Below are 55449 nucleotides of genomic sequence, written 5' to 3' on the forward strand. Positions count from 1 at the left end.
GTCGCGACGCAGGCCGCGTTCGCCGCCTCGTACACCACGAAGTCCCGGGTCTCCAAGGGAGTCCCGGTCATCACGGTCAAGCCGAACTCGGCCCCCGTCGAGCCGGCCGCTGCCGCCGGCGCCGTGGAGGCCCTGTCGGTGTCGTTCGGTGCGACCGCGACGGGCACGAAGGTCACCGCACGCACGCCGCGTGAGTCGACCGGGCGCCCCGAGCTGACCGAGGCCGCGATCGTCGTCTCCGGTGGCCGTGGCGTCAACGGTGCGGAGAACTTCCCCCTCATCGAGGCCCTCGCGGACAGTCTGGGTGCCGCGGTGGGTGCCTCGCGTGCGGCGGTCGACGCGGGCTGGTACCCGCACACCTCCCAGGTCGGCCAGACCGGCAAGTCCGTCTCCCCGCAGCTGTACATCGCCTCGGGTATCTCGGGTGCGATCCAGCACCGGGCCGGGATGCAGACCTCGAAGACGATCGTCGCGATCAACAAGGACGCCGAGGCCCCGATCTTCGACCTCGTCGACTACGGCGTCGTTGGCGACCTCTTCACCGTCGTCCCCCAGCTCACCGAAGAGATCAACACCCGCAAGGGCTGAACCCCCAGCAATACCCGTCCTGGGCCGCACGGTGCACCCCACCGCGCGGCCCAGCGCCGTTCCGGGCCACCATTGACGCAGGTCGAGCGGCCTTATAACTTCACTATACGGATTGTTGATTCCGGGAAGCGGAAACAGCGAGAGCGTGGAGGGTACGGTCATGGGTCAGCAGGAGAAGGTGGCAACGAGCCTCGCCGGCACGGTCAGCGAGGAGATCAGCGCCTCCCTCACGGCGGTCGACGCGGAACTCGCCCGCCGCTACCCGGGAGACCCCGGCACCCGCCAGCCCGTGCACACCGTCTACGTACCCGGCGATGTCTTCGAGCCCGGCACCCTCCGCTCCTGGGGCGACCAGGCGCTGGCCGCCCTCGACGAACACGCCCCCGACGCCGCGTCCTTCGCCGCCGTCCTCGGCATCCCCGAGGAGCTGGCCGGCCCCGTCCACGACCGCGTACGCGCGAAGCTGAGCCGCGAGCCAGTCGAGGACCTGCGCATCGACTTCGAGGACGGCTACGGCCCCCGCCCGGACGCCGAGGAGGACGAGGCCGCGGCCCGCGCCGCCCGGCTGGTCTCACAGGCGTACGCCAACGGCACCGCGGCCCCGTACATGGGCATCCGGATGAAGTGCATGGAGGCCGCCGTACGGGACCGGGGGATCCGCACCACCGACGTCTTCCTCACCGGCCTGATGGCGGCGGGCGGGCTCCCCGAGGGGCTCGTGCTGACCCTGCCGAAGGTGACGTACCCCGAGCAGGTCACCGCCTTCGTCCAGCTCCTGGAAGCCTTCGAGAAGGCGCACGGCCTCGACGCCGGGCGCATCGGCTTCGAGATCCAGATCGAGACCAGCCAGTCCATCCTCGCCGCCGACGGGACCGCCGCCGTCGCTCGCATGATCGACGCCGCGCAGGGCCGGGCGACCGGGCTGCACTACGGCACCTTCGACTACAGCGCCTGCGTCGGGGTCAGCGCCGCGTACCAGGCCAGCGACCACCCGGCCGCCGACCACGCCAAGGCCGTCATGCAGGTCGCCGCCGCGGGCACCGGCGTACGCGTCTCCGACGGCTCCACCAACGTCCTGCCCGTCGGCCCGACCGCTCAGGTCCACGAGGCCTGGCGGCTCCACTACGGCCTCACCCGCCGCGCTCTTGCCCGCGCGTACTACCAGGGCTGGGACATGCACCCCGGGCACCTGCCGACGCGTTACGCGGCCGTCTACACCTTCTACCGGGAGGGTCTGGAGCCCGCCGCCGCCCGGCTCGCCGCGTACGTCGCCAAGGCCGGCGGTGACGTCATGGACGAGCCCGCCACCGCCAAGGCCCTCAGCGGCTACCTGCTGCGCGGCATCGACTGCGGCGCGCTCGACACCGCCGAGGTCGCCCGGCTGACCGGCCTGACCCGCGCCGACCTGGACGCGTTCGCCTCGCCGCGCCGGGGCGACCTGACGGTCACCGCTCCGTAGGGGCCCCTCAGTGGTCGTCGCGCCCCGGCGGTACGGCCAGTCCGGCCGGGGTGTGCAGGCCCGCGACGGGCAGGGTGCGCTGGCCTCCGCGCATCGGCAGCTTCACCACCCGGTCGTTGTTGAAGTCCGCGATGTACAGCGTGCCTTCCGGGTCGAAGGCGAGACCGTACGGGGAGTTGAGGCCGGTCACCGGAGCGGTCCGCTGCGGTCCGCCGCCCGCCGGCAGCACCACCACGCGGTCGTTCCCGCTGTCGGAGACGTACAGATCCCCGCGCCGGTCGAAGGCGAGTCCGGTCGGCTGGGAGAGGCCGGTGGCGGGCACGGTCGTCTGCGGACCGCCGTCGGCGGGGATCCTCACCACGCGGTCGTTGACGAAGTCCGCGACGAAGAGGTTGCCCGCGCCGTCCAGCGCCAGACCGTTGGGGTGGAGCAGCCCGGTGGTGGGGACGGTGACCTGCCCGCTCCCGTCAGCGGGGACCTTCACCACGCGGTCGTTGAAGCTGTCGGCGATGTAGAGCGTCCCGGCCGCGTCCAGCGCGAGACCGATCGGTCGGGAGAGACCGGTGGTCGGGACGACGGTCTGCGGGCCGCCGTCCCCGGGCACCCGGACGACCCGGTTGTTGCCGGTGTCGGCGATGTACAGGTCTCCCGAGGCGTCGAGGACCATCCCGGTCGGACGGGTCAGGCCGTCGGCCGCGACCGTGGTCGGCTCGCCCCCGCCGGGCGGTACGCGCCGTACGTCGTTGTCGGCGTAGTCGGAGACGTACAGGGGTGCGGCGCCGTGCACCGGTGGGTGCCCCTCCGCCGCCCCGTCCGTCGCCGAGGCGAGCGGGGCCGTGCACAGCAGCATCAGCGCCGCCAGCCCCGCCGACCGCCACCGCAGACGCCTCCGGCCCGGCCCGCCGGGACCGCGGGGCCGGGTGATGGCTGTTGCCCCATGAATCATGGGTACGCACCTGTTCTGGATGCCCTGCCCGCTGCCGTACCGGCCCGGGGAGGGGAGAGGAACGGCGCATCCCGGTCCGCGCGGCACCGGGGGCGGGCGGAACGAGGGACGCCACGGAGGTGACGGCCCGTCGTCCGGACCGGCCGCCCGGCGAGCCGGAGCGTGCCGTACGGTCCCGGGGCCGTCAGCGGCCGACGTTAGGAACCGCCCCCGCCGATGCGGTGGCACCACGCCTCGAGGGACCCGGCGGCCACCCCAACGGCCCCGGGCGCGGATCGGAGGCCCCCGGGGCCTCAGCTGTCCCGGCGGGCGGCAGCGCCCGTACGGGCACGGTAGGCCCGCATCTTGTGCCGGGCGCCGCACACGTCCATGTCGCACCAGAGGCCGTTCGACGACGGGGCCCGGTCGTAGAAGACCCAACGGCACTCCGGCGCCGCGCAGGCCTTGAGCCGGGCGGCGTGACGCCCGGTCAGGCCGTCCCGCAGCAGCGCTTCGAGCACCGTTCGTACGATCTCCGCCACCGGCCCGTCGGCGGCCGGGCGGAGGGCGAAGGTGCCGTCCGGGCGCACCACCGGGGCGCCCGCCACGGAGTGGATCAGCCGGTTGAGGGCGTCGAGCGCCTCGGGCGAGGTCCGCTCGACGAGGAACGCCCGTACGGTCTCCCGGGCCTCCGTGAGCGCCGCCAGCTCGGCCGGGGCGACCGCTGCGGGAAAGCCGCGCGCACGCAGCCACCCGCTCGCCGTCTCCGGCCGGGCGAACTCGTCCTCGCCGTGGAGATGGGTCGCCGTGTTGCAGAACGCCTCGACCGGTTCGAGTTCTGCGGGTGCCGGGTTCCGTCGCATGATCCCCACTTTATCAACGTTACCGACAAGCAGCTTGCTCTGGTAACGTCGAAAGTCCGGCAGGTTCTGCACCCGACAACAGGAGGCGTGTCATGAACGGGATTTTGACCAGGACATTCGAGACCCCGGACGGGACGGTCCGCTGGGACGTGCTGGGGGAGGGCGACCCGGTCGTCCTGCTCCACGGCACCCCGTTCTCGTCACGCATCTGGCGCGAGATCGCACCCGCGCTCGCCCAGGACCACCAGGTCTACGTCTTCGACCTGCTCGGCTTCGGGCAGTCCGAGCAGCGCGAGGGGCAGGATCTCCGGCTGGCCGCGCACACACGGGTGTTCACCGGGCTCCTGGACCACTGGGGGCTGGAGAGCCCGAGGGTGATCGCCCACGACATCGGCGGGGCCGTGGCGCTGCGGGCGCTGCTGCTGGAGGGTGCGCGGTACGCCGACCTCACCCTGGTCGACGCGGTGGGCTGCGGTGACTGGGGAACCGGCCTGTTCCGGCTCGTACGGGAGAACGCGCACCTCTTCGAGCAGCTCCCCGTCTACGCGCACGAGGCGCTGGCCGAGAGTCACCTTCGCTTCGCGAGCCACTCCGGCTACCGGCCGGACGTCCTGGCCGCCCATCTCGACCCGTGGCGCGGCGAAGAGGGCAGGGCGGCGTACTACCGCCAGTACCGGCAGCTGGAGCAGGCCGCCACCGACGAGTTCCAGCACCTGCTGGGGTCAGTGCCGGTGCCGACCCGGATCATCTGGGGGCGCGAGGACGGATTCCTGCCCCCGCCCTTCGCCGAGCAGCTGCACGAGCTGATCCCGCACTCCGAGCTGCACTGGGTGGAGGGGGCGGGGCACGCGACCCCTGAGGACGCGCCCGCGCGGCTCCTGGCCCTGCTCACCCGGGAGTTCCGCGCGGGTGCCTGACAGCGGTCAGGCGGGCGGCAGTTCGCCCGAACCGCGCGGGATCAGCGTGGTCGGCAGCTCCACCCGGGCCGGGGCGTGGTCCGCGCCGTCGAGCCGGCGGAAGAGGTGCTCGGCGGCGGTCCTGCCGACGGCCGCCGCGTCCTGCGAGATGACGGTGATGCCGAGGAGATCGGCCAGCTCGATGTCGTCGAACCCGACCAGCGCCACGGGCCGGTCCTGCTCCGCGATCACCCGGACCGCCGTCACCGTCACCCGGTTGTTCCCCGCGAAGAGCGCGGTGACGGGCTCGGGCCCGCCGAGCATCGCCTCGGCGGCCGCCCGGACCCGGCCGGGCTCGGTGGAGCCGAGCGAGACCCAGGAGTCCTCGACGGTGATCCCCGCGTCCGTCATGGCCGCGTGGTAGCCGCGCAGGCGCTCGGTGGCGGTGTGGATACGGGGCTGGTCGCCGATGAACCCGATCCTGCGGTGGCCGTGGGCGATGAGGTGGGCCACGCCCTCCCGGGAGCCGCCGAAGCTGTCGGAGAGCACCATGTCCGCGTCGACCCGGCCCGCCGGGCGGTCCACGAAGACCGTGGCGATGCCCGCCTTGATCTCCGGCTCCAGATACCGGTGGTCGTCGCCCGCCGGGATCACGATCAGACCGTCCACGCGGCGGGCGCACAGGGCCAGCACGAGTTCCTGCTCACGCTCGGGGTCCTCGGCGCTGGAGCCGTTGATGAGCAGGGCCCCGTGCGCGCGGGCCACCTCCTCCACGGCGCGGCTCAGCGGGCCGTAGAAGGGGTCCGCCAGATCCTCCAGGACCAGGCCGATGGAGGCCGTACGCCCCTTGCGCAGCACGCGGGCGCTGTCGTTGCGGCGGAAGCCCAGCGCGTCGATCGCCTCCTGCACGCGGCGCTCGGTGTCGGGCGTGACGCCGGGCTCGCTGTTCACCACCCGGGAGACCGTCTTGAGGCCCACTCCGGCGCGGGCGGCCACGTCCTTCATGGTCGGCCGGTTGCCGTAACGGGTCTCGGAATGACGGGTGGTCCGGTCCACAGTGCGCTGTCCTGTCGTCGGATACGGGCGAGGGCGGGCGGGGTGACGGTAGGCGATTCGGGCGGTATTCGGGCGGCATACGGGCACCTCCGGACGGTCCGCGGAGCCTGCTGCGGAGGTGAACGGAGGCTGTGGCGTCGAGCATAGGCCCTGGACAACGTTGTCAACGCAATGGAGACTGTTGCAGACTATTGACTGAACCCGCAGGTCCCGCCCTTCACTCATCCGGAGAAGCCACACCGATGCATACCGACCTCGTCGCCGCGCTCGACATCGGCGGCACCAAGATCGCCGGCGCGCTGGTCGACGGCGGTGGAACCCTCCTCGTACGGGCGCAGCGGCCGACGCCCGCCCGGGAGGGTGCCGAGGCGGTCATGGGCGCCGTGGACGAGGTGCTCGGCGAGCTGACGGCCTCACCGCTGTGGGAGCGCGCGGGCTCCGCCGGGATCGGCAGCGCGGGCCCCGTCGACGCGGCCGCGGGCACGGTCAGCCCCGTCAACGTCCCCGGCTGGCGCGACTTCCCGCTGGTGGAGCGGGTGCAGAAGACGATCGGCGGGCTGCCCGTCGCCCTGGTCGGCGACGGGGTCGCGATGACGGCGGCCGAGCACTGGCTCGGGGCGGCGCGCGGCTACGACAACGCGCTCTGCCTCGTCGTGTCGACGGGCGTCGGCGGCGGCCTCGTCCTCGGCGGCACCCTGCACCCGGGCCCCTCCGGCAACGCCGGGCACATCGGCCACATCAGCGTCGACCTGGACGGCGACCTGTGCCCGTGCGGCGCGCGCGGCTGCGTCGAGCGCATCGCCAGCGGCCCGAACATCGCGCGCCGGGCCCTGGAGGGCGGCTGGCTCCCCGGCCAGGACGGCGACACCACGGCCGCCGCGGTGGCAGCCGCCGCGCGCGCCGGGGACCCGGTCGCCATCGCCTCGTACGAGCGGGCCGCCCAGGCGCTCGCGGCCGGGATCGCGGCCACCGCCACCCTGGTCGAGATCGACATCGCGGTGATCGGCGGGGGAGTGGCGGGCGCCGGAGACGTGCTCTTCGCGCCGCTGCGCCGCAGCCTGCGCGACTACGCCACGCTCTCGTTCGTCCGGGACCTCACGGTCGCGCCCGCCGTGATGGGCACGGACGCGGGGCTGGTCGGAGCTGCGGCCGCAGCGATCGCGCTGCGTTAGCGCGGGCCGTCGACTGCCCCCGGTGGGTGCCCCGTTCGTCAGGCGGGGCACCCACCGGAGGCAGTCCGACGCCCCGTTGGTCAGGCGAGCGCCCCCACAGGCAGTCGGACGACCGTCAGCGCCCGACGTCCGCCGGCTGCTGCGGTACGACCACCAGGAAGACGTCCTGGTCCAGATTCATCACGACCTCCGCCGCCAGGCCCTCGCCGCGGCGCGCGGCCGCGAACTCCTCGGCCGCCCGGCTGCCGCGGGGATCTCCTGCCGGGAACCGTTCGAGAATTGTCCGCCGCACGGCGCACCCCCAGTTGTCCTGTGCCGCCGGCCCATGCCGTAGGCCTGGCGATTACCTGCTCAACGAGCTTCGACCGTCATGGATACGGCTGCCCCCGAACCCGGCTTCGTACCGTCGGGCCCCCAAACCCGTCCGGCGGCAGTTCCGATATCGTCCGGTACAGAGCATTCAGTGATGGGCCCGTCTCGATAAGAGCCGGGCCCATCACCGTTCCGCTCTGTCTCTGCTCGCTGTCGGCACGGCCGACACCAGCGGCCCCGACCCACCCCAGGTCACAGCACTTTGCGCCCGCACCTCACCATGGCCTGGCGCTCGGCCAGGACCGAGGACGGCATGTTCTGTTCCGCCCATACCACCTTGCCGGTGACCGTGCGGGACGAACCCCAGCGGCGGCACAGCATGTTGATGAGCTGAAGCCCCCGCCCGCCCTCGTCGCTGAGGCCCGCGTGCTGGATCTGGGGCAGGTCGGGGCCGGTGTCCGACACCTCCACGACGAGGCGTTCCCCGCGCAGCAGCCGCAGCTCGCCGGGGCCGTTCCCGTAGCGCAGTGCGTTGCCGACCAGTTCGGAGACAACGAGCTCGGAGACGTCGGCGAGTTCCTCGAGGCCCCATGCGGCGAGCTGGCCGGTGACGAGACCACGGGCTGCCGAGGCGGCCCGGCCGTCCTGCGGCAGCTCCCACACCCGCAGGTCTCCAGCCGGAAGTGCGGCGCTCGTGGTGACGAGGAGCACCGCCTCGTCGAACCGGGCGGCGCCGGCCGGGGCGTGCTCCACCAGACCGCCCTGCTCCAGCGACCCCGGCGGCAGGCTCAGCGCCGCCGTACGCAGCTGGTCCAACTGGGCGTCCACGTCAGCGTCCCGGGACTTGATCAGGCCGTCCGTGTACATGACCAGGTGGGCGCCGTCCGGGACGCGCAGCCGCAGGGGGTCGTACGGGATGACGCCCGCCCCCAGCGGAGCGCCGGTCGGCACCGGGACGAGGTCGGCGGCGCCCTGCCCGTCGAGGAGCAGCGGCGGCAGGTGCCCGGCGCTCGCCAGCGTGTAGGAGGAGTCGGCGGGGTCGTAGACCGCGCACAGGCAGGTGGACACCTGCTCGTCCTCCAGGTCGCGGGTGGCCAGGTCGAGCCGCGCGAGGATCCGCTCGGGAGCCATGTCCAGGGTCATCAGCGTGCGGGCCACCGTCCGCAGACGCCCCATGGTGGCGGCGGCGGGCAGCCCGTGCCCCATCACATCGCCCACCATCAGGGCCGTCCTTCCGCCCGGCAGGGCCATCACGTCGTACCAGTCCCCGCCCACGCCGTGATGCGCCGCCGCGGGCGCGTACTCCGAGTGCACCAGTAGGCCCGGCGTCGCCGGGGTGACGCGCGGCAGCAAGGAGCGCTGCAACGAGACGACGTGCTCGCGCTCCCGCCCGTACAGACGCGCGTTGTCGATGAAGACCGCCGCCTTGGAAGCGAGCTGCTCCGCCAGCGCCAGGTCGGTGGTGGAGAACGGCGGGGCTCCGCGGCCGCGCACGAAGTCGACGCTGCCGAGCAGCAGCCCACGGGCGATCAAGGGCACGGCCAGGTAACTGTGCACACCGGCGGCACGCAACTGCGCGGCGGCGCTCGCGGTGGGCGCGACGCGGATGAAGTCGTCGTCGCGCACCCTGCTCAGCAGCACCGGCTTGCCTTGCTGGAGGACGTACCGGTGGAGCAGCGTCTCGTGCGGCTGCTTGGCGTGCACGAAGATCTCGCCCACCGGGGTCGGCTCCAGGTTGGAGAGCTCCTCGATGGCGCACAGCGCCGTGGCCCGCATCTGCGGCATGCCGCGTTCGGCCTTCCGGGAGCCCTCATCGCCCCGCAGGACGCTCTCGAGGATGTCCACGGCCGCCCCGTCGGCGAAACGTGGCACGGTGAACTCGGCGAGTTCTTGTGCAGTGCGCTCCAGGTCCAGGGTCGTGCCGATGCGGGAGCTGGCGGAATTCAGCCAGGCAAGACGGCTGCGGGTGGTGAACCGGTCCGGCGGCAGGACACCTCTGCTCCGGCGGAACCGCACGTTCGCGCCGGCCGAGCGTCGCCCGGCGGAGCCCCGGCCAGGCAGGCGCCGTCCACCACTGCCGGCGTTCACTCTTCCGCCTCCAAAGCAGGACTCGATGCCTCTTGGTGCCCAGTGTGCACCGGGAACAGCCGCGGCACCTCCGGGTACCCCTGATTGGATCACCTGTTCAGGCACTGTGCCCCGGCGCCCGTTCCTGGCTCTACTGGCCTGGCTCCTGGATTCGACTTCCACGACGAGGTGATGGGCGTTGGCGACCGACCGCTGCGGTCGCGACCTGTGCAACGGCTGTGATTGGGCGCGGCGGTGGCATTTCTGGTGACGGGTCTGGGCTCTCCTCCTATGCGGTCACCAGCCGGCATGAGCTGCCCGGTGTGGAGGGTACGTATAGCGAGGTGACGATCGCGATGGAGGAGCGGATCGTTGGGTATCTCCAGGAGGTGCGGGTGAAGGAAGTGGTGGGAGCCGGGCTGTGGACACCGCCTTTTCCCATCCGTCTCCCAGGCGATCCCGCGAAATCCACTCCGCCGCTGCCCAGCGGCCTTCCCACCCTGGAGTACCAGTGATTGTTCTATGGATCAACGGTGCGTTCGGCGCGGGCAAGACCAGCGTCGCGGGCGAACTGATCGATCTGATCCCGAACAGCACCTTGTACGACCCGGAACTCACCGGGGCGGGGCTGCGCGGTCTGCTGCCCCAGAAGAAGCTTGCCGAGGTGGGCGACTTCCAGGACCTGAAGATCTGGCGGCGGCTCGTGGTGGACACGGCGGCCGCGCTGCTCGCCGAGGTGCCCGGGGTGCTGGTGGTGCCGATGACCCTGCTGAGACAGGAGTACCGCGACGAGATATTCGGCGGGCTCGCCGCCCGGCGCATCCCGGTCCGGCATGTGCTGCTCTCACCTGATGAAACGATCCTGCGCAACCGCATAGCGGGCCGGACGGAACACCCCGGCGACCCGGAGCAGAGCGAGCGGGTCAACCGGTGGGCCTACGACCACATCGGCCCCTACCGGGACGCGCTCGGCTGGATCACCGAGGACGCCCATGTCGTCGACAACGGCACCCTCACCCCGCGCGAGACCGCCGAGCGGATCGCCGAGGCCGTCGCCACCGGCGCCGCGGGGGCCTGCGAGATCGTCCAGAGCCCCGAGCCGACCGCCGCGACCGTCGCGGCCGGCGTGCTGCTCTTCGACGAACAGGACCGGGTGCTCCTCGTCGACCCCACCTACAAGCCCGGCTGGGAGTTCCCCGGAGGGGTCGTGGAGGAGGGCGAGGCCCCGGCCCAGGCGGGGATACGGGAGGTGGCCGAGGAGATAGGACTCCGGCTCGACCGGGTCCCCACGCTGCTCCTCGTCGACTGGGAGTCGCCCTCCCCGCCCGGCTACGGCGGGCTCCGCTTCCTCTTCGACGGCGGGCTGCTGCCGTCCGGGGACGCCGCCCGGCTGCTCCTCCCGGGCTCCGAACTGCGCGGCTGGCGCTTCGTCACGGAGGAGGAGGCGGCAACCCTGCTGCCCCCCACCCGCTACGAGCGGCTGCGCTGGGCCCTGCGGGCGCGCGAACGGGCCACGGTGCTCAACCTGGAGGCGGGTGTCCCCGTGGGCTGAGGGACGGCCGCAGCGCGCCGCCCCTCACCCGCCGGCGGCCGCCACCCGCATGGCCTCCACCGCATCCTCGGTGAGCGGGTCGCCGTGCCCGAAGCAGACCGTACGGGCCTCCAGCGCGGCCAGCCGCCGGAACGTGTCCCGCGCCTGCGCCCGGTCCACGTTGAACACGCCGAGCATCACCTTCTCGACGGACGCCACGCAGTCCCCGGTGAACAGCACCCCGTGGCGCGGCAGATGGAGGGCGATGGAGCCCGGCGTGTGGCCCGGGGCGTGGACCACCCGGGCGCCGCCGCCGAACGGCAGCACCTCGCCGCCGGCCACCTCGCGGTCGACCCGGGTGGGCGGGGCCTCGGGGACCGTCAGCCCGTGCTCGTACAGCGGCCGTTCCCAGTCGAGCAGGTCCGGCTCCGGTACGGGGAGCTCGCCCCGGATCACCGGTGCGTCCAGCGGGTGGGCGAGGATCTCGGCGCCGTGGCGGTCCGCCAGCTCCTGAGCGGCGCCGTAGTGGTCGCGGTGGCCGTGGGTGAGGACGATGCGGCCGATCCGTGCGGGGTCGAGCCCCAGACCCCGTACGGCGTCCTCGATCGCGGCCGCCGCCCCGGTGTCCCCCGCGTCGATCAGGGTCAGGCCGGCCCCGTCGCGCCAGAGGTAGGCCTGGCCGATCCGGAAGCGGAACATGTGCAGGCGGCGGGGGAGTACCTCGATCAGATCCATGGGCCGAACGTACGCAGCCGACGGCGGCCCCCGGACGGAACTACGCTTCCGGCGACTTCGCCGAGGGCGTAGCGGATTGCGCGAAGCCCCCGCGGCGCCCTTCCGGGAGCGCGGCGGGGGCTTCGCGGACCCTCAGACCTTCTTGGACTCGGCGTAGTTGTGCAGGAACAGCGCCTCGGCGACCGACATCCGCTCCAGCTCCTCGGGCGACACGCTCTCGTTCACCGCGTGGATCTGCGCCTCGGGCTCGCTCAGACCGATCAGCAGGATCTCCGCCTGCGGGTAGAGCGACGCCAGGGTGTTGCAGAGCGGGATCGAGCCGCCCATGCCGGAGGACTGCATCTCCTGGCCCGGGTAGGCGTCGCGCATCGCACCCGCCATCGCCGTGTACGCCGGGCTGGAGGTGTCGGCGCGGAACGGCTGGCCCTGGCCCACCTGCTCCACCGAGACCCGCGCGCCCCACGGGGCGTGCGACTCCAGATGGGCGGTGAGCAGCTTCGTCGCCTCGGCGGCGTCGTGGCCGGGCGGCACCCGCAGGCTGACCTGGGCCCGCGCGCTCGCCTGCACGGACGGGGTCGCGCCGACGACCGGCGGGCAGTCGATGCCGACGACGGTGACGGCGGGGCGCGCCCAGATCCGGTCCGCGACCGTCCCCGTACCGATCAGCTCCACCCCGTCCAGCACCTTGGCGTCCTGCCGGAACTCCGCCTCCGGGTACTGCAGTCCGTCCCAGTCGGTGTCCCCGGTCAGACCGTCGACCGTCGTCGTCCCGTGCTCGTCGCGCAGCGAGGCCAGCAGCTGGATCATCGCGGCCAGCGCGTCGGGAGCGGCGCCGCCGAACTGCCCCGAGTGCAGGTTCCCTTCCAGGGTGTCCAGCTGCACCCGCAGCATCGTCATCCCGCGCAGCGTCGCGGTGACCGTCGGCAGCCCGGCCCGGAAGTTCCCGGCGTCGCCGATGACGATCGTGTCGGCCGCCAGCAGCTCCGGGTGCGCCTCGGCGTACCGCTCCAGGCCGCCGGTGCCCTGCTCCTCGGAGCCCTCGGCGATCACCTTCACCGAGACCGGGACGCCGCCGTTCGCCTTGAGGGCGCGCAGCGCGAGCAGGTGCATGATGAAGCCGCCCTTGCAGTCCGCCGCGCCCCGGCCGTACCAGCGCCCGTCGCGGTCGGTCAGCTCGAACGGCGGGGAGAGCCACGCCGACTCGTCCAGCGGCGGCTGCACGTCGTAGTGGGCGTAGAGCAGTACGGTCGGGGCACCGGCCGGGCCGGGCAGGAAACCGTAGACCGACTGCGTGCCGTCGGGGGTGTCGAGCAGGGCGACATCCGTGAAGTCCTCGGCGCGCAGGGCGTCCGCGACCCAGTTGGCCGCCGCCTCGCACTCACTCTTCGGGAACACCGCGGGGTCCGCGACCGACTGGAACGCGACCAGCTCGGCGAGCTCCGCCCGCGCACGGGGCATCAGCGAGGCGACGGTCTCGGAAATCGGGCGGGCGGTCATGGGCACGCTCCTCGTGGGTGCGACGTTATGGGTAGGGCACGGTGTGTACGTGCCCGTCCGCGACACCGTGGGTGCGGCGTCGCGTGCAGGACAAAATCATGGCCGATCCTCCCACAGGGGGGCTCGGCCGGGACGCGCCGTAGGATGCCGTGAGCAGCTTGGGGCCACTGGTCGGATCGGGAGCAGAAGCACATCGTGAGCAGCGAGAACGCAGACGCCGGGCGTGGATACGAAGAGTCGTCGGCGGTGTGGGACGTCGTCGTCGTCGGCGCTGGGCCGGCCGGCGCATCGGCGGCGTACGCGGCAGCCGTGGCGGGCCGACGGGTCCTGCTGCTGGAGAAGGCGGAACTGCCGCGCTACAAGACCTGCGGCGGCGGCATCATCGGGTTCTCCCGGGATTCCCTGCCGCCGGGGTTCGAACTGCCCCTGAAGGACCGTATCCACGCGGTCACCTTCTCCCTCGACGGGAAGTTCTCCCGTACGCGCCGGTCCCGGCGGATGCTCTTCGGGCTCATCAACCGCCCGGAGTTCGACGCCGGGCTGGTCGAGGAGGCGCAGAAGGCCGGGGCCGAACTGCGCACCGGGGTCTCAGTGGTGAGGGTGGAGCAGCACGGGCCCGCCGTCCCGGACCGGCGTACGGTCGCCGTGGTGCTGGCCGGCGGTGAGACGGTGCTGGCGCGGGCGGTCGTCGGGGCGGACGGCAGCGCGGGCCGCATAGGAGCACATGTCGGGGTGAAGCTCGACCAGGTCGACCTCGGCCTGGAGGCGGAGATCCCGGTTCCGGCGACGGTGGCGGAGGACTGGGCGGGCCGGGTCCTCATCGACTGGGGCCCCATGCCCGGGAGTTACGGCTGGGTCTTCCCCAAGGGCGACACGCTGACCGTCGGGGTGATCTCGGCACGCGGCGACGGCGCGGGCACCAAGCGGTATCTGGAGGACTTCATCGCCCGCCTCGGCCTCGCCGGGTTCGAGCCGTCCGTCTCCTCGGGTCACCTCACCCGCTGCCGCAGCGACGACTCGCCGCTCTCGCGCGGCCGGGTCGTGGTCTGCGGCGACGCGGCGGGCCTCCTTGAGCCGTGGACCCGGGAGGGCATCTCCTTCGCACTGCGCTCCGGCCGGCTCGCGGGCGAATGGGCCGTCAGGATCGCCGAGGCGCACGACGCCGTGGACGCCCGCCGCCAGGCCCTCAACTACGCCTTCGCCATCAAGGCCGGTCTCGGTGTCGAGATGGGCGTGGGCCGCCGCATGCTCAAGCTGTTCGAACGCCGCCCGGGAGTGCTGCACGCGGTGCTGACCGGCTTCCGCCCGGCGTGGAAGGCGTTCGCCGGGATCACCCGGGGCACGACATCCCTGGCCGAGCTGGTCCGCACGCACCCGCTGGCACAGCGGGCGCTGAGCGCGATGGACCGCTGAACGGCGGAGTGAGGGGCGTGGGCGGAGGCCCTGCGGCGGTGCTCGTCCACGGCCTCTACCACCGCCCCGAACACTTCGCCCCGGTCTCCGACGGCCTGCGGGCCGAGGGGGTCGAGGTGGTCGTCCCCGAGCTCCACCGGGGCTCCCTGGCCGCCGATACGGCAGCGGTGCAGGCCGCCGTCGACGCGTTGCAGGAGCCTCCGCTCCTGCTCGGCCACTCCTACGGCGGGTCGGTGATCACCGGGGTGCACGGCGCGTGCCACCTGGTCTATGTGGCGGCCTTCGTCCCGGACGTGGGCGAGAGCGCGGCCGCCCTCGGCGGGGCGTCCCCGCAGCTGCGCGCGGCGATCGAGCCGGCGGCCGACGGCCCCGAGGGTACGACGCTTCTGCACCCCGGCCGGGCGGCCGAGGTGCTCTACGGCGACTGCCCCGAACCTCTCGCGGCCCGGGCGGTCGGCCTGTTGCGGGCCCAGGCCCCGGGGTGCGGGCGGGGTGTCCCCGAGCACCACAGCTGGAAGCGGACCCCCTCGACCTATGTCGTCTGTGCCGGGGACCGGGCGATCGATCCCGCCCTGCAACGGACGATGGCCGCCCGCTGCACCGGCGTACGGGAGTGGCGCACCGGCCATTCCCCGTTCGTGTCCCGGCCCGTGCTCGTGGTGGAGCTGGTGAGGGAGCTGCTCGCCGGGGTCAGCCCTCGACCGTGATGCGGAAGACCGGGTGGTCCGGGCAGGCGGCCAGGAGTTCGGCGTCCGTGGACTTCGCGGTGACGCCCTGGAAGTACTGGTTGACCTCCCAGCCCCACCGCTCCAGATAGGCGCGCAGGATCCGCACCTTCTGTGCGTCGTCGGCGATCTCCACGGCGGTGAAGGCGCGGGTTCTGCGCCCCACCCGCAGCTCGCCGCCGCCCGCGACCCGCATGTTGCGCACCCACTGGGAGTGGCCCCGGGCCGAGACGAGGTACTGGGCGCCCTCGTACGTGTGCGGGTTGACGGGGATGCGCTGCATCCGGCCGCTCGTGCGCCCCCGTACCGACATCTCCGCGGAGCCGAGGAGGCTGACGCCGTGCCGGGCGAGCCGGCCGATGATCTTGTTGAGGCGGGTGGCGGTTGCGCCGGCCCGGAGGTAGTACGGCTGCTGCGACATGGTGGCCCCCAGGGGGTGTGGATGCTCCGGCAATTCATGAGGTGCATGAGGTGCATGAGGTGCATGAGGTGCATGAGGTGCATGAGGCGCATGAGGCGCATGAGGAGATCGGCGCTTCGAATAGAGAGCGGTGCTCTCGCTTGAGATCAGTGTGCACGGGAGCGGTGTCCAAAAGCAAGAGCACTGCTCTCGTTATTGTTCGGTGCTCTGTGTGTGTGGCAGGGTGATCACCATGAGCACCATCCGAGGGGCCAGGGAACGCGCCCGCATCGAAGTGACCGCCGCCATCAAGGACGAAGCCAGGAAGCAGCTGGCGGCGGAAGGTGCGGCCAGGCTCTCCCTGCGTGCCGTCGCCCGCGAGCTGGGCATGGTCTCCTCCGCGCTCTACCGCTACTTCCCGAGCCGCGACGACCTGCTCACCGCGCTGATCGTCGACGCTTACGACGCCGTCGGCGAGGTCGCCGAAGGCGCCCGCGCCACCGCCGAACAGGCCCGCCCGCACCCCGCCCCGCACGTCGAGCGCTGGGTTGCCGTGGCCGGTGCGGTACGGGGATGGGCCCTCGCCCACCCCCACGAGTACGCCCTGATCTACGGTTCGCCCGTCCCCGGTTACAGCGCCCCCATGGACACGGTGGGCCCCGCCTCCCGGGTCGGCCTGGTCTTCATCGACCTGGTCCGCGACGCGTTCCGGGCCGACGGTCTCGCCGTGCCGCGCCTCGCACCGGAGCTGCGCCCCGAGGCCGAGCGGATCACCGCCGACCTCGCCCCGGACCTCCCGCCCCCCGCCGTGCTGGCGCTCGTCGCCGCCTGGGCACAGCTCTTCGGGCTGATCTCGTTCGAGCTCTTCGGCCAGTTCAACCGGCTCGTCGAGGCCCGCGAACCGCTCTTCCGGCTGGCGGCGGGGGAGCTGGCCCGCTCCGTAGGGCTGCGGGGGACCCCGGCCGGCTGAGGCGGGGAGGGGCGGAGAGGGGAGCCGCCTGGTGAGTCTGTCCTATGTGTCCTCGGGGCCGGTGGAGCCGGAGCGGCCCGGCCTGCCCGGGACCGGAGCCGGGGCGGGCAGCCGGTGGCCCTCCCGCCGCGGAAAGCGCCACAGGACATGGACGACCCGCAGGACGAAGGCCAGTCCGGCGGCCGCGGTGGCGATGCCGATGACCACGTTGCGCGCTGTGCGGCCGGGATCGAACAGGAACAGGGCCGGCGCGGCGGCCCCCGCGAAGGTGAGGGCGGCCAGCACGGCGCCACTGACCAGGGCGTAGCCGATCTCGACCGTCATCGCGTCCCGCTGCGCCTGCGTCCGTCGCTCCACAGCCGCAGTGTCACCGCCGCGGCGCGCTCCGGGCAAGGGCGCCTGCCGCGCCCGGCCCGCGCCGTTCCCGGGCTCGCGGCCGCCCGTCCTCACCAGGTGACCGCGGAGTTGTCCGTCCAGAGCCGGGCCACCGAGCGGTCGCCGCGCAGGGTGACGGCGGCGAGCGGCAGGCGGTTCCAGAGCGTGAGGAAGAGACCCTCGGCCGTCCCACTCAGCTCGCAGTCCACCCGGTCCCCGCCGCCCTCCGTGCCGGGTCCGCCGTCGCCGCCGTCCGCGCCGCCCGGGACGGCCGCGCGTACGGTCTGCGGCGGTGCGTCGGAGATCCGTACGGTCCACACCGCGTCCGTGTCCACGGCCCGCACCCGCAGCGTGCGCGGGACGGAGGAGCGCACCCGGCTCTTGGGGCGGCCGTGGAAGCCGGTGAGGAGTTCGTCGATGCCGTCGGCCGCCCGGTCGGCGCCCACCGTCGTCAGAGGCCCGCCGAGCGCCGACTCCGCGTCCACCCGGTGCACGGTCGTCTCGTTCAGCTGGCGGCGGGACCAGAACGCCAGGGGTGAGGGGGCGGGCATGAAGGTCCAGCAGTCCAGGTCGGCGGGGGCGGCCTCCAGCGACCGGACCAGATGGCGGTGGCCGGTCCGGAACCAGTCGAGGAGTTCGTCGCCGTCGAGGTCCGGTTCACCGCCGTCGGGGTGGGGCGTGGTGTACCCCTCGGTGACGAACCCGGCCGCCCAGCGGTGCACCATGCCCGTGTGGCGCAGCAGGTGGCGTATCTGCCAGCCGGGGCAGGTCGGTACCGAGGCCCCGGGGCCCGCCTGTTCGGCGGCCGCCGCGAGGAGCCGCCCTTCCTCGGACAGGGACGCGATGTGCTCGGTGATCTCCATGGCGGGATTGTGCCAGGGGTGCGGCGGACTGCGGCGGTACGGACCGCCCGGGCCGGTCCGCCGGGCCGGGCCTGTCCATACGCGCCGGGCCTGTCCGGTACGCGCCGCCGGATCCGCCCGCTCAGGCGTGGGTCGCGTTGCGCGCCCCGTACCCCAGGACGGCAGCCGCGGCGGCCAGCAGGGCCACGGTCGTCAGCGCCACCGGCAGCGAGAACCAGTCGGCCAGGAAGCCGATCGCGGGCGGCCCCAGCAGCATCCCGCCGTAGCCGAGCGTCGAGGCGGCGGCCACCCCGCTCGGTCCGGCCAGTTCGCCGGCCCGGCCCACGGCGACGGGGAAGATGTTGGCCAGCCCCAGACCGGTGACCGCGAACCCGGCCAGCGCGAGCCAGACGGTCGGCGCCAGTGCGCCGAGCAGCATTCCGGCGGCGGCGACAGCGCCGCCGAGGACGAGGGTGCGGGTCTGCCCGAGCCGCTCCAGGAGCAGGGTCCCGGTGAGCCTGCCGATGGTCATCGTCAGGGCGAACAGCGCGTATCCGGCGGCGGCGAGGCAGGGATGGGCGTCCAGGTCCTGCTCCAGGTGGAGCGCGCCCCAGTCGGCGAGCGCGCCTTCCCCGTACGCCGTGCACAGGGCGATCACGCCGAAGAGCAGGACGATCCGGCGGGCCCGCGGGTCGAGCCGCTGCTTGGGCTCCCGCCGAGGTGCGTTCGGCCCGGGGGCCGTGGGGGCCTCGGCCGTTCGGGGCTGAACGGCCGGACGGTGGCGCAGCAGCGCGGGTCCCGCGAACGCGGTGACGAGCAGGCCGATCGCGGCCAGCAGGAACAGGTGCGTCGAGGCGGAGAGCCCGCCCGCGACCAGCCCGCCGAGTCCGGCACCGACCATGCCGCCGAGGCTGAACGCCGCGTGGAAGCTCGGCATCACGGGCCGGCGCAGCGCGGCGACCAGATCGACGGCCGCGCTGTTCATCGCCACGTTCATCCCGCCGTACGCCGCTCCGAAGACCAGCAGGACGAGGCCGAGCGAGAGCGCCGAATGGGTCTGCGCGGGCAGGGCGATGCTCAGCGGGAGCAGGACCCCGCAGACCACGGTCACGGCGTGGCTGCCGTAGCGGCGGCAGAGCCGGCCGGTGAGCATCATGGTGATCACCGCACCGGCGGAGACGCCGAGCAGGGCGAGGCCGAGGGTGGAGGCGGAGGCTCCGGTCTGCTGCTTGATGGCCGGGATACGGACCACCCAGCCGGCGAAGAGGAAGCCATCGAGGGCGAAGAAGACGGTCAGCGCGGTACGGAGGCGGGCCGACGAGGGTGGGGCGGTGTCTCCGCCAGGTCCCCCCGGTAGGGCCGTCCGCAGTTTGTTTAGTTGCGGCACAAACTCAGCATAGGGGCGGCCGGACGCTGGACGCAAGACGGCTGACGGAGGGGCACGTCACCCCTCCCGGCCGGTTCCCTCGGCGTCCGGGACACCTCCGGATCATGGGAGACTCGCCCTCATGAACGGCAAGGCGACCACCACCCGGACGAAGTTGGAGAGGGGCCGCAGCGCGCTCGGGCCCGCACTGGAGCTGGTCCACACCGGGCGCGCCCCCACGCGCGCCGTCCTCACCTCCGAGCTCGGTGTCACCCGGGCCACCGCCGGGGCGGTCGCCGCGGAGCTGGAGGCGCTCGGGCTGATCCGGGTCGACTCCAGCCCCGGTTCCGCGGCCGGTTCGCAGGGCCGCCCCTCGCACCGGCTCGCCGTCCTGGAGACCGGCCCCGTCGTCCTCGCCGCCCAGGTCCACGCCGACGGCTTCCGGGCCGCCCTCGTCGGGCTCGGCGGCCGGATCGTCGCCACGGCGCCGGGCTGCGTCGCGGTGATGGCCGACCCCGCGCAGGTCCTCGGCGAGGTCGTGGCTGCGGGGGCGGAGCTGCTCCGCGCGAGCGGGCTGCGCTGCGTCGGCGCCGGGCTCGCCGTCCCCTCGGCGGTCGCCGAACCCGAAGGCACCGCGCTCAACCCGCTGCACCTCGCCTGGCCCGCGGGCTCGCCCGTCCGGGACATCTTCGCCGCCTGTGTCCGCGACGCGGGCATCACGGGCCCCGCCTTCACCGGCAACGACGTCAACCTCACCGCACTGGCCGAGCACCGGCACGGCGCCGGACGCGGCGCCCAGCACCTCCTCTGCGTCGCCACCGGCCACCGGGGCGTCGGCGGGGCCCTGGTGCTCGACGGCCGCCTGCACAGCGGGAGTTCGGGGCTCGCGCTGGAGGTCGGACACCTCACCGTGAACCCCGAGGGCCGGCCCTGCCACTGCGGCGGCCGGGGCTGCCTCGACGTGGAGACGGACCCGCTCGCCTTCCTCACCACCGCGCGCCGCGACCCGGGCCCCGAGGAGTCGCTCCTCAAGCAGGCCGGTGACCTGCTGCGCACGGAGTACGAGGACGCGGACGTGCGCAACGCCGCCGAGGCGCTGATCGACCGCCTGGGCCTGGGGCTCGCCGGGCTCGTCAACATCCTCAACCCGGACCGGATCATCCTCGGCGGGCTCCACCGCGACCTGCTGGAGGCGGACCCGGAGCGGCTGCGGGCCGTCGTCGCCGACCGCAGCCTGTGGGGGCGCAGCGGCAGCGTGCCGATCCTGCCCTGCACCCTGTCCCACAACAGCCTCGTCGGCGCGGCCGAACTGGCCTGGCAGCCGGTCCTCGACGACCCGCTCGCGGTGCTCACCTGAACCGGAAGCCGGAAATCAGGCGCGGTGGTGCGGCATCAGGCTCGCCGCACCACCGCACCCGAAACTCTCAGCGGTCCCGTCAGCCGACCACGGCCGACCGGGCCGGGGCGGCCGCGACGGCCTCGGGGCTGATCGAGACGGACCCGAACGGCCCGTCGGTCGTCGACCCGTAGACCGCCAGCGGCGGCAGGGTCGACGTGTCGCAGACCGCCGGCAAGGTGAACCAGACGGCCTTTCCGGCCGCGCCGCTCGGCCGTACGCCCCAGCTCTCGCTGACCGCGGCGATCAGGGCCAGACCCCGGCCCGAGGTGGCGAAGGAATCCGCCTCGTTCACCGTGGGGACACGGGGGTCGTGGTCGTGGACGGAGACCGTCAACCGGTCGAGCAGCAGCTCGATGTCGACGGTGCATGACTTGTCCGGCTGTGCGTGCCGGTGGACGTTGGTCAGCAGTTCGGTGACGCCCAAGGCTGCCTGGTCGATCAGAGGATCGAGATGCCAGTAGCGCAGTTGCGCCGAGATGATTCTGCGGACCTGACCGATCCGCGACGGCAGGGCTTGGAGCTCCACCGTGCAGTGCCTGCTTGGCTCGCTGATCACGGCTGCGACTCCCCGAAATAGGTCCGGAAGAAGAAGACGGACGAACGGAGCCGGCGGGACGACTGACTGCCGAATCCGCTCTGCTCTTGTCGTGTCTCTCGTGTCGCACGATCCGGTTCCGCGGTGTCCCGCGGGAGCGAATCGCTCTGTCACCGATGGTGCACCTTCAGTGACGTGGCTCCAGCGTGGCCCAGCCCGAGCGGCTCCGCAACTCGCGGAGCCGCGTACGGCGCCCGAGGAGCCGGGCCCGGCGCTCAGCCCCGGCGGCCTCCCGCGCTGCGCAGCGCCTCCAGGAAGCGGCGCAGCGGAGCGGCCCCGTCGCGTCTGCGGTTCCGCTGCTCCATCGTCAACCGGTAGCGCACACCGTTCACCCGGGCGATGGCCGAATCCGCCGCGAAGAACCACCGCTTGCCCGCACTCACCGTGCCCACCGGGGCGCTGTCGATCTCCCGCCCGTTGCTCATCAGCAAGGACAGCCGGCCGTCCTTGACGACCACCTGACCGGCCCTGGTCAGGGACCGGGTGAACCGCTCGATCCTGACCCCCGACGCACTGAACTCGGCGTCCGCCATTGCGGCTTCGCCCCCCTTCGTCACCACTTCTCCTGTGCAGTGTGCCCGGCCGCGCCCCCGACCGCCAGAGGGCACGGGAGCCCGCCGCGCGCTGCTCGCCCCGCCCGCCCCAACTGCCCCCGGGGGCCTGCCCAAAGGGAGGGCTATGGACCATCAAAGTCAACGTTTGTGCAGGTGGGGGGAATATCGTGGAGGCAGGAGCACCGGGCGGACGAACAGGAGCACGGCGATGGACACCGATCGGCACGGACATGACCGCGGGGCGACGGGGACGATCATGGAGACGGTGGACGTCGACCGCAGCGACCCGGAGTACCGGGCCTGGCTGAAGGAGGCCGTACGCAAGGTCCAGGCCGACGCCAACCGGTCGGCCGACACCCACCTCCTGCGCTTCCCGCTGCCCGAGGAGTGGGGCATCGACCTCTACCTCAAGGACGAGTCGACGCACCCCACCGGCAGCCTCAAGCACCGGCTCGCCCGCTCGCTCTTCCTCTACGGGCTCTGCAACGGCTGGATCCGGCCGGGCAAGCCGGTCATCGAGGCGTCCAGCGGCTCGACCGCCGTCTCGGAGGCGTACTTCGCCAAGCTGATCGGGGTGCCGTTCATCGCCGTGATGCCGCGCACCACCAGCCCGGAGAAGTGCCGGCTCATCGAATTCCATGGCGGGCAGTGCCACTTCGTCGACGACTCCCGCAAGATGTACGAGGAGTCCGCGTCCCTCGCCGCCGGGACCGGCGGGCACTACATGGACCAGTTCACCTACGCGGAGCGCGCCACCGACTGGCGTGGCAACAACAACATCGCCGAGTCGATCTACCAGCAGCTCAAGCTGGAGCGCTACCCGGAACCCACCTGGATCGTCGCCACCGCCGGGACCGGCGGCACCTCGGCCACCATCGCCCGCTACGTCCACTACCTCCAGCACGACACCCGTGTCTGCGTGCCCGACCCGGAGAACTCCTGTTTCTTCGACGGCTGGACCCACAACGACCCCTACGCGAGCAGCGACTGCGGCTCCCGGATCGAGGGCATCGGCCGCCCCCGGATGGAGCCGAGCTTCGTGCCCGGGGCCATCGACCGGATGATGAAGGTGCCCGACGCGGCGAGCGTCGCCGCCGTTCGCGCCCTGGAGCAGGCCATCGGCCGCAAGGCGGGCGGCTCGACCGGCACCGGCCTGTGGAGCTGTTTCAAGCTCATCGCCGAGATGGTGGAGCAGGGGGAGAGGGGCAGCGTCGTCACGCTGCTCTGCGACCCGGGCGACCGCTACCTGGACAAGTACTACTCCGACTCCTGGCTGGAGGAGCAGGGCCTGGACATCGCCCCCTACAGCGCGGCGATCGGCCACTTCCTCGCCCACGGAACCCTGACCGGCTGAACCACGGCCTCCGGAGGAGCGCTCAGGACGCCGGCGCGGTCAGCCGCCCGTCGAGCCGGCGCACCGCGTCCCGGAAGGACCGGCCCATCCCGAGGCGGGCCAGCCCCAGCACCGAACGGAACGGTCCCGTGCCGTCGGCGGCGAAGGTCCACTGCACCCGGGTCCCGGCCCCGTCGGCGGTGAGCCGCCACTCCTCCACCAGGGCCCGCAGGCCGGGGGTGTTGGACTCGTCGACCCGGTAGGCGTACCGCTCGCCCGGCTCGGCGGCCACGATCGTCTCGCGGAAGCGGATGCCGCCGCGCAGCCGCACCTCCCGGCCCGCGCCCCCGTCGGTGGGCGTGGCCCGGGTGACGGCGGTGAACCAGGAGGGCCAGGAGGCGACATCCTCCGCGAGCGCCCGGTAGACCGCGTCCGGGGGCGCGGACACCTCGGCGGCGAACACCAGACGTATCGGAGCGGAGTCGGTGAACTCCAGTCCCACGGTACGGAGTCGGCGTGCCATCGTGTGCACCTCCCGGCGGTCTGCGCATATGGAGCAGGGCACACCATAGCGGCCGGGGCGTCAGTTGTCTGTACCACTGCCGGCCGCCGGCTCCCGGCCCTCCTGCCGAGCCCGGGCGGCGGTCCTGGCGGCCTCCGCGATGTTGCGGGCCATCCCGCCGAACACCACCGCGTGGAAGGGCGACACGCTCCACCAGTACGCATGGCCGAGCAGCCCCTGCGGGTGGTACAGGGCGCGCTGGCGGTAGAGCGTGCGCCCCTGGTCGTCGGTGCCGACCGACAGTTCCAGCCAGGCCGCGCCCGGCAGCCGCATCTCCGCCCGCAGCCGCAGCAGCTCGCCCGGCACGATCTCCTCCACCCGCCAGAAGTCCAGCGAGTCGCCCACCCGCAGCCGGTGGGCGTCCCGCCGGCCGCGCCGCAGCCCCACCCCGCCGACGATCCGGTCGATCCAGCCGCGCACCGCCCAGGCGAGCGGGAAGGAGTACCAGCCGTTCTCACCGCCGATGCCCTCGATCACCCGCCACAGGTCCGCCCGGTCCACCGGCACGGCCAGCTCCCGTTCGTCCCGGTAGAGGCTGCCGCCCGACCAGTCCGGGTCGGTGGGCAGCGGGTCGCTCGGCGCACCGGGCAGCGAGGCGGACGTCCAGCGGGTCACCACCTGCGCGTCCTTGATCCGCTGGAGGGCGAGGCTCAGGGCCTGGTCGAAGCCGATCGGCCCCTGCGGCGGATCGGGGACGTACCGGACGATGTCGTGCTCCCGGCAGACCACCTCGTGGCGCAGCGACTCCGCGAGCGGCCGGGCGATGGACCGGGGGACCGGGGTGACCAGCCCGATCCAGTGGCTGGAGAGCGTCGGGGTGAGCACCGGGACCGGCACGATCACCCGGCGCGGCAGCCCCGCCACCCGGGCGTAGCCCTGCATCATGTCCCGGTACGTCATGATGTCCGGGCCCCCGATGTCGAAGGTCCGGTTCACCTCGGACGGCAGGATCGCGCTCCCCACCAGATACCGGATCACATCCCGTACGGCGATGGGCTGGATCCGGGTGGAGACCCAGCTCGGGGTGACCATCACCGGCAGCCGCTCCGTCAGATAGCGCAGCATCTCGAACGAGGCGGACCCCGAACCGATCACGATCGCCGCCCGCAGCACCACCGTCGGCACCCCGGAATCCAGCAGGATCCGCCCCACCTCGGCGCGTGAACGCAGATGCGGCGACAGCTCCTTCTCCGCCACCCCGGCCGGGGTCAGCCCGCCCAGGTAGACGATCCGCCGCACCCCGGCCGCGCGCGCCTTCTCGCCGAAGTTCCGGGCGGCCCTGCGGTCGGTCTCCTCGAAGTCCGAGCCGGAGCCGAGCGCGTGGACCAGGTAGTACGCCACGTCGATGTCCCGCATCGCCTCCGTCAGGGAGTCGGCGTCGGTGACATCGCCGCGCACCACCTCGACCCGGTCCGCCCAGGGGTAGTCGCGCAGCTTCTGCGGCGTCCGGGCCAGCGCTCGGACCTGGTGACCGGCCTCCAGCAGGGCGGGCACCAGTCGGCCGCCGATGTAGCCGGTGGCACCGGTGACCAGGCAGCGCAGCTCCGCCTCGCCGGAAGAGCCATGGGAAGAGCCGTGGGAGGAGGAGTCGGAAGAGGCGTCGGAGGAGTCGCGTACGTCGGGTTCTTCAGGAAGATCCGTCACCTGTCCGAGTCTTGCACCCGATGGCGTACGGCGTCGGGTGCGAGGACTCCGTACGGCGGAGCGCGCGCTGCCTGCGGCTCAGCGCACCGCCGCCAGCGTCCCGCCCTCGCGCAGCCTGGCCGTCAGCTGTACGGAGGCGTCGCGCGGCGCCCGAACCGCGAGGGTCGGGCCGCCCGCCGCGCCCCGCACCTGCCCGGTGGCCTCGATCCGGTCGACGGCCCGGCTGCCCGCCGCCAGGACGTACCACCGGCCGGACGCGGACTTCCAGTGCGTGCCCGCCAGGATGTGCTGCCCGAACCGGCTGCACAGGGCGGTGTCGTTCCGGTCGGCGACCACGGCCGCCGGGGCGGTGGGGGAGTCGGCGGGCTGGAGGAACTGCACCAGCACCCGGCCGGGGCCGCGCCAGGTGTCGGCGCGGGTGCAGAGCCACTCGGCCGATGCCTCGCCCTCGGGGAGCCTCTGCTCGGCGAAGGCCCAGTTGTTCACCGCCCGCACCCCCGAGCCCGACAACGCCCGCAGCGAACACGCCGTACGCGCCCAGGCGAGCAGCGCCTCCGTGCCCGTCGCCTCGCGCGGCTGCCGGGCCGGTGCGCCACGGCCCGGCTTCGGGGTGTACGTCAGGTGCGCCGGGGCAAGGTCACCCAGGTCGGTCACCAGGAACGCGTGGTTCTCCACGATCCGCTCGGAGGAGCGCAGCTGGAGCACCGGCCAGGAATCGCAGGCGCCGCCCGCCGCCGGGCGCCCCACCGGGGCGGTGACCCCGTCCGGGCCCACCTCCAGCGGCCGGCCGGGTGTATTCGGCGCGAGCAGGTCGCGGGTGGTGGTCTCGGAGATCCAGGGGGCGAGCAGGAACCGAGCCTTCTCGCCCGTACGGCTCACCACCACGGCCGCCCCCGTCGTCACGTCCGCGTCGTCGGTCCGGGCGAAGTCCAGCGCCGCCCCGCCACCGCCCGACAGCGGCTCCGCGTACCGCACCACCCGGACCCCGCCGTCGTGGAACAGCACCACGGCCGCCCCGTCCACCTCGCCCGCGAACAGCAGTCGCGGCGGCTGCGCGGGCGGTACGTCGGCCGTGCCCGGGGTCGTCGACACCCGTACGCCCGCAGGCGGCCCGGACCAGGCCCGCAGCGCCCTCCCCAGCAGCTCGCCGTCGCCCCGCCGGTCACCGCGTACGGGCCAGGCGGTGAAGTCGATGCGTGAGGTGTCCGCCCACTGCTCCGCCGCCGTACGCAGCAGAGCCGCCGGGTCGAGCGCCGGAACCGTCACACCGGCCGCCGGACCCTCGTCGGCCACGCCCCGCACCCCCCTCTCGGCGGCGACCGCGAGCGTGCCCGCCACCACGCACAGCGCCGCCGCCAGGGCCACCGCCCGCGCCCGGTGCCTACGCCGCAGCAGATCGCTCGGCCGGGTCTGGACCGTACACGGGTCGAACTCCCCGGACTGCAGCAGCACTTGGGCCCCCGCCCGGTCCGGCCTCCCCAGCCGGGCCGCCCGGCGCACCGCCCCCGCCGGATCGGCCTCCCCCGCCTCGGCCAGCAGCGCCCGCACCCCGGACTCCGAAAGCCCCTCCAGCAACTGCAGGGCGAACGCGGCCCGTACCGCACCCGGAACGGTCGACAGGGCCCGGTCCAGGGCCAGTTCGTCGACACCGCCCGCCCGGGGGAAGAGCCGCAGCCCCCAGACCACCGGCAGCGTCGGACGCAGCGCGGCGGGTGCCGGGAGCCGCCCGGGCCACCAGCGGGGCCTGCGCTCGTGGGCCAGGGCAGTCCGCAGCACCCGCAGCCGCATCCACGCGTACGGGGCGTTCGCCGGGCCCTGTGCCTCCTCTGCCGCCTCCGAGGAGCGCCGGGACTGGGCGGGCACCCGCATCCGGTCCGGGGCCGTCCGGGCCCCGGGCAGGGCCCGCTGCACGGTTCCGTGAGCGGCCAGGACCCGGCGGTGCCGGCCCAGCGAGGGCGGCAGCACGACATAGGCGAGCCGGACCAGGCGCGGGTAGTGCTCCACGAGGGCGGCCTCGGCCTGCTGCACACCCAGAGGCTCACCGGCGCCCGTCGCGGGTGCGGCGGACCGTTGCTGCGGTTGATGGATCGGCATGAATTCGGTGCCTTCCGGAGCCGTGGCGGGGAGTGTCATACCGACAAACGAGTCAATCGTGTGACGGTCACATCACCCGCACCGGATCGGCCTCCCGATCGTTGCCGATCTTCAGCAGCGCCGGTCCTCAGCCGTTCCCCCGGCCGCCCGGCGAGGCGAGCAGCGAGTCGAGCACCCCGCCGAACAGCCGGCGCCCGGCGGAGGCCAGCAGCGGATCACCCCACCGGGGCACCAGCCGCACCCGCAGCTCCTCCACCCACACCACATGGGAACCGGAATGCGTCGGCAGTACGTCGATCGAGGCCCGGCCCAGCACCACGGACCCCCGCTTCTCCAGCAGGCAGACCCCGGCCCGGCCACCGGCGGGCGGCGTCCAGCGGACCACTTCCATCGGGTCGTCGAACGCCAGCGGACCCACCCCCGTGCGGGCGGTGAACACCGTGCCGACCCCGGTCGGCGCCCCGCCCGCCACCGAGACGGCCGTCAACGGGACATGCGCGGCGTGCCGTTCCCAGTCGGTCACCCGGCGCCAGGCCTCGGCTGCGGGGAGAGGGGAGAAGCGCTCGATCCGGAAGACGGCCACCCCTTGATCCTAGGACGTACCGCGCACACCGCGACCCGGACGGAATCCGGACGGCCGCACCCCGGTCAGCCCGCCGGAGCCGTGTCCCCGGGCGACTCGCCCGCCACCACCAGGCCCGGCAGATGCTCGCCGATCTCCTCGCGCGCCCCGGGAGCCAGCCCCGCGTCCGTCACGAAGGTGTCCACCTCGTCCAGCGTGGCGAAGGAACTCAGCCCCACCGTGCCCCACTTGGTGTGGTCGGCCACCACCACGACCCGGCGCGCCGACCGGACGAAGCGGCGATTGGTCTCCGCCTCCGCGAGGTTGGGGGTCGACAGACCGGCCTCGGCCGAGATCCCGTGCACGCCGAGGAAGAGCAGGTCGAAGTGGAGGGAGTCGATGGCCCGGTCCGCGACGGGACCCACCAGCGAGTCCGACGGGGTCCGCACCCCGCCCGTCAGCACCACCGTCGCCGTCCCCGGCCGCGCCGCCCTTCCGGGCGCCGGACGCTGAGCGTCGTGGAACACATCGGCCACCCGGACCGAGTTGGTCACCACCGTCAGATCCGGTACGTCCAGCAGGTGCCGGGCGAGCGCATAGGTCGTCGTACCGCCGGAGAGGGCGATCGCGGTGCCGGGCTGGGCCATCGCCGCAGCCGTCCGCGCGATGTCCTCCTTGGCGCTCAGCTCCAGCGCCGACTTCACCTCGAAGCCGGGCTCGTGGGTGCTCGCCTCGACCACGGGGACGGCACCGCCGTGGACCTTCTCGATGACCCCCTGCCGGGCCAGCGCGTCCAGGTCCCGACGGATCGTCATGTCGGACACGTTCAGCCTGCGGGTCAGCTCGTTGACCCGGACCCCGCCGCGCCTGCGCACCTCGTCGAGGATCAGGGCACGTCGCTGCTCCGCGAGCAGGTTCTGATTCTCGCTCAACGCCGGTGCCCGGTCCTTCCTTCTGCCGTACGGTCCGCAGCGGCCTGCGAATCAGGCTCATCCTGCCACGCAGGTATGTCCGGCGTACCACCTGGGGAGATTCCGTGAGACCGCTCACGCACGCTCCCCGGGTCCGGGATTCTGGGGCCGGGCCACAGGCCGGAGCCGAAAGCTCCCCGCCTCGCCCCTTCCCCGATTCCCCGCTGCCCGACCCCTGTCACGTCTCCGCCGGCCCGTGCGGCCGGCGCGCCCGAGAGAGAGTCCCCCCTTGGCTCCTGCCATCCCGCCCCCGCCGCGACCCCCGCAGAACACCGGGGCGGCGCTGGAACTGCTGGTCCACGGTGTCGGAGGCGCCACCCCGCAGGAGATGCTCGGCGATCCCCGTACCGTCCGGGTCACCGGGGATGCGACCGCCGCCGTGTACCGGCGCACCGAGGACGCCCACGGCGAGAAGCACCCCGAGCGGTACCGGGACGAGCCCGTCGCGGAGGCGTACTGCTGGTCCGGGCTCACCTCCGGCAACGGCTCCCGCGCCCTGTGGCTGCTGCTCCTGCCGTTCATGGTCGTCAACCTCGCCCACTGGATGCGCCCCACCGCCACCGGCCGCACCCGCGCGGTGCGGCTGTACGGCGTGCTGGTCCGGCTCATCGCGCTCAGCCTCACCGTGCTGCTCACCGCGGCCGCCTGCGAGGTCGCCCTGGACCTCGTGGCCTGGCAGTGCGCGGGCACCACCGACTGCTCGGAACGCCGTTCCTGGCTCGGCTTCCTGTCGAGCCAACAGGGCGGCTGGTGGTCCCAGCCCGGACGGCGCCTCGCGCTTGCCGCCACCGTGCCCGCCGCCCTGGTGGGGCTCCTGTGGTACCTCTCCAACCGGACCTGGAGCGCCTACGAGTCCCAGAGCCCCCTGGACGCCACGGCCGCCGACGCGTGCGACCCCGACGGGACGGAGGAGGTCCACGGGCCCGGCGCACCGGACACCGCCGACGATCCGGAGTCCGCGCGCCCGGTCCCGCCGGCGCTCAGCAGGCCCGGCTTCTGGTACGGCCGCCGGCTGGTCTCCCGGCTCCGCGCCGCGCACACCGCCGCCGGCTTCCTCACCGTCGCCGCGGCCGTCACCGCCGCCGCCTCCCGTCACGACCGGATCGCCGACAGCTCGGTCCCGCAGGTGTTCGGTGTGGTCATCGAAGGAGCCATCGTGCTCTGCGCCGGGGTGACGGTCTGGGTCATCTGCCGCCGGGGCCGCAGCGAGAGCGTCCGGGACACCCGCGTCGACGGTGCCCTCATCACGTACCTCCCCGGCTCGGCGCTCGTCCTGCTCGCCCTCGCCGTCCTGCACGCGGGGTGGTCCCGCCCGGAGTGGACCTCCACCGGCAGCCTGGCCGGTGAGACCGCCTTCCGGCTCCTGGCCCTGGGGCAGGGCCTCCTCGTCGTGCTCATGGCCCTGGTCGCCCGCAGCCTCTACCGGCGCGCCCCCGAACCCCGCACCACGCTGTACGGACTCGGCGGCCCGTCCGTCGCCATGCTCGCGTGCGCCCTGGGCGGCGTGATGACCGGCGGGGTGGCCCAGCGGGTCGCCGACTGGCTGGACGGCCCCGGCACCCCGGGCATGGGGCGCGGCTCCGTCATCGAGGGCCCGCCCGTCCTGCTCAGCTGGCAGGCCTCCGTCATCCCGGTGCTCCTGCTCCTGCTGCTCGTCCCGGTCGTCTTCCTGGTCGTCCGCACCGCGCGCCGGGCCCGCCGCATGGGTCCGGACATCGAGGCGGAGTACGCCCCCGAACCGCCTGACCCCGGCCGCACCCGGCGCATCGCCCGCATCCGCGCCACGGCCGCCCTCACCGACTCGGCCCCCTGGATCGTCGGCGTGGTCTCCGCCGCGACCCTGCTCCTCGGCACGGCGGCCGTCGTGGGCTCCTGGACCAGCGGTCAGGTGCCCGGCCTCGCGACGGACGGGGCCGCGGCGCCCGTCGAATCGCTCGCCGAGGCCGCCCAGTCGACCGGCTCCTGGCTGATCGGATTCGGCTTCGTACTGTTCGTCGCGGGCGGCCGCCGCGCCTACCGGGACGCCTCCGCCCGCCGCACCATCGGCATCCTCTGGGACGTGGGCACCTTCTGGCCGCGCGCCGCCCACCCCTTCGCGCCCCCCTGCTACGCCGAGCGCGCCGTCCCCGACCTGGCGTCGCGGATGTCCGCCTGGACGGCGACCACCCGGGGCCGGCTCATCATCTCGGGCCACTCGCAGGGCAGCGTCCTCGCGGCGGCCGCCGTGTGGCAGCTCCCCGACGCCGCCCGCCGCCGGGTCGGGCTGCTCACCTACGGCTCCCCGGTCGAGCGGCTGTACGGGCGCTGGTTCCCGTCCTACTTCGGGGCCGTACCCCTCCTCGGGCTGCACCGCTCGGTGCACTGCTGGCGCAACCTCTACCGGGCCACCGACCCGATCGGCGGGCCCGTCCGGCTGCGCGTCGGCCCCGACGCCGGCGTCGACCGGGGGCCGCTGAAGGACCCGCAGGCGTACGGGCGTACCACCGCGCTCCCGCTGCCCGAACCGATCCTCGGCCACTCCGACTACCAGGCCGACCCGGTCTTCGCGAAGGAGCGGGCCGCCCTCCTCGAAGAGCTCGGCCCGCGGCTGCCCCGGCAGGGGGAGGGCGGGGAGACCCTCCAGAAGGGTCAGAAGAGCTCGGGGAGATCCTCCGGGTAGAGCAGGGTCAGGTCGTCCGTGCTCGTCTCGGCGAGCTGGGCGACCCGGCCCGCGTGCCGCTCCACCATCGACTCGAAGGTCTGCCGGGCGGTGCGGCCGTTGCCGAAGGCGGGGCCCTTGGGGAGCGCGGTGAAGTACTTCAGCAGCGCCTCCCCGGTCCCCCCGGCCAGGCTGTACTCGTGCTCCTCGGCCTGCTGCTCGACGATCCGCAGCAGCTCCTCGGGGAGGTAGTCATGGAAGGTGATGGTCCGGGAGAACCGGGAGGCCACACCGGGGTTGACGGTGAGGAACCGCTCCATCTCGTGGGTGTACCCGGCGACGATCACCACCACCGCGTCCCGGTGGTCCTCCATCAGCTTCACCAGCGTGTCGATGGCCTCCCGGCCGAAGTCGCGGCCGGAGTCCTCGGGGGAGAGGGCGTACGCCTCGTCCACGAAGAGCACCCCGCCGCGCGCCCGGTCGAACGCCTCCTGGGTCCGGATCGCCGTCGAGCCGATGTGCTCCCCGACCAGGTCCACCCGGGAGACCTCGACCAGGTGGCCGCGCTCCAGCACCCCGAGCGAGGCCAGGATCTCGCCGTACAGCCGGGCGACCGTGGTCTTGCCCGTACCGGGGGAGCCGGTGAAGACGAGGTGGCGGCGGACGGAGGCGGCCTTGAGCCCGGCCTCCTGGCGGCGGCGGCCGACCTCGATCATGTCGGTGAGCGCCCGCACCTCGCGCTTGACGCTCTCCAGGCCCACCAGCGCGTCCAGTTCACCGAGGACCGCCGAGGAGTCCCGGGCCGGTTCGGCGGCCGGGGCCACCGGATCGGGTTCCGCGGGCCGCTGGCCGGGCATCGCGGTGAGCAGGCCGGGGGTCGACCGGGTGGCCGTCAGCACCGCGGGGGCCGGAGCCGGCGCCGTACGCAGACCGCTCTCGTCACTCGTGCAGTCCGTGACCGCCGGGCCGTTGGTCACGGACCCCTCACCCTGTCCGGTGCCGCCCTCGGGGAACTCGTAACCGCCCCGCGCGCACCGCTCGGTGCGGCAGCGGGTCAGCGTGGTGCGGCACCCCTCCATGATGTGGAAGCCGTACCCCTCGCTGCCCGTCACCCGGCAGCTGTCGAAGGTGCCCCGGCCCTCGGCGGAGACGTAGAACCCGGCCTCGGCGGGGTTGGTGACCGTGCACCGCTCGATGACGGGGTCGGCGCCCTTGGTGACGATGACCCCGGTCTGGGCCGCGTCGATGGTGCAGTTGTTCAGCGTGCCGCCGCTGCCGTGGTCCCGGAACCAGGCGCCCGTGGACGCCTCCCGGATCCGGCAGTCGTCCAGCTGGGCGGTGGCGCCGTCGCTCACGGAGACGGCGGTGTTGCGGATCTGGGAGAGGTCGCTGTCCACCACGTCGGCGCGGGAACCCCGGTCGAGGACGAAGAGGGCGTCCGGCACGTCGTGGACCCGGCAGGCGTCCAGTATCACGGTCGCCCCGTCACTGACCCAGACCGCCGGGTAGTCGCCCGTACTGTCGTGGATCTCGCACTGGTTGGCGTCCACGCGGGTGCCCGGGTCCCAGACGGAGAGTCCGTTGCGGCCGAAGCGGCGGACCGTGGAACGGGTCAGCGTGAGCACCGAACGCGACCGCAGGTCGATCGCGTTCTCCGGGATGTCGTGGATGTCGCAGTCGGCGAGCGTCAGCACCGCGTCGGTGTCCAGCGTGACCCCGTCGCCCGAAGTGCGGTGCACCGTGCAGTCGGTGAGGTGCGCGGTGGCGCGGGCGGTGACCTGGACGCCGCTGCCCTTGATCTCGTACACCTCGCAGCCGATCGCCTCAAGACCGCTGCCCTCGCCGGTGACCGCGATGCCCGCGCCGGAGGTGTGGTGGATCCGGCAGCGGTCGAGGCGGGGGTGGCCGCCGTCGCGGACCGAGACGCCGGACTGGCCGGCCGAGACGATCTCGCACTCCTCGAAGACCCCGCCCGCACCGTCGAGTACGGCGATGCCGACGCCGGCCGGATTGTCGACGGTGCAGCGCCGCACGGTGGGCCGGGCCGCTCCCCGTACCTCGATGCCGGCGGCGGACCGCGTCACGATCCGCAGGTCCGCGAACTCGGGGGTGCCGTCCTCCACCAGCAGGGCCGGGGCGGCGGAGTCCTGCCCCTCGATGTGGAGATCCTGGACGATCGCGGAGGCGCGCACCGTCAGCGGTACGCCGTCGGCCGGCGCGATCCGCACGGAGCCGACCGAGCCCTCGGGGCCGCGCAGGGTCACCGCGCGGTGCAGGACGAGGTTCTCCCGGTAGGTCCCGGGCGCGACGGTGAGGACGTCACCGTCGGCCGCCGCTTCCAGGGCCGCGGAGAGGGAGGCGTACTCGCCCGTGCGGCGGCGCCATCGCGATGTTCCGGTGTGCGTCACCTGGACCGTGCCCTGTGCCATGGAGTTGCTCTGCCCCCACCTCGTGCTGTGCGATGCCTCGGGTCCGTCCGCCCGCCCGTCGAGAAGAGGAGGACGCGGTCGGACCACCGTAGCGCGCGCGAGGGGCGGCAGTTGACGACTCGGGGTGCCGGGGTGATGTCGCCGGTCCCGGGGCGGGCGCCGCCGCCCGGGGTGCGGGGGACAGGGGCACTCCCCGCCGTTCCGGATGCGGTGTACGGGGCGTCCGCCCCCGTCGCGTCCGCCCGCTGTCAGCTGCCCGTTCCGGCCCGGCCCCAGTCCGGGCCCGCCGCCGCCCACTCCTGGTCCAGGAGCGCGTACCGCCGTCGCACCAGGCCCGCGAGGGCCAGACGCCTGCCCGCCTCCACGGCCCCGGCGGCGAGCAGGAACGCACCGACCCCGCCGAGTACCGCGTGCGTGCGGGCCGCGCCCGGTGACATCGGCGGCGGTACGGGCAGGCCCGCGCCGTCCGTCCAGATCCGCACCGGCGAACCGGGCTCCCCGGCCCCCGGCGCCGTGGTGACCTCCCCGGTGCGCGGGGTGCCGTCCGGGGCCGACCAGGTCGCCACCACCGGGACGCGCTCCGCGCCGGCGTCCGGGTCACCGGAGAACCGCCGCGTCCCCGGCACCCGCTCCACCACGACCGCGACGGTGGCCCGGCGCTCCTCGTGCTGGGCCCGTACCGACCGCTGGAGCCGGTCCTCGGCGAGCGCGCCGCCCGCCCACCCGGCCGCCGGTGCCCCCACCACCAGGAGCAGCAGCGCGCCGAGCGTCACCCACGCCTCGCGGCGGTCGGTGGCGCGCCACAGCGGGACTCCGACTCCCATGTCATCCCCCGTTTCCCCCCGGATTCCCCGCGTTCCTGCGTCTTCCCTGCCGTCTTCCCCGCGTCTTCGTGTTCTCAGTCGAGGATCGTGACGGGGTCCCCGGCCCGGATCACCCCGGTCCCGTCCGGAATCAGATTCTGGCCGAAGAGCAGCTGATTGCCGGTCCGGCGGTGGCGGGCCAGGGTGAGCAGCGGCTCCCTGCCGCGCTCGGCCGTCCGCTGGTCGGTGGTGGTGATCACACAGCGGCCGCAGGGCTTCACCACGGAGAAGGGCACATCGCCGATGGCGATCCGCCGCCAGCCGTCCTCGGCCCACGCCTCGGTGGCGCCGACCACGACGTTCGGCCGGAAGCGGTCCATCGGCAACGGTCCCTCGTGCGGCCGGTCGCCCGCCGCGATCAGGTCGTTGAGGGCGTCGAGCGAGGCGGTGGTGGTCAGCAGCAGCGGGTAGCCGTCGGCGAAGGAGACCATGTCCCCGGGGCGCGCGAACGCCGGGTCGACGGGCCTGCGGCGCGCCGGATCGTCGAGATGGACGAGCCGGGTCTCCGAACCGAGGACCTCGCTGAACCAGAGGTGCGCCTCGGCAGCCGCCTCCGCCACCGTGACGGTGTCCCGGTGCAGCTCCACGCTGATCATGTTCTCCGGCCCCGGCACGTCCACCCGCAGCGGCGGATGGCCCGGTGCGTCCAGGGCGACCCCGCCACCGGCCAGCAGCACCGCGGAGATCCGCGCCAGAAACGGCTGCTGACGTTGAGTGATCGCCCTGGACGCCTTGTCGACCACCATCCAGCGGCGGTCGCCGTCGAGTCCCCATGGCTCGACGGCAACCTCCTCGGATGTGTGGGCTGCCAGCGATTTGACCGGATACACATGGACGGACCGGAGGACAGGAGAGGCCATGTGCCCATCCTGCCAGTCACCCCTGCACGCGTACGCACGATTTATTCGCACGATCGCCGCACGCGTCTGTGACCGCGGCCCGGCCCGTACCCCCGGCTCATGCCGCTGTACGGAGCCTCCGAGGGACCCGGTCAGTACCCCCGGCCCTGGTACGGCCGGTTGTACGGGTCCTCGTACGGCGACGGGGCCGGTGCGGGCCGCGGCGAGGCCGGGCGCATCGACTCGTACCCGGTGCCGGGTGCGGGGCGCTGCGGCTGGGGCTGCTGCGGATAGCCGCGGACCGCCGAGGGCTGCTGCGGGATGTACGGCGCCGGGGCGTTCTGCAGCCCGGCGGGGTGCATCGGCGCGTGCTGCACGGGGGCCTGCTGGTACTGCGGCATCGGCTGCTGCTGCGGGTAGCCGTAGGAGCCGGTGTGGTGCGAGGGGGCCGCGGGGAGGGCCGGCAGCGCCGACGGCAGGGCCGGCAGATAGCTGCTGGACGTGTCGTAGGCGGCGGGGACGCGGATCGGTGCGATCTGCGGGGTGCCCCGCTCCGCGACCAGGGAGTCGTAGATCGGGGTGTCGGGGAACGACGCGGCGTAGTAGCCGCCGCCGAAGGCGGAGCGAGGGGAGGTCATGGCACCTAAGTTAAGCCCACGATGTGCTGGTTGGGGAGCCCGATAAGAGGGTTGTTTTCCGCGATGTGAGTGAACCGCGATCCCCAATGCGAGCGAACTTGGCAAAAAAGGGCGCACCGACGTCTACTGATCGTGTAAAGGCCGAGTTCACGGGGTGTTACCGGCAGATCGCCGGGACGTCTCCGCGCGGGTGCGGGGCACCGCGCCGGGGCCGGGGATTAGGTTGTGCGGAAAAGCCTGCGGGCAGCCGGACTCGTGATGGGGGCGAGCATGATCATGCAAAAAGGAACCAACGTTCCGGTGCCTGCGGGCACCGTGCGCGTCGAATTGGGGTGGCGGGCCGCCGCCGGCACCCCCGATGTCGACGGCTCCGCGCTCCTCCTGGTGTCGGGAAAGGTCCGCAGCGACGCCGACTTCGTCTTCTACAACCAGTCGGCCCATGCCTCCGGGGCCGTCCGTCACGAGGGCAAGCGGACGGCGGGCGACGGTGTCACCGACACCCTCACCGTCGACTTCGGGAAGGTCGAGCCGGCGATCGACCGCATCGTCGTCGCGGCCTCGGCGGACGGCGGCACTTTCGGCCGGGTGAGCGGTCTGTACGTACGGATCGTCGACGCGGCCGGCGGCGCCGAGCTGGCCCGCTTCGACTCCACCGACGCCACGGTCGAGACCGCGTTCATCCTCGGCGAGCTGTATCTGCGCCAGGGCGCCTGGAAGTTCCGTGCGGTCGGGCAGGGGTACGGCACCGGGCTGGAGGGCCTGGCGACGGACTTCGGCATCTCCGTCGACGAGCCGCAGTCGGCTCCCGCTCCCGCCCCCGCCCCGGCCGTCCACGCCGCCCGGCCCGCCCCGCCGACGCCGCCCGCCCCTGTCGCTCCGGCCGCCCCGGTGGCGCCTCCCGCGCCGCCCGCCCCGGCACCCCCGCAGCCGGTACGGCTGACCAAGATCACGCTGACGAAGGCGGCACCGTCCGTCTCCCTCGCCAAGCAGGGCGGCACCTCCGGCTCGCTCCGCGTCAATCTCAACTGGGAAGTGCGCAAGCAGTTCAAGGGCTGGGGAGCGAAACTCGGCCGGGCCGTCGCGATGCACGGAGACCTCGATCTTGATCTCTGCGCGCTGTACGAACTCACCGATGGACGCAAGGGAGTTGTGCAGGCACTCGGAAACGCGTTCGGTTCTCTGAGTCAGCCGCCCTTTATCCATCTCGACGGCGACGACCGCACAGGATCGCTCTCCAGCGGCGAGAACATGACCGTCAACCTCGACCGCAAGGACCAGCTCCGCCGCGTACTGATCTTCGTCACCATCTATGAAGGCGCCCGGAGTTTCGCCGATCTCCATGCCACGGTCACCCTCCAGCCGCAGAACGGCGCCGCGATCGACTTCTCCCTCGACGAATGCACCGTGCCCTCAACGGTCTGCGCGCTCGCACTGATCACCAACAACGGCGGCGACCTCACCGTGCAGCGCGAGGCCCGCTACCTCGTGCCGGACCGGGGCGTCAGCCCGCAGCGCACCATCGACGCCGCCTACGGCTGGGGCATGAACTGGACCCCCGGCCGCAAGTGAGCCGCACCCGCCGCGCCGCCCGGCCGGACCCGACGCCCGCTGCCGCGCGGCGTCACCGGTCGGGGGCGGCCTCCGGCCGGGCATAGGTACGGCCCTTCCAGGCGGCCCCCCGCCCCCGGTAGTGCTGCACCGCCGAGTCCACCGTCATCAGCAGGTACAGCACCGCCGTGAACGGCAGCAGGGGCCCGAGCCACAGCGACTGCCGGTAGTACGACAGCATCGGCAGATACGTCACCGTCATCACCGCCCAGGCGGCGCCGCCCGCCCAGGCCGCCGCCCCGTCGCCCGTCAGCAGGCCCGCCACCAGGGTCGCGGGCGGTGCCACGTAGACGAGCAGCAGCCCCGGGACCGTCCCCGCCAGCAGCAGCGGACTGTGCCGCAACTGCGCGTACGCGCTGCGCGCCACCATCCGCCACAGATCCCCCAGCCGCGGATACGGCCGGACGCTGTCCACCCGCTCCGCGAGCCCCAGCCAGATCCGGCCACCGCCGCGCCGCACCTCCCGCGCCAGCGACACGTCGTCGATCACCGCCTGCCGGATCGACTCCGGGATCCGCGCCCGCTCGGCGGCCGCCGTCCGCAGCAGCACACAGCCGCCCGCCGCGGCCGCCGTCCGTGACCGGGCCCGGTTCACCCGGCGGAACGGATAGAGCTGCCCGAAGAAGTAGACGAACGCGGGCACCACCAGACGCTCCCAGAAGCTCTCCACCCGCAGCCGCGCCATCTGCGACACCAGATCGAAGCCGTCCGGACCCTCGGTCCCGGCCGCGGCAACCAGATCCCGCAGGCTGTCCGGCTCGTGCGCGATGTCGGCGTCCGTCAGCAGCAGGAAGTCCGGCTTGTGGAGCCGGGCCAGCGCGATTCCGTGCCGTACGGCCCAGAGCTTGCCCGTCCAGCCGGGCTCCGGCTCCCCGGGGGTCACCACGGTCAGCGCGAGGCCGCCGAACCGGTCGGCCAGCTCCCGGGCCAGCTCCCCGGTGCCGTCGCTGGAGCAGTCGTCGACGAGGATGACCCGGGCGTCCCCCGGATAGTCCTGGACCAGCAGCGACGGCAGGCTCACCGGCAGCATCTCCGCCTCGTCGCGGGCCGGCACGACCACCGCCACCGACGGCCAGCGCGCCGGTTCGGTGCGCCGGGGCAGCCGCTGGTCGGTCCGCCAGTAGAACCCCTGCCCCAGCAGGAGCCACACCCACGCGATCAGCGAACCCACGGCGATCCAGGCAACGGCGCTCATTCGCCGCAGTCTGCCCCACTGAGGCCGGGCCGCAAGGGCTGTCGGCTAGGGTGACCGGGTGAAGATCGCGCTCATGGACTCCGGAATCGGCCTGCTGGCGGCAGCGGCCGCCGTTCGCCGACTGCGGCCCGACGCCGACCTGGTGGTCTCCTCCGACCCCGGCTCGATGCCCTGGGGCCCGCGCACCCCCGAGGACGTCACCGCCCGCGCGCTGGCGGTGGCCCGCGCCGCCGCCGCCCACCGGCCCGACGCGCTGATCGTCGCGTGCAATACCGCCTCCGTCCACGCCCTGCCCGCGCTCCGCGCCGCGCTGGAGCCCGCGCTGCCGGTCATCGGCACCGTCCCCGCCATCAAACCGGCGGCGGCGGGCGGCGGCCCCGTCGCCATCTGGGCCACCCCGGCCACCACCGGCAGCCCCTACCAGCGCGGACTGATCGCGGAATTCGCCGGCTCCGTCGAGGTCACCGAGGTCCCGTGCCCCGGACTCGCCGACGCCATCGAGCACGGTGACGAGGCCGGCATCGACCGCGCCGTCGCCGCGGCGGCCGCCCTCACCCCGCCGGGCGTACGGGCCGTGGTGCTCGGCTGCACCCACTACGAGCTGGTCGCCGGCCGTATCCGCGCCGCCGTCCAGCAACCCGGCCTCCCGCCGCTGGTCCTGCACGGATCCGCCGGGGCCGTGGCCGCCCAGGCGCTGCGCCGGATCGGTGCCGAAGCCGCTCCGACGGCCGAACCGTCCGGCACGTTCACCGTCCTGCTCGCCGGACGCCCCGGCACCCTGCCGGAGCCCGCTCTGGCCTACGCGGAGGGCCGCGCCCTCCAGGCCGCGGCCCCCGCCCGCTGACCCCGCGGCCCCGGGCCGGGCGGCCCGAACGTGGGTACGCTGCGAATATGACGGACCACCCCGAGAGAGCGCACGGCTCGTCGCAGGCACCGGCCACCGTCTGGACCGGCCGCGCGACCAACCGCATCCAGTGGCTCCTGGCCCTCACGGGCGCGGGCTGCGTGGCTCTGGGCATCGAGCTCGCCGTCGTCTCGCCCTGGTCCTCCGGGATCGCCCCGCTGCTGATGTCCGTCATCGGCTGCCTGGCCGTCGGACTGCTCATCCTTTTCGGGACGCTCGCCTTCGTCCATGTGGCCGTGAAGGTCGACGGGGACTCCCTGGAGGTCCGCTGCGGCCACGCCGGGCTGCCGCGCCGCAGGATCCTGATCACCCATGTGGTCGGCGCCGAGTACGTCCCCAAGGTCAACCCGCGCCAGTGGGGCGGCTGGGGCTACCGCTGGCGCCCCGAACAGGGGACCGCCGTCGTCGTGCGCAAGGGCGAGGGCATGGCCCTGCTGCTCGGTGACGGCCGCACCTTCACCGTCACGGTGGACGACGCGGAGAGCGCCGTACGGTTCATCCGCGAACGCATGCACCTGGCCGCCGCAGCCGAACGGGCCCGGGGCCGGGGCTGAACGCACGGAAGCGCTGGAGGCCCCGACGGCCTCTGGGCAGGGCCTGAACGTACGGAGGCTCCGGAGCTCCCGACGACCTCAGGGCAGGCATCGAACGTACGAAGGCACCGGAGACGCCGACGGGCCAGGCCCAGGCCCCGACCCCGGCCCTGCGCCCCGCTCACAGCCGCCCACCGTAGACTCCGCCAGGTGAGCGCCACTATGACCCCCGTCGACGACCCGCCGCCCGCGCCGACGCCCCCGACCGCCGGACTGCTCCTGCGGCTCCTGCGTCCGGCCGCCGCCGCCCTCTCCGGGGTGCTGCTCTACGCGAGCTTCCCGCCCCGGCCGCTCTGGTGGCTCGTCCTGCCCGGCTTCGCCCTGCTCGGCTGGGTCCTGCACGGGCGCAGGCTGCGCGCCGCCTTCGGCCTCGGCCTCCTCGCCGGGCTCGGCTTCACGCTCCCGCTGCTGCACTGGACCGGCGAGGACGTCGGCCCGGTGCCGTGGCTCGCCCTCGCCACCGCCGAGGCGCTCTTCATCGCGGTGGGCTGCCTCGGCATCGCCGCCGTTACCCGGCTCGCGTACTGGCCGCTCTGGGGGGCCGCGGTCTGGACCCTGGACGAGGCGGTCCGCGCCCGTATCCCGTTCGGCGGCTTCCCCTGGGGCAAGATCGCCTTCGGCCAGGCGGAGAGCGCGTTCCTGCCGCTCGCCGCACTCGGCGGGACCCCGCTGCTCTCCTTCGCCGTCGTGCTGTGCGGCTTCGGGCTCTACGAGGCCGTGCGCCGATTCCGTACGTACCGCACCACCGGGGAGGTGCCCCGCGCCGCGGTCGCCGGAGCCGCCGCCTGCGTCCTCGTACCCGTGGTGGCCGCGCTCGCCGCGCTCCCGCTGGTCGACGACTCCGCCGAGGACGGCACCGTCACCGTCGCCGCGATCCAGGGCAACGTGCCCCGCCTCGGCCTCGACTTCAACGCCCAGCGCCGCGCCGTCCTCGACAACCACGCCAAGCGCACCAAGCAGCTCGCGGAGGAGGTCGAGGCCGGCAAGGCGAAGCAGCCGGACTTCGTGCTCTGGCCGGAGAACTCCTCCGACCTCGACCCCTACCTCAACGCCGACGCCCGCGAGGTCATCGACGACGCGGTCAGGGCGATCGGTGTCCCCACCGTCGTCGGCTCTGTGGTCGAGAAGGGCTCGGACAGCCTCCGCAACACCCTGATCGAGTGGGACCCGGACAAGGGCCCCGTCGACACCTACGACAAGCGGCACATCCAGCCGTTCGGCGAGTACATGCCGATGCGGACGGTCGCCCGCTTCTTCAGCGAGGACGTCGACCGGGTCCAGCGCGAGTTCGTCCCCGGCACCGAGGTCGGCGTCTTCGACCTCGCCGGTACGAAGGTGGGGATGGTGACCTGTTACGAGGCCGCCTTCGACGACGCCGCCCGCGACACCGTCCTCCACGGCGGCCAGATGATCGCGGTGCCCAGCAACAACGCGACCTTCGGGCGCAGCGAGATGACCTACCAGCAGCTCGCGATGTCCCAGGTCCGGGCCGTCGAGCACGGCCGGGCCGTCGTCGTACCCGTCACCAGCGGGGTCAGCGCGGTCATCCGGCCCGACGGCACGATCGCCGACCGGAGCGGCATGTTCACCCCCGACGCCCTGGTCGCCGAGGTCCCGCTGCGCTCCTCGCTCACCCCCGCCACCCGGATGGGCCCGCTGCCGGAGGCCCTGATCGCCCTGCTGGCCGCGGCCGGCCTGGGCTGGGCGGGCCTGTCGGCGGCACGGGCACGGCGGGAGCGGGGCACCGCGAAGTAGCCCCGAACCGGCCACGTAGGCTCGGATCCATGGCGACTCCCGACTTCATCCGCACCATCCGCGAGACCGCAGGCAACCAGCTCCTGCTGCTGCCCGGGGTGACCGCCATCGTCTTCGACGACGAGGGCCGGGTGCTGCTGGGACGGCGCGCGGACACCGGGAAGTGGTCGGTCGTCGGCGGCATCTCGGAGCCGGGCGAGGAGCCCGCGCTGACGGCGGAGCGCGAGGTGCTGGAGGAGACCGGGGTGCAGTGCGTGGCCGAGCGGCTGGTCCTCGCCCAGGCACTGCAGCCCGTGCAGTACGCCAACGGCGACCGCTGCCAGTACCTCGACATCACCTTCCGCTGCCGGGCGACCGGCGGCGAGGCCCGGGTCAACGACGACGAGTCGCTGGAGGTGGGCTGGTTCCCCCTGGACGGCCTGCCGCCGCTCGCCGAGTTCGCCCTCTTCCGGATCAAGCAGGCGCTGACGGAGGGGCCGGCCTGGTTCCGTCCCACGTCGGCCGAGGCCTGACCCGACGCGCCGAACCCCCGTCCGGCGGCCCTGACCTCTACCTCTCCGGCCCCCGCCACAGATGGGGCACCCGCAGCCAGACGTCCCGTGCCTTCGGCGGATCGGTGACCGTGACGTCCTGCTCGCGCAGGGACCTCTTCCGCCGGCGGATGACCGTACGGACCATCCGTTCCACTGCGGCGTTGTCGTTCCCTCGGCGCGGCACCTTCCGATTCTTGGTGCGCCGCCGGTGCCCGGCCTCCCGGGCGGCCCGCACGGGTGATCCGGCACCGGCCGGCTTCGGTGTGACAGCCGCATGTCACATCCGGGCGAGCCCATCCGTCCCAGGGGTGCAGCGAACGACAACGGCGAAGGAGCCGAAAAGATGAACGCCCGCTTGAATGTCCTCGGCAGTCCGACCACGGCCAAGATCCTGAAGCACCTGACGGCGGCGGGACAGGCGGTCTCGGCCACGGGGCTGTCCACCACGACGCAGGAGCTGGTGAAGATCCGCGCGAGCCAGATCAACGGCTGCGGGTTCTGCACCGACATGCACACCAAGGAGGCCGAGGCCGCCGGTGAGACGCCCCTGCGCCTCAACCTGATCGCGGTGTGGCGGGAGGCCACCGTCTTCACCGACGCCGAGCGCGCCGCCCTGGAGCTGACGGAGCAGGGCACCCGCATCGCGGACGCGGCCGGCGGGGTCCCGGACGAGGTCTGGGCGCGGGCCGCCGAGCACTACGACGAGGACCAGCTCATCGCCCTGGTCTCCCTGATCTCCCTCATCAACGCCTTCAACCGGCTGAACGTCATCGTCCAGCAGCCCGCGGGCGACTACAAGGTGGGCCAGTTCGGCTGACCGGCGTGTGACACCGCCCCTGCCGGGGAGGTGTGCGGCATGCACTCCTGGAATCTCCACGACATGCCCGACCTCTCCGGCAGGACCGCCGTGGTCACCGGCGCCAACAGCGGCATCGGGGCGGTCACCGCGCTCGCCCTCGCCCGCTCCGGCGCCCGTACCGTCCTCGCCTGCCGCGACGTCGAGCGGGGGCGGCGCGCACTGGACGCCGTCCGCCGTGCCGCACCGCGCTCCGACATCCGGCTCGTCCGCCTGGACCTGGCGGACCTGGCCTCCGTCGCCGGGGCGGCCGACGCGATCGCGAAGGAGGTGGACGGCCGTCTCGATCTGCTCGTGAACAACGCCGGGGTGATGGCCCTGCCGCTCCTGCGGACGGCGGACGGCTTCGAGATGCAGTTCGGCACCAACCACCTCGGCCACTTCGCCCTGGCCCTCCGGCTGCTGCCGGTGCTCGGTGCGGCGGGACCGGCCCGGGTGGTGACCCTCTCCTCCCTGGGCCACCGGATCGGCCGCATCGACCTCGACGACCTCAACGCCGAGCGCGGGTACAGCAAGTGGGGCGCCTACGCGCAGTCCAAGCTCGCCAACCTGCTCTTCACCGCGGAACTCGACCGGCGCGCCCGGGCCTCCGGCCGGGACCTGCTCGCCCTGGCCGCCCACCCCGGCCTCGCCGCGACGGAGCTGGGGCAGGCGGGCCCGAAGCTGGCCGGCCGCAACTGGGCGGCGAAGCTGGAGAGGGCCTCGCGCCTGTACACCCAGCCCGCCTCCGCCGGCGCGCTGCCCACGCTGTACGCGGCGACCCTGCCCGACGCGCCCGGCGGCTCCTACTACGGGCCCCGGCACCTGGGCGAGACCCGGGGAGCCCCGGCCGAGGCCCGCAGGTCCGCCCGGGCGCGGGACACGGACATGGCGCGGGCGCTCTGGGAGGAGTCGGCGCGGCTGACCGGACTGGACCCGGACCTGGTCTGAGCGGGAGGCGGTCCAGCGGGAACCGGAATGGCGATGTACGGTCAGCTCAAGGCTCTCACCGGCGGTTATGCGGTCAACGGCCTTGCACGGAGAGTGAGTAGAGGAGAGACATGAGCGTCGACGACGTTGAGTTCCGCCGCAGGATCCGCTCCGATGTCCCGCACTCGGCGAGGGTGTGGAACGCCTGGCTCGGCGGCAAGGACAACTACCCCGTGGACCGCGAACTGGCCGACGCGGTGAGCGCGGCCTACCCGCAGATGGTCGACATCGCCCGCGCCTCCCGTGCGTTCCAGGCCCGCGCGATCCGGCACCTCGCCTCGCTGGGCATCCGCCAGTTCCTGGACGTGGGCACCGGCCTGCCGGTGGCGAACAGCACCCACGAGGTGGCCCAGGGCATCACGCCCGACGCGCGGATCGTCTACGTGGACAACGACCCCATCGTCCTCGCCCACGCCCAGGCCCTGCTGACCAGCGCCCCGGAGGGCCGTACGGCCTACGTGGACGCCGATCTCTCCGCGACGGACACGGTGGTGGACGAGGCGGCGAAGACGCTCGACCTCTCCGAGCCGGTCGCCGTGCTGCTGCTCTCGACGCTGGGGCACCTGACCCCGGCCGACGGCATCAAGGTCGTCCAGCAGTACATGGCCCGGATGCCGTCGGGGAGCTACCTGGTGCTCTGCGACACGGTGAAGACGCCGCAGACGCTGGCCGCCCAGGAGGCGTACGACTCCGGCGACAACCCGCCCTACCTGGTCCGGGAGCCGGAGGAGATCACCGGCTGCGCCGAGGGCCTGGAGATCATCGACCCCGGCTTCCTGTCGATCGCGCTGTGGCGTCCCGAGGAGGACGACCCGGTGCTGGTCGACCAGTGGGGGCTTGTCGCCCGCAAGCCGTAGGCGGCGAGCGGACGGGAACCGGGCGGCGGAGGACTCCAGGAGAGTCCTCCGCCGCTCAGTTGTTCCGCCGCCGGGCTGCGGTGTCCTCGCGCAGTTCGCCGGTGCGGTGGGTGAGTGAGTCGATCCCTTCGGTCAGCTGCCGCTGTCCCGACGGCAGATGCGGCCGGACCGCCGCGAGCGGGGCGACGAGGAGGGCGGCGTCGTCGGCGGCGAGGGCCCGGCGGAGATGGTTCAGCGGGGGGCCCGCCGCGGCGGGCAGGCCGGTCAGGGCGGTGACCTGGCCGGCGAGAGAGCGCAGGTCCGCCGCGTTCTCCCTGGCCCAGGTGGTGATGGTGCGGTCGGCCGCACGCCGGTCCCGGGTGGCCTTGACCCGCTGCTCCCCGGTGGAGCCGAGGGAGCCCGGGCGCAGCCGCAGATAGCGGCGCTCCGCCGCCTGCCGGCTGGCGACGCCGAGGGGTTCCGCCAGGTCGGTCCAGCTGGCCCCCGCCGCGCGGGCGGCCTCGATCAGCCCGGTCTCCCAGCCCGCTAGCCGCTCCCGCACCTCACGCAACAGTTGGAGCGAGGCCAGCGCCCGGTCCCTGTCCGGGCCGCCCACCGAACCCTCGGGCTGGTCCGCAGTGGCGGTCCGGGCGCCGCGGACCGCGTCGTCGATGGCCTCCAGCGCCGCCGCGGCGGCGACAAGGGAGACGGCGTCCGGATCGGGCTGCTCTGCCGCTGGCATGGTCACTCCTCCACGTGATTGTCGTCCTTCCGGTGACATGTTGTTTGTCATCGAATGGATGACATGCTACAACGGAATCAAGCGAACCGCGCGGGCTACCGCCCGACCGACTGGAGGTGTTTTCGCCATGCTCATGCGCACCGACCCCTTCCGTGAACTGGACCGGATCACCGAACAGATCCTGCGCCCCGGCACCTGGTCGCGGCCCTCGGCGATGCCGATGGACGCGTACCGCGAGGGCGAGGAGTACGTGGTGGCGTTCGATCTTCCCGGTGTCTCGCCGGACGCGATCGACATCGACGTCGAGCGCAACATGCTGACCGTCCGGGCTGAGCGTCGGCCTGCCGTCAGCGCCGACGACGTGCACATGGAGCTCTCCGAGCGTCCGCTGGGCGTGTTCTCCCGGCAGATCGTCCTGGCGGACACCCTGGACACCGAAGGCATCGACGCCGACTACGACGCGGGTGTACTGACCCTGCGTATCCCGATCGCCGAGCGGGCCAAGCCCCGCAAGATCGCCATCGGCGGGAACTCCTCGCGCAAGCAGATCAAGGGCTGAACCGTACATCTGTCCCCGTGGCGGCGGCCGGGGTTCGATCTCCCCTTCCCCGGCCGCCCGCCCCCGCCGTCGTATGCGCCATAGGCGGCATGCGACGGCGCTTTCGGAGAAGAAGCCAGAGACAACCGACACCACAGTAGTAGGACGAGAAGGGCTGCCACCGCCATGATTCCTGAGCCTCGGACCATCGTCGCCCCGGAGGCCATGACGTACGACCGGCTGCTGGAGAAGATCAGATACGAGGGCGCCTACCCCACCCGGGAGCGGGCCGAAGAGGTCCTCCGTGCCGTGATGGGCGGGCTCGGACGGCAGATCACCGGCGAGGAACGGGTCGCGTTCGCCGCCGCGCTCCCCAGGGAGGCCGCCCTGATGTTCACCGCCGAGGCCCCCGGCATCGAACCGTCCCCGGCCGCCCGCTTCGTGGACGACCTCGCCGCACGGACCGGCGGCACGGCGGCGACCGCCCGCTGGGACGCGGGAACGGTGCTGGTCGCGGTCTCCGCGCTGATGGACCCGGCGCTCGTCGCCGGAGTCATCGAGGCTCTGCCGACCGGCTACGCCCTGCTCTTCGGCCGGGCGCAGCTCGCCACGGCGGCCTGAGCGCCGGCCCGGTCCGCGGTTTCGCCGGGACGGCAGCCCCCCGCCGCCCTCAGACGACCTCGTCGAGACGGCCGGTGGCGACGTCGAAGACGAAGCCGCGGACCCGGTCGGTGTGCGGGATGAACGGGCTGCCGGTCACCCGGCGCAGCGACTGCCGTACGTCGTCGGCGGCGTCCGGGAACGCCTCGGCGGCCCACGGCGGGCGGATGCCCGTCTCCTTCTCGATGCCCTGGCGGAAGACGTCGTCGGTGAACGTCACCATGCCGCAGTCGGTGTGGTGGATGAGCACGATCTCCTGCGTGCCCAGCAGCCGCTGACTGATCGCCAGGGAACGCACCACGTCCTCCGTGACCACGCCCCCGGCGTTCCTGATGACGTGTGCGTCGCCCTCGGCGAGGCCGAGGATGCCGTACGGGTTCAGCCGCGCGTCCATGCAGGCGACGACGGCCGTCCTGCGGGCGGGGGGAAGGGGGAGGGGACCGTCGAACGTCGACGCGTACACCTCGTTGTGGGCGAGGAACTCTTCGGTCACGCTCAAGGCTGCTCCAGGTGCTCGGTCGCGGGGGAGACCCGAACCTACGCAGCCCGACGGGCGGGGCGGAAGCCCGTCGCCGGGCCCGCCACACGACCGCAACGCGCCCGCATTACTCCATTTCGTACACCTGTTCCGGCCGGGCCGGGTGTCACTGCCCGGCGGAGCGCTCCAGCACCCACAGCCGGTGGTCCCAGCCGATGTCGTCACATCGGCGCACCCGCAGGCCGGCCCGGACCGCCAGGGCGCTCAGCTCGTCCTGCGAGCGGAGCCCCGAGCCGAACAGGCAGGCCGGCCGCAGGTGTTGGAGCGTTGCGTCGATGTCGTCCCGGTCGGCGGGCCGGATCTGCTCGACCAGGAGCAGCGTCCCGTCCGGGGGAGGGCGGCGGCCTCGCCGCGCACCAGGTCGAACAGGCCGAGCGTGACGGCCGTCCGGATGGCGAAGCCCGGTGCCAGGTCGGTGAGTTCGTGCAGCCGCTCGTGCGCCTCCTCGTCCTCCGGCACGGCGTCCTCCGCCGCGCCCGGGGCCGGTTCTGTGCGCCGCCAGTAGCCCGTGAAGTGGCTCTGCTCGCGCGGGACCTGCCGCTCGACGGCGATGTGGCGGCGGATGCCCTTCAGCGTGACCGCCTCGCCCGCCGCCCGGACGCAGACCGTGCCCGGCAGCCACTCCATGGACCGGACGGCCGGCTCCAGGAGGTCGGTGGTCCCTGCCGGGGCGCCGTCGCGGGACAGCCAGGTGACGGTCGCGTCGGGTCGGCTTCGTCTCCACCAACGGCTACATCCTCGCCTTCCGCCGCTACTTCGGCGAGACGCCGGGCGCCTACGTCAAGCGCACGGCGACCCGCACGGCCGCCTGATCCACCGGGCCGCCGACCGGGCTACCGGCGGATCGTCACCGGCTCGATCTCCGCGTTGTTGTGCCGGCGCGCCCAGTTCTCCAGGGCCACCCGGCAGGCGTGGTCGAGGTGGCGCAGCCCGGTCAGGTCCAGCTCTATGGGCTGGTCCTGCGGCAGCTTCTCCAACTGCTCCAGGATCCGGGGCAGTCGCAGGAAGGTCGCGTTCCCGGTGAGCGTCACCACGACCCGGCCGCCGGTGAGGCTGTGCGTGGACAGCTGTACGTGGGAGGTCTCCCACGCCGACTTGACCACGGCCAGCAGCAGGCCCAGCACCACGCCCTCGAAGAGGTTGGTCACCACGATGGCCAGCGTGGTGACCGCCAGGAGCACCGCCTCGCCGCGGTGCTCGCGCCACAGCGGGCCGAACTCCTTCACGGGGACGAGCTTGCACCCGGCGTGCACCAGGATTCCGGCGAGCGAGGCGAGCGGGATGATGCCGATGGCGGCGGGCAGGAGCGCCGCGAAGAGCAGCAGCCACAGACCGTGGGCGACCCGGGAGAGCGCGGTGGTGGCACCTGCCTGGACGTTGGCCGCGCTGCGGACGATGACCGCCGTCATCGGTAGCGCACCGAGCGCCCCGCAGATCGTGTTGCCGACGCCCTGCGCGACCAGCTCCTTGTCGTAGTCGGTACGGGGACCGTCGTGCATCCGGTCGATGGCCGCCGCGCTGAACAGGCTCTCGGCCGAGGCGATCAGGGCGAAGGCGAGGACGGTACCGATGACCGCCACGTTCGCCAGGCTGCCGAACTCCGCCGCACCGGGCAGATCGATGGCGTGCAGCAGTCCGTTCACATCGGCCACGGCGGGCGACAGTCCGGCCAGGGCGGCGACGGCGGTGGCCAGGCCGACCGCGGCGAGGGGAGCGGGAACGAGCCGCACGGCGGCGGGGAGCTTCGGCCAGAGCAGCAGGACGGCGACGGTCCCGGCGCCGAGGCCGAAGGCGGTCAGGGCCTCGGTGTTCGTGGCGATCTCGGCCGCCAGGCCGGGAAGCCCGGCGATCTTGGCGAGCGCGGTGCCCGGCTGTTCGGTGTCGGCCATGGCGTACACCTGGCCCAGGACGATGACCAGGCCGATGCCGGCGAGCATGCCCTGCACCACGGAGACGGAGATGGCGCGGAACCAGCGGCCGAAGCGCGCCACGCCCAGCACCACCTGGAGCAGACCGGCGGCCAGGACGATCGGCCCGAGCGTGCCGAGGCCGAATTCCGTGACCGCCTCGTAGACCAGGACGGTGAGACCGGCTGCGGGCCCGCTGACCTGGAGCTTGCTGCCCGGCAGCAGACCGACGACGAGGCCGCCGACGATGCCGGTGACCAGACCGAGTTCGGCCGGCACGCCGGAGGCGACGGCGACGCCGACGCAGAGGGGGAGGGCGACCAGGAAGACGACGAGTGAGGCCAGCAGGTCACGTCGTACGACGTGGGGGTTCTTGAGTTCCTTCACGGAGATCACGGGTGACGATTCCCTTGAGGGTCAGATCCGCGCCCGGCCGGGGCCGGGCGCGGATGGGTGGGGGGCGGGAAGCCGTCAGAGGCGGCCGCACGACGGGCCGCTCTCCGGCCGGTGAACGCTGATCGGGCCGGGGTGCACTACGCCACGGCTCGTCGGACAGGTCTGGGGGGCCGGCCGTGCGTGGGGCACGCGGCATCCTTTGCGTTCGCGGCGTCGTGCTCGGTGAAAGTCCGGGCGGGTGCGACAAGGGACTTCATGGGTGGCCTGCCTCCTGCATCCGGCGGTGCCGGGGAGCGGTGTGGTCGGGTCATATCGACGAATGCGCTGTCTGAATCCGAATGAACGTTCGGAGGGGATGCGGCGTGCTTCACCTCGTGTTTTGCCGAACATCCGGCTTCTCCGGCCGCGCGTCAGGCGTTCGGACGGATACGACTACAGCTCACCATATAGACCAGAACTTTGCTATCGCATTACCTTCTTGTGAAGGAACGCGAATGCGCCATTCTTGTCATTCATTCGGCTTGTTCTTTGTGATTGCGAAAGGTGTGGGCCGGGGTGGTCAGATGCGGCGGCAGTGCAGGAAGAGATGCGGCTCGGGCTCGCCCGCCGGGTGGTCCGGGGTGAACAGCACGCCGTGCCGCTCCTCCACCGCGAACCCCGCCCCGGCCACCAGCGCGACGAACTCCTCCTCGCCGAAGCTCGACACCACCACCGGCTGCCCCATGAACACCGCGCTCACCTCCGCCACGTCCACCGGCACGGTGGCCACTGCCAGAAGGCCCCCGGGCCGCACCGCCCGGGCCAGCCGGCCCAGCAGCTCCCGCTGCTCCCCGCGCGCCATCTGCAGCATCGAGAAGTAGACGCAGGCGGCGTCGAACTCCCCGTCCGCCCACGCCATCTCCCGGATGTCGCCGCAGCGGAACTCGGCGTCCGGTACCTGGCCGGCCGCCAGGGCGGTCATCACCGGGGAGACGTCGACGCCCACCACCCGGTGCCCGGCCCCGGCCAGCCGCCTCGCGGTCGGGACACCCGTACCGCTGCCCACGTCCAGGACCCGGCTGCCCGGCGCGAGGCGTTCCAGCAGCCGGTCCAGCGAGGCCCGGTGGGCGGCCGAACCGGCGAACGCCCGCTCGTACTCGGCCCCCAGCGCGTCGAACACCGCAGCGGCGGGAAGCCCATGGGTCCGCTGCGCGCCCGGGTCTCCGCCCGGTTCTCCGTCCGGACGCTCCGCCGGCTGTCCCTGGCTGTCACTCATCGGCGTGGCCCTCCCGCGGTCCGGCGGCCGTCTCCGGGGCCGCGTCCCCAGCGTCCCCGTACGGGCACCTGAGTATGCGGGGCCGCGACCGCTGAGTACCTTCCCCGATGTTCCGCCGCCCCGCCGCTGTTCGAATGAGGCCATGGACTCCGCAGCGCAGCGCAACCCCCGCATCCAGCACGTCACCACCGCAGGCACCGCCCTGGCGGTCACCCTGCTCCCGCTGGTGGTCGGCGTGCTGCTCGCCAAGTCCATGGCGGCGGACCCGATGACCTCGGTGAACGCGCTCGTCACCAACGGCAGCCACCGCCCCCGGGTCTCGCCGAAGCAGTGGCGCAGCTGCGGCGGGGACGCCCTGCGGCGCCTGCGCACCACGGAGCGTCTCCGCCTCGTCCGCCGCTGACGGCCGCCGCCCGGTCAGGCGACCGGCTGCGCCTCGTCCGCCGACGGCCGCTCGAACTGGGTGCGGTACAGCTCCTCGTACCGCCCGCCCGCCACGAGCAGTTCGGAGTGCGTGCCGCGCTCCACGATCCGGCCGGCCTCGACGACCAGGATCTGGTCGGCCGCCCGCACGGTGGAGAGCCGGTGGGCGATCACCACGGCGGTGCGCCCCTCCAGCGCCTCGGCCAGGGCCTCCTGGACGGCGGCCTCGGAGGTGGAGTCCAGGTGCGCGGTCGCCTCGTCCAGGATGACGACGCGCTGACGGGCCAGCAGCAGCCGGGCGATGGTGAGCCGCTGGCGCTCGCCACCGGAGAGCCGGTAGCCGCGCTCACCCACCACCGTGTCCAGCCCCTCGGGCAGCGAGGCGATCAGCCCGTCCAGCCGGGAGCGGCGCAGGGCGTCCCAGATGTCGTCCTCGGAGGCGTCCGGCCGGGCGAGCAGCAGATTGGCGCGTACGGACTCGTGGAAGAGGTGCCCGTCCTGGGTGACCATCCCCAGGGTGTCGCGGATCGAGTCGGCGCTCAGATCCCGTACGTCGATCCCGTTCAGCCGTACGGAACCGGCGTCCGCGTCGTACAGCCTCGGCAGCAACTGGGCGATGGTCGACTTGCCCGCGCCCGACGAACCCACGAGGGCGATCATCTGCCCGGGTTCGGCGCGGAAGGACACCTCGTGCAGAACGGGGGTGCCGCCCCGGCTGTCCAGCGTCGCGACCTCCTCCAGCGAGGCGAGGGAGACCTTCTCCGCGGACGGGTAGCCGAAGGAGACCTTCTCGAACTCGACCGACACCTGACCCTCCGGCACCTCGCGGGCGTCCGGCTTCTGGGCGATCAGCGGCTTCAGGTCCAGGACCTCGAAGACCCGCTCGAAGCTGACGAGCGCGCTCATCACCTCGACCCGGGCCCCGGCCAGCGCGGTCAGCGGGGCGTACAGCCGGGTCAGCAGCAGGGCCAGCGCCACCACGGCACCCGGCTCCAGCGTGCCGCGCAGCGCGTAGTAGCCGCCGAGCCCGTAGACCAGGGCGAGCGCGAGGGCGGAGACCAGGGTGAGGGCGGTGATGAAGGTGGCCTGGGCCATGGCGGAACGGACCCCGATGTCCCGCACCCGGCGGGCCCGCTCGGCGAATTCGGCGGACTCCAGGGACGGGCGTCCGAAGAGTTTGACGAGGGTGGCGCCGGGGGCGGAGAACCGCTCGGTCATCTGGGTGCCCATCGAGGCGTTGTGGTTGGCCGCCTCCCGCTGGAGTCCGGCCATCCTGGCCCCCATCCGGCGGGCCGGGACGACGAACACCGGGAGCAGGACCAGCGAGAGCAGCGTGATCTGCCAGGAGATCGTCAGCATCACGGCGAGCGTCAGCAGCAGGGTGACGAGATTGGAGACAACGCCGGAGAGCGTGTTGCTGAACGCGCGCTGCGCGCCGATCACATCGTTGTTGAGCCGGCTGACCAGGGCGCCGGTCCGGGTGCGGGTGAAGAAGGCGACCGGCATCCGCTGCACATGGTCGAAGACCGCGGTGCGCAGATCGAGGATCAGCCCTTCACCGAGGTTGGCCGACAGCCAGCGGGTGAGCAGCCCGAGCCCGGCCTCGGCGACCGCGATCAGGGCGATCAGCAGCGCGAGCCGGGTGACCGTCCCGGAGTCCGCGCCCCGCACGATGGCGTCGACGACACGCCCGGCGAGGACCGGGGTGGCCACCGCGAGCAGCGCGGTGACGACGCTGAGCAGGAGGAACCGCCGGATGCGCTGCCGGTGGGGCCGGGCGAAGACCAGGATGCGGCGTAGCGTCGCCCGGGAGAAGGGCCGCCGGTCCTGCTCGGCGTTCATCGCGCTGTGCAGCGATGTCCACGCGGTGACTTCCATGTCCATGGGGCGCTCCGAACTCTGCTGGCCTGGTGGTGCGGACCTGTACGTGCCCCGCGGGCCGACGCGGCCCGGGTGCACTCAGCACGCTAGAACCTGAAGTTTGGTTGAGGTCAACAGGGCGCGCGAGCCGGAGTCGGCAGGCGCCGGAGACAGACCCGCACGCCCGCTCCACCGCACGTCGGGGGCCGGGGAACCGTAGCGTGGCCACGAAGGCGATATATCCGCTGACGACCGGGCCCGGGGGTGACGCCATGTGCTGGAGCGCGACCGCCGACCTGGTGGCGGGCTCGGGCATCGCCGCGATCGGGGTGGTCACCCTCGCGCGCACCCGCCGTGTCCGTGATCTCCCGCTGGCCGCGCTGCCGCTGCTGCTCGGCGCCCACCAGATCGTCGAGTCGGTGGTGTGGAACGCCGATGGCGGCACCGGCCCGGCCACCCTCGCCTGGGCGGTGATGGCCCTGCCCCTGCTGGCGCTCTGGGTACCGCTGGGAGTGTTCTGCGCGGCGCCCGCGCGGGCGCGCGCCCGGCTTGCGGCGCCGCTCGCGGTCGGAGTGATCACGGCCGCGTTCCTCGCCCACGCCCTGGCCGCCCGGCCCGTGACGGCGGAGGTCCGCGGCCGCACCCTCGGGTACGCCGTCGACCTCCCGCACGCCCGACTCCTCATCGCGGGCTACCTCCTGGCCACCGTGGGGGCCCTCCTGCTCTCCGGCGACCGCACCCTGCGCCTCCTCGGGGTGCTGGTGGCGGCCGGTGCGGTCGTGTGTGTCGTGTTCTGGCAGATGGAGTTCATCTCCACCTGGTGCGCGTTCGCGGCTCTCTGCTCGGTGATCCTGCTCGGCTGGGCCCACCGCCCCGCCCCTCCCGCCGCCCAGCCCGTCCCGGGCGGGTGACAACGGCCGGGCGGGGTATCCGGCCACGGGCACCCCCGATCGCGTACTCCGGCGGGCGTCGGCAGCGGGCCGGTGCGAGCCTGAGGGCGGGAGAGGTCCCACGCAGTGACCGAGCACTCATGCAGTGACCGAGCAACCGAGCAGCAGGGCAAGGGGAGAAGCGGCGTGCGCATCGATCTGACGGGCAAGAAGGCGGTGGTGACCGGCTCCTCGCAGGGCATCGGCCTCGCCATCGCCACCGGGCTGGCCGCGGCGGGAGCCGAGGTCGTCCTGACCGGGCGGGGACAGGAACGGCTGGACGCGGCGGCGCGGACGCTGCGCACGGAGGTGGCGGATGCGGCCGTCACGGGTGTGGCGTGCGACCTGACCACGGAGGAGGGCGCCGCCGAGCTGTACGCGGCCGTCCCGGCGGCCGACGTCCTCGTCAACAACCTCGGCATCTTCGGCTCCCGCCCGCCCCTGGAGATCACCGACGAGGAGTGGCGGACGTACTTCGACACCAACGTGCTCAGCGCGGTACGCCTCATCCGCCGCTACCTGCCCGGGATGACGGGCCAGGGCTGGGGCCGGGTGCTGAACATTGCCAGCGACTCCGCGATCGTCATCCCCGCCGAGATGATCCACTACGGCATGTCGAAGACCGCGCTGCTCGCAGTC

General features: G+C 73.3%; 55 protein-coding genes (1 of these 55 only partly in view). 25 read left to right on the forward strand and 30 right to left on the reverse strand.

Annotated elements, in window-relative coordinates:
• Together IE264_RS15390 and IE264_RS15395 are read left to right on the forward strand one after the other, a co-directional pair.
• On the forward strand, positions 1-588 hold a 588-nt coding region (locus IE264_RS15390), incomplete at its 5' end, for an electron transfer flavoprotein subunit alpha/FixB family protein (protein ID WP_190167650.1).
• 160 nt (positions 589-748) lie between these two features.
• Positions 749-2047, forward strand: coding sequence for a DUF6986 family protein (locus tag IE264_RS15395; RefSeq protein WP_032754021.1), 1299 nt, complete (start codon positions 749-751; stop codon positions 2045-2047).
• Between the two features lie 7 nt (positions 2048-2054).
• Here IE264_RS15395 and IE264_RS15400 read toward each other — a convergent pair whose 3' ends face one another.
• Positions 2055-2909, reverse strand: a complete 855-nt coding sequence (locus IE264_RS15400; RefSeq protein WP_032754901.1) for a virginiamycin B lyase family protein — start codon at positions 2907-2909, stop codon at positions 2055-2057.
• 377 nt (positions 2910-3286) lie between these two features.
• Positions 3287-3835, reverse strand: coding sequence for a CGNR zinc finger domain-containing protein (locus tag IE264_RS15405; RefSeq protein WP_032754024.1), 549 nt, complete (start codon positions 3833-3835; stop codon positions 3287-3289).
• A gap of 92 nt (positions 3836-3927) precedes the next feature.
• On the opposite strand from IE264_RS15405, the gene IE264_RS15410 reads away from it, so the two are divergent.
• A complete protein-coding gene (locus IE264_RS15410; protein ID WP_032754026.1) occupies positions 3928-4752 on the forward strand; it encodes an alpha/beta fold hydrolase in 825 nt (274 codons plus the stop codon).
• Positions 4753-4758: 6 nt separating this feature from the next.
• On the opposite strand, the gene IE264_RS15415 is transcribed toward IE264_RS15410, so the two are convergent.
• Positions 4759-5787: a LacI family DNA-binding transcriptional regulator gene (locus IE264_RS15415; protein WP_015606976.1), complete on the reverse strand. Its 1029-nt coding sequence runs from the start codon at positions 5785-5787 to the stop codon at positions 4759-4761.
• A gap of 242 nt (positions 5788-6029) precedes the next feature.
• Here IE264_RS15415 and IE264_RS15420 point away from each other — a divergent pair, with 242 nt between their 5' ends.
• A complete protein-coding gene (locus tag IE264_RS15420; RefSeq protein WP_015606975.1) occupies positions 6030-6959 on the forward strand; it encodes an ROK family protein in 930 nt (309 codons plus the stop codon).
• A gap of 115 nt (positions 6960-7074) precedes the next feature.
• On the opposite strand, the gene IE264_RS15425 is transcribed toward IE264_RS15420, so the two are convergent.
• Together IE264_RS15425 and IE264_RS15430 are read right to left on the reverse strand one after the other, a co-directional pair.
• Entirely contained in the window at positions 7075-7251 is a 177-nt protein-coding gene (locus IE264_RS15425; protein ID WP_015606974.1) for a DUF8839 family protein, read from the reverse strand.
• Between the two features lie 272 nt (positions 7252-7523).
• On the reverse strand, positions 7524-9359 hold the full coding sequence (locus IE264_RS15430) for an ATP-binding SpoIIE family protein phosphatase (protein WP_032754029.1): 1836 nt from the start codon (positions 9357-9359) through the stop codon (positions 7524-7526).
• Positions 9360-9682: 323 nt separating this feature from the next.
• Here IE264_RS15430 and IE264_RS15435 point away from each other — a divergent pair, with 323 nt between their 5' ends.
• Both IE264_RS15435 and IE264_RS15440 read left to right on the forward strand, forming a co-directional pair.
• A complete protein-coding gene (locus IE264_RS15435) occupies positions 9683-9853 on the forward strand; it encodes a hypothetical protein (protein WP_158706486.1) in 171 nt (56 codons plus the stop codon).
• The gene (locus IE264_RS15440) at positions 9853-10890 is read left to right on the forward strand and encodes an NUDIX hydrolase (RefSeq protein WP_032754904.1); all 1038 of its coding nucleotides are present in this window, start codon (positions 9853-9855) and stop codon (positions 10888-10890) included. The genes IE264_RS15435 and IE264_RS15440 overlap by 1 nt, the downstream gene beginning before the upstream one ends.
• A 24-nt stretch (positions 10891-10914) precedes the next feature.
• Here the strand turns inward: IE264_RS15440 and IE264_RS15445 are convergent, their stop codons facing one another.
• A complete protein-coding gene (locus IE264_RS15445) occupies positions 10915-11604 on the reverse strand; it encodes an MBL fold metallo-hydrolase (protein WP_032754034.1) in 690 nt (229 codons plus the stop codon).
• Between the two features lie 132 nt (positions 11605-11736).
• Positions 11737-13101: a dipeptidase gene (locus IE264_RS15450; RefSeq protein ID WP_015606970.1), complete on the reverse strand. Its 1365-nt coding sequence runs from the start codon at positions 13099-13101 to the stop codon at positions 11737-11739.
• A 195-nt stretch (positions 13102-13296) separates the two neighbouring features.
• Here IE264_RS15450 and IE264_RS15455 point away from each other — a divergent pair, with 195 nt between their 5' ends.
• On the forward strand, positions 13297-14514 hold the full coding sequence (locus IE264_RS15455) for a geranylgeranyl reductase family protein (protein ID WP_015606969.1): 1218 nt from the start codon (positions 13297-13299) through the stop codon (positions 14512-14514).
• Between the two features lie 17 nt (positions 14515-14531).
• Complete coding sequence (locus IE264_RS15460) at positions 14532-15221, forward strand: alpha/beta hydrolase (protein WP_032754038.1); 690 nt, start codon at positions 14532-14534, stop codon at positions 15219-15221.
• Here IE264_RS15460 and IE264_RS15465 read toward each other — a convergent pair.
• On the reverse strand, positions 15205-15660 hold the full coding sequence (locus tag IE264_RS15465; protein ID WP_032754040.1) for a nitroreductase/quinone reductase family protein: 456 nt from the start codon (positions 15658-15660) through the stop codon (positions 15205-15207). The two genes, IE264_RS15460 and IE264_RS15465, sit on opposite strands and share 17 nt — an antisense overlap.
• 232 nt (positions 15661-15892) lie before the next feature.
• On the opposite strand from IE264_RS15465, the gene IE264_RS15470 reads away from it, so the two are divergent.
• Positions 15893-16609, forward strand: coding sequence for a TetR/AcrR family transcriptional regulator (locus IE264_RS15470; RefSeq protein WP_032754042.1), 717 nt, complete (start codon positions 15893-15895; stop codon positions 16607-16609).
• 42 nt (positions 16610-16651) lie between these two features.
• On the opposite strand, the gene IE264_RS15475 is transcribed toward IE264_RS15470, so the two are convergent.
• The 3 genes from IE264_RS15475 to IE264_RS15485 all read right to left on the reverse strand — a co-directional run bounded on the left by IE264_RS15475 (position 16652) and on the right by IE264_RS15485 (position 19213).
• On the reverse strand, positions 16652-16966 hold the full coding sequence (locus IE264_RS15475; RefSeq protein WP_106973064.1) for a DUF6332 family protein: 315 nt from the start codon (positions 16964-16966) through the stop codon (positions 16652-16654).
• A gap of 89 nt (positions 16967-17055) precedes the next feature.
• Positions 17056-17847 carry a maleylpyruvate isomerase family mycothiol-dependent enzyme gene (locus tag IE264_RS15480; RefSeq protein WP_032754045.1) on the reverse strand — a complete coding sequence of 264 codons (792 nt, stop codon included), beginning with the start codon at positions 17845-17847 and terminating at the stop codon, positions 17056-17058.
• A gap of 121 nt (positions 17848-17968) precedes the next feature.
• Complete coding sequence (locus IE264_RS15485) at positions 17969-19213, reverse strand: MFS transporter (protein ID WP_190167651.1); 1245 nt, start codon at positions 19211-19213, stop codon at positions 17969-17971.
• Between the two features lie 121 nt (positions 19214-19334).
• Between IE264_RS15485 and IE264_RS15490 the strand changes: the two genes are divergently transcribed.
• On the forward strand, positions 19335-20549 hold the full coding sequence (locus IE264_RS15490) for an ROK family protein (RefSeq protein WP_031126918.1): 1215 nt from the start codon (positions 19335-19337) through the stop codon (positions 20547-20549).
• Between the two features lie 79 nt (positions 20550-20628).
• On the opposite strand, the gene IE264_RS15495 is transcribed toward IE264_RS15490, so the two are convergent.
• Together IE264_RS15495 and IE264_RS15500 are read right to left on the reverse strand one after the other, a co-directional pair.
• Positions 20629-21147, reverse strand: coding sequence for an ATP-binding protein (locus tag IE264_RS15495; RefSeq protein ID WP_015606961.1), 519 nt, complete (start codon positions 21145-21147; stop codon positions 20629-20631).
• Between the two features lie 254 nt (positions 21148-21401).
• A complete protein-coding gene (locus IE264_RS15500; RefSeq protein WP_031126916.1) occupies positions 21402-21719 on the reverse strand; it encodes a hypothetical protein in 318 nt (105 codons plus the stop codon).
• A 229-nt stretch (positions 21720-21948) separates the two neighbouring features.
• Here IE264_RS15500 and IE264_RS15505 point away from each other — a divergent pair, with 229 nt between their 5' ends.
• Complete coding sequence (locus tag IE264_RS15505; protein WP_015606959.1) at positions 21949-23094, forward strand: PLP-dependent cysteine synthase family protein; 1146 nt, start codon at positions 21949-21951, stop codon at positions 23092-23094.
• A gap of 22 nt (positions 23095-23116) precedes the next feature.
• Here the strand turns inward: IE264_RS15505 and IE264_RS15510 are convergent, their stop codons facing one another.
• The 5 genes from IE264_RS15510 to IE264_RS15530 form a co-directional block, all read right to left on the reverse strand.
• On the reverse strand, positions 23117-23596 hold the full coding sequence (locus IE264_RS15510; protein ID WP_032754048.1) for an SRPBCC family protein: 480 nt from the start codon (positions 23594-23596) through the stop codon (positions 23117-23119).
• A 60-nt stretch (positions 23597-23656) separates the two neighbouring features.
• Positions 23657-25279 carry an SDR family oxidoreductase gene (locus IE264_RS15515; RefSeq protein WP_032754050.1) on the reverse strand — a complete coding sequence of 541 codons (1623 nt, stop codon included), beginning with the start codon at positions 25277-25279 and terminating at the stop codon, positions 23657-23659.
• 78 nt (positions 25280-25357) lie between these two features.
• The gene (locus IE264_RS15520) at positions 25358-27373 is read right to left on the reverse strand and encodes a hypothetical protein (RefSeq protein WP_032754052.1); all 2016 of its coding nucleotides are present in this window, start codon (positions 27371-27373) and stop codon (positions 25358-25360) included.
• A gap of 127 nt (positions 27374-27500) precedes the next feature.
• Positions 27501-27956, reverse strand: a complete 456-nt coding sequence (locus tag IE264_RS15525; protein WP_015606955.1) for an SRPBCC family protein — start codon at positions 27954-27956, stop codon at positions 27501-27503.
• A gap of 65 nt (positions 27957-28021) precedes the next feature.
• Complete coding sequence (locus IE264_RS15530) at positions 28022-28867, reverse strand: DeoR/GlpR family DNA-binding transcription regulator (RefSeq protein WP_015606954.1); 846 nt, start codon at positions 28865-28867, stop codon at positions 28022-28024.
• A gap of 268 nt (positions 28868-29135) precedes the next feature.
• Here IE264_RS15530 and IE264_RS15535 point away from each other — a divergent pair, with 268 nt between their 5' ends.
• Positions 29136-31565, forward strand: a complete 2430-nt coding sequence (locus tag IE264_RS15535) for a hypothetical protein (RefSeq protein ID WP_078657346.1) — start codon at positions 29136-29138, stop codon at positions 31563-31565.
• On the opposite strand, the gene IE264_RS15540 is transcribed toward IE264_RS15535, so the two are convergent.
• From IE264_RS15540 to IE264_RS15555, 4 genes are all read right to left on the reverse strand, one after another.
• Positions 31535-33973 carry a right-handed parallel beta-helix repeat-containing protein gene (locus IE264_RS15540; protein WP_032754056.1) on the reverse strand — a complete coding sequence of 813 codons (2439 nt, stop codon included), beginning with the start codon at positions 33971-33973 and terminating at the stop codon, positions 31535-31537. The genes IE264_RS15535 and IE264_RS15540 overlap by 31 nt on opposite strands.
• Before the next feature lie 248 nt (positions 33974-34221).
• On the reverse strand, positions 34222-34797 hold the full coding sequence (locus IE264_RS15545; protein WP_015606951.1) for an Rv1733c family protein: 576 nt from the start codon (positions 34795-34797) through the stop codon (positions 34222-34224).
• A 74-nt stretch (positions 34798-34871) separates the two neighbouring features.
• On the reverse strand, positions 34872-35696 hold the full coding sequence (locus IE264_RS15550) for an MOSC domain-containing protein (protein ID WP_032754059.1): 825 nt from the start codon (positions 35694-35696) through the stop codon (positions 34872-34874).
• Positions 35697-35827: 131 nt separating this feature from the next.
• Positions 35828-36313 carry a DUF6643 family protein gene (locus IE264_RS15555; RefSeq protein ID WP_015606949.1) on the reverse strand — a complete coding sequence of 162 codons (486 nt, stop codon included), beginning with the start codon at positions 36311-36313 and terminating at the stop codon, positions 35828-35830.
• 258 nt (positions 36314-36571) lie between these two features.
• Here IE264_RS15555 and IE264_RS15560 point away from each other — a divergent pair, with 258 nt between their 5' ends.
• Positions 36572-37882, forward strand: coding sequence for a TerD family protein (locus IE264_RS15560; RefSeq protein WP_051821690.1), 1311 nt, complete (start codon positions 36572-36574; stop codon positions 37880-37882).
• Between the two features lie 52 nt (positions 37883-37934).
• On the opposite strand, the gene IE264_RS15565 is transcribed toward IE264_RS15560, so the two are convergent.
• Entirely contained in the window at positions 37935-39116 is a 1182-nt protein-coding gene (locus IE264_RS15565; protein WP_032754062.1) for a glycosyltransferase, read from the reverse strand.
• A 58-nt stretch (positions 39117-39174) separates the two neighbouring features.
• On the opposite strand from IE264_RS15565, the gene IE264_RS15570 reads away from it, so the two are divergent.
• The 4 genes from IE264_RS15570 to IE264_RS15585 all read left to right on the forward strand — a co-directional run bounded on the left by IE264_RS15570 (position 39175) and on the right by IE264_RS15585 (position 42880).
• Positions 39175-39960, forward strand: a complete 786-nt coding sequence (locus IE264_RS15570) for a glutamate racemase (protein WP_015606946.1) — start codon at positions 39175-39177, stop codon at positions 39958-39960.
• 47 nt (positions 39961-40007) lie between these two features.
• Entirely contained in the window at positions 40008-40574 is a 567-nt protein-coding gene (locus IE264_RS15575; RefSeq protein ID WP_015606945.1) for a hypothetical protein, read from the forward strand.
• Between the two features lie 201 nt (positions 40575-40775).
• The gene (lnt, locus tag IE264_RS15580) at positions 40776-42368 is read left to right on the forward strand and encodes an apolipoprotein N-acyltransferase (protein ID WP_032754065.1); all 1593 of its coding nucleotides are present in this window, start codon (positions 40776-40778) and stop codon (positions 42366-42368) included.
• Between the two features lie 29 nt (positions 42369-42397).
• Positions 42398-42880 (forward strand): NUDIX hydrolase, encoded by a 483-nt coding sequence (locus tag IE264_RS15585; RefSeq protein WP_015606943.1) that lies wholly within the window; start codon positions 42398-42400, stop codon positions 42878-42880.
• Positions 42881-42917: 37 nt separating this feature from the next.
• On the opposite strand, the gene IE264_RS15590 is transcribed toward IE264_RS15585, so the two are convergent.
• Positions 42918-43085, reverse strand: coding sequence for a hypothetical protein (locus tag IE264_RS15590; RefSeq protein WP_158706487.1), 168 nt, complete (start codon positions 43083-43085; stop codon positions 42918-42920).
• A 159-nt stretch (positions 43086-43244) separates the two neighbouring features.
• Here IE264_RS15590 and IE264_RS15595 point away from each other — a divergent pair, with 159 nt between their 5' ends.
• The 3 genes from IE264_RS15595 to IE264_RS15605 all read left to right on the forward strand — a co-directional run bounded on the left by IE264_RS15595 (position 43245) and on the right by IE264_RS15605 (position 45583).
• On the forward strand, positions 43245-43718 hold the full coding sequence (locus IE264_RS15595; protein WP_032754070.1) for a carboxymuconolactone decarboxylase family protein: 474 nt from the start codon (positions 43245-43247) through the stop codon (positions 43716-43718).
• Positions 43719-43757: 39 nt separating this feature from the next.
• The gene (locus IE264_RS15600) at positions 43758-44687 is read left to right on the forward strand and encodes an oxidoreductase (protein WP_032754073.1); all 930 of its coding nucleotides are present in this window, start codon (positions 43758-43760) and stop codon (positions 44685-44687) included.
• Between the two features lie 110 nt (positions 44688-44797).
• On the forward strand, positions 44798-45583 hold the full coding sequence (locus tag IE264_RS15605) for an SAM-dependent methyltransferase (RefSeq protein WP_032754075.1): 786 nt from the start codon (positions 44798-44800) through the stop codon (positions 45581-45583).
• 55 nt (positions 45584-45638) lie between these two features.
• On the opposite strand, the gene IE264_RS15610 is transcribed toward IE264_RS15605, so the two are convergent.
• Complete coding sequence (locus IE264_RS15610; protein WP_032754077.1) at positions 45639-46304, reverse strand: hypothetical protein; 666 nt, start codon at positions 46302-46304, stop codon at positions 45639-45641.
• A gap of 127 nt (positions 46305-46431) precedes the next feature.
• On the opposite strand from IE264_RS15610, the gene IE264_RS15615 reads away from it, so the two are divergent.
• Positions 46432-46863 (forward strand): Hsp20/alpha crystallin family protein, encoded by a 432-nt coding sequence (locus IE264_RS15615; protein ID WP_015606937.1) that lies wholly within the window; start codon positions 46432-46434, stop codon positions 46861-46863.
• Positions 46864-47028: 165 nt separating this feature from the next.
• Complete coding sequence (locus IE264_RS15620) at positions 47029-47463, forward strand: DUF2267 domain-containing protein (RefSeq protein ID WP_015606936.1); 435 nt, start codon at positions 47029-47031, stop codon at positions 47461-47463.
• 49 nt (positions 47464-47512) lie between these two features.
• Here the strand turns inward: IE264_RS15620 and IE264_RS15625 are convergent, their stop codons facing one another.
• The 4 genes from IE264_RS15625 to IE264_RS15640 form a co-directional block, all read right to left on the reverse strand.
• Positions 47513-48001, reverse strand: coding sequence for a beta-class carbonic anhydrase (locus IE264_RS15625; protein ID WP_032754082.1), 489 nt, complete (start codon positions 47999-48001; stop codon positions 47513-47515).
• A 243-nt stretch (positions 48002-48244) separates the two neighbouring features.
• Positions 48245-48727: an SIP domain-containing protein gene (locus IE264_RS15630; protein ID WP_229887610.1), complete on the reverse strand. Its 483-nt coding sequence runs from the start codon at positions 48725-48727 to the stop codon at positions 48245-48247.
• A gap of 146 nt (positions 48728-48873) precedes the next feature.
• Positions 48874-50343, reverse strand: a complete 1470-nt coding sequence (locus IE264_RS15635; protein ID WP_015606933.1) for a SulP family inorganic anion transporter — start codon at positions 50341-50343, stop codon at positions 48874-48876.
• Positions 50344-50902: 559 nt separating this feature from the next.
• A complete protein-coding gene (locus IE264_RS15640; RefSeq protein WP_032754087.1) occupies positions 50903-51598 on the reverse strand; it encodes a class I SAM-dependent methyltransferase in 696 nt (231 codons plus the stop codon).
• Positions 51599-51740: 142 nt separating this feature from the next.
• Here IE264_RS15640 and IE264_RS15645 point away from each other — a divergent pair, with 142 nt between their 5' ends.
• Entirely contained in the window at positions 51741-52001 is a 261-nt protein-coding gene (locus IE264_RS15645; RefSeq protein ID WP_015606931.1) for a hypothetical protein, read from the forward strand.
• A 14-nt stretch (positions 52002-52015) separates the two neighbouring features.
• Here the strand turns inward: IE264_RS15645 and IE264_RS15650 are convergent, their stop codons facing one another.
• Positions 52016-53905: an ABC transporter ATP-binding protein gene (locus IE264_RS15650; RefSeq protein ID WP_032754090.1), complete on the reverse strand. Its 1890-nt coding sequence runs from the start codon at positions 53903-53905 to the stop codon at positions 52016-52018.
• Positions 53906-54153: 248 nt separating this feature from the next.
• Between IE264_RS15650 and IE264_RS15655 the strand changes: the two genes are divergently transcribed.
• Complete coding sequence (locus IE264_RS15655) at positions 54154-54792, forward strand: DUF6629 family protein (protein ID WP_032754911.1); 639 nt, start codon at positions 54154-54156, stop codon at positions 54790-54792.
• Positions 54793-54957: 165 nt separating this feature from the next.
• Positions 54958-55449: the 5' portion of an SDR family NAD(P)-dependent oxidoreductase gene (locus IE264_RS15660; protein WP_032754092.1), read on the forward strand. 303 nt of this gene lie beyond the right edge of the window; only the first 492 of its 795 coding nucleotides appear in the window; its start codon is at positions 54958-54960; its stop codon lies beyond the right edge, outside the window.

This window comes from Streptomyces microflavus (genome assembly GCF_014650075.1).
In the GTDB taxonomy this organism is placed as follows: domain Bacteria; phylum Actinomycetota; class Actinomycetes; order Streptomycetales; family Streptomycetaceae; genus Streptomyces; species Streptomyces microflavus.

What these genes read in the sequence shown, in the direction of transcription:
- IE264_RS15405 (WP_032754024.1), bottom strand. Translation starts at nt 3,835, where the DNA reads ATGCGACGGAACCCGGCACCCGCAGAACTCGAACCGGTCGAGGCGTTC.
- IE264_RS15565 (WP_032754062.1), bottom strand. Translation starts at nt 39,116, where the DNA reads ATGAGCGCCGTTGCCTGGATCGCCGTGGGTTCGCTGATCGCGTGGGTG.
- IE264_RS15510 (WP_032754048.1), bottom strand. Translation starts at nt 23,596, where the DNA reads ATGGCACGCCGACTCCGTACCGTGGGACTGGAGTTCACCGACTCCGCT.
- IE264_RS15490 (WP_031126918.1), top strand. Translation starts at nt 19,335, where the DNA reads ATGAACGGCAAGGCGACCACCACCCGGACGAAGTTGGAGAGGGGCCGC.
- IE264_RS15610 (WP_032754077.1), bottom strand. Translation starts at nt 46,304, where the DNA reads ATGCCAGCGGCAGAGCAGCCCGATCCGGACGCCGTCTCCCTTGTCGCC.
- IE264_RS15540 (WP_032754056.1), bottom strand. Translation starts at nt 33,973, where the DNA reads ATGGCACAGGGCACGGTCCAGGTGACGCACACCGGAACATCGCGATGG.
- IE264_RS15465 (WP_032754040.1), bottom strand. Translation starts at nt 15,660, where the DNA reads ATGTCGCAGCAGCCGTACTACCTCCGGGCCGGCGCAACCGCCACCCGC.
- IE264_RS15615 (WP_015606937.1), top strand. Translation starts at nt 46,432, where the DNA reads ATGCTCATGCGCACCGACCCCTTCCGTGAACTGGACCGGATCACCGAA.
- IE264_RS15575 (WP_015606945.1), top strand. Translation starts at nt 40,008, where the DNA reads ATGACGGACCACCCCGAGAGAGCGCACGGCTCGTCGCAGGCACCGGCC.
- IE264_RS15595 (WP_032754070.1), top strand. Translation starts at nt 43,245, where the DNA reads ATGAACGCCCGCTTGAATGTCCTCGGCAGTCCGACCACGGCCAAGATC.
- IE264_RS15640 (WP_032754087.1), bottom strand. Translation starts at nt 51,598, where the DNA reads ATGAGTGACAGCCAGGGACAGCCGGCGGAGCGTCCGGACGGAGAACCG.
- IE264_RS15585 (WP_015606943.1), top strand. Translation starts at nt 42,398, where the DNA reads ATGGCGACTCCCGACTTCATCCGCACCATCCGCGAGACCGCAGGCAAC.
- IE264_RS15505 (WP_015606959.1), top strand. Translation starts at nt 21,949, where the DNA reads ATGGACACCGATCGGCACGGACATGACCGCGGGGCGACGGGGACGATC.
- IE264_RS15620 (WP_015606936.1), top strand. Translation starts at nt 47,029, where the DNA reads ATGATTCCTGAGCCTCGGACCATCGTCGCCCCGGAGGCCATGACGTAC.
- IE264_RS15445 (WP_032754034.1), bottom strand. Translation starts at nt 11,604, where the DNA reads ATGGATCTGATCGAGGTACTCCCCCGCCGCCTGCACATGTTCCGCTTC.
- IE264_RS15450 (WP_015606970.1), bottom strand. Translation starts at nt 13,101, where the DNA reads ATGACCGCCCGCCCGATTTCCGAGACCGTCGCCTCGCTGATGCCCCGT.
- IE264_RS15560 (WP_051821690.1), top strand. Translation starts at nt 36,572, where the DNA reads ATGGGGGCGAGCATGATCATGCAAAAAGGAACCAACGTTCCGGTGCCT.
- IE264_RS15470 (WP_032754042.1), top strand. Translation starts at nt 15,893, where the DNA reads ATGAGCACCATCCGAGGGGCCAGGGAACGCGCCCGCATCGAAGTGACC.
- IE264_RS15545 (WP_015606951.1), bottom strand. Translation starts at nt 34,797, where the DNA reads ATGGGAGTCGGAGTCCCGCTGTGGCGCGCCACCGACCGCCGCGAGGCG.
- IE264_RS15555 (WP_015606949.1), bottom strand. Translation starts at nt 36,313, where the DNA reads ATGACCTCCCCTCGCTCCGCCTTCGGCGGCGGCTACTACGCCGCGTCG.
- IE264_RS15395 (WP_032754021.1), top strand. Translation starts at nt 749, where the DNA reads ATGGGTCAGCAGGAGAAGGTGGCAACGAGCCTCGCCGGCACGGTCAGC.
- IE264_RS15650 (WP_032754090.1), bottom strand. Translation starts at nt 53,905, where the DNA reads ATGGACATGGAAGTCACCGCGTGGACATCGCTGCACAGCGCGATGAAC.
- IE264_RS15605 (WP_032754075.1), top strand. Translation starts at nt 44,798, where the DNA reads ATGAGCGTCGACGACGTTGAGTTCCGCCGCAGGATCCGCTCCGATGTC.
- IE264_RS15480 (WP_032754045.1), bottom strand. Translation starts at nt 17,847, where the DNA reads ATGGAGATCACCGAGCACATCGCGTCCCTGTCCGAGGAAGGGCGGCTC.
- lnt (WP_032754065.1), top strand. Translation starts at nt 40,776, where the DNA reads ATGACCCCCGTCGACGACCCGCCGCCCGCGCCGACGCCCCCGACCGCC.
- IE264_RS15550 (WP_032754059.1), bottom strand. Translation starts at nt 35,696, where the DNA reads ATGGCCTCTCCTGTCCTCCGGTCCGTCCATGTGTATCCGGTCAAATCG.
- IE264_RS15600 (WP_032754073.1), top strand. Translation starts at nt 43,758, where the DNA reads ATGCACTCCTGGAATCTCCACGACATGCCCGACCTCTCCGGCAGGACC.
- IE264_RS15410 (WP_032754026.1), top strand. Translation starts at nt 3,928, where the DNA reads ATGAACGGGATTTTGACCAGGACATTCGAGACCCCGGACGGGACGGTC.
- IE264_RS15645 (WP_015606931.1), top strand. Translation starts at nt 51,741, where the DNA reads ATGGACTCCGCAGCGCAGCGCAACCCCCGCATCCAGCACGTCACCACC.
- IE264_RS15520 (WP_032754052.1), bottom strand. Translation starts at nt 27,373, where the DNA reads ATGCCGATCCATCAACCGCAGCAACGGTCCGCCGCACCCGCGACGGGC.
- IE264_RS15500 (WP_031126916.1), bottom strand. Translation starts at nt 21,719, where the DNA reads ATGGCGGACGCCGAGTTCAGTGCGTCGGGGGTCAGGATCGAGCGGTTC.
- IE264_RS15655 (WP_032754911.1), top strand. Translation starts at nt 54,154, where the DNA reads ATGTGCTGGAGCGCGACCGCCGACCTGGTGGCGGGCTCGGGCATCGCC.
- IE264_RS15420 (WP_015606975.1), top strand. Translation starts at nt 6,030, where the DNA reads ATGCATACCGACCTCGTCGCCGCGCTCGACATCGGCGGCACCAAGATC.